General features: G+C 63.5%; 56 protein-coding genes and 1 pseudogene (2 of these 57 only partly in view). 21 read left to right on the top strand and 36 right to left on the bottom strand.

The genetic code is table 11. From position 1 onward, the window contains the following. From LB558_RS27320 to LB558_RS27300, 5 genes are all read right to left on the bottom strand, one after another. Positions 1-22, bottom strand: the beginning of a protein-coding gene (locus tag LB558_RS27320; protein WP_224700384.1) for an ATP-binding cassette domain-containing protein. 755 nt of this gene lie to the left of the window's left edge; 22 of the gene's 777 nt are visible here — the first part of the coding sequence; the start codon lies at positions 20-22; its stop codon lies beyond the left edge, outside the window. Further along, positions 19-1,020 carry an ABC transporter ATP-binding protein gene (locus tag LB558_RS27315; RefSeq protein ID WP_224700383.1) on the bottom strand — a complete coding sequence of 334 codons (1,002 nt, stop codon included), beginning with the start codon at positions 1,018-1,020 and terminating at the stop codon, positions 19-21. Before LB558_RS27315 ends, LB558_RS27320 begins: the two co-directional genes overlap by 4 nt. Beyond that, a complete protein-coding gene (locus LB558_RS27310) occupies positions 1,017-1,847 on the bottom strand; it encodes an ABC transporter permease (protein WP_224700382.1) in 831 nt (276 codons plus the stop codon). The genes LB558_RS27315 and LB558_RS27310 overlap by 4 nt, the downstream gene beginning before the upstream one ends. After that, positions 1,844-2,830 carry an ABC transporter permease gene (locus LB558_RS27305; protein ID WP_224700381.1) on the bottom strand — a complete coding sequence of 329 codons (987 nt, stop codon included), beginning with the start codon at positions 2,828-2,830 and terminating at the stop codon, positions 1,844-1,846. Before LB558_RS27305 ends, LB558_RS27310 begins: the two co-directional genes overlap by 4 nt. 270 nt (positions 2,831-3,100) lie before the next feature. Further along, entirely contained in the window at positions 3,101-4,711 is a 1,611-nt protein-coding gene (locus LB558_RS27300; protein WP_224700380.1) for an ABC transporter substrate-binding protein, read from the bottom strand. 373 nt (positions 4,712-5,084) lie between these two features. Here LB558_RS27300 and LB558_RS27295 point away from each other — a divergent pair, with 373 nt between their 5' ends. Next, positions 5,085-6,275: a M24 family metallopeptidase gene (locus LB558_RS27295; RefSeq protein WP_224700379.1), complete on the top strand. Its 1,191-nt coding sequence runs from the start codon at positions 5,085-5,087 to the stop codon at positions 6,273-6,275. A 188-nt stretch (positions 6,276-6,463) separates the two neighbouring features. Here LB558_RS27295 and LB558_RS27290 read toward each other — a convergent pair whose 3' ends face one another. The 3 genes and pseudogenes from LB558_RS27290 to LB558_RS27280 form a co-directional block, all read right to left on the bottom strand. Beyond that, a complete protein-coding gene (locus tag LB558_RS27290) occupies positions 6,464-6,880 on the bottom strand; it encodes a cupin domain-containing protein (protein ID WP_224700378.1) in 417 nt (138 codons plus the stop codon). A gap of 105 nt (positions 6,881-6,985) precedes the next feature. After that, positions 6,986-7,813 (bottom strand): annotated as a pseudogene (locus LB558_RS27285) (phosphoenolpyruvate hydrolase family protein); the annotation flags it as partial. A 13-nt stretch (positions 7,814-7,826) separates the two neighbouring features. After that, positions 7,827-9,023 (bottom strand): Tm-1-like ATP-binding domain-containing protein, encoded by a 1,197-nt coding sequence (locus tag LB558_RS27280; RefSeq protein WP_224700376.1) that lies wholly within the window; start codon positions 9,021-9,023, stop codon positions 7,827-7,829. A gap of 110 nt (positions 9,024-9,133) precedes the next feature. Here LB558_RS27280 and LB558_RS27275 point away from each other — a divergent pair, with 110 nt between their 5' ends. The 7 genes from LB558_RS27275 (at position 9,134) to LB558_RS27245 (ending at position 15,858) form a co-directional block, all read left to right on the top strand. Next, positions 9,134-9,829, top strand: a complete 696-nt coding sequence (locus tag LB558_RS27275) for a TetR/AcrR family transcriptional regulator (RefSeq protein WP_224700375.1) — start codon at positions 9,134-9,136, stop codon at positions 9,827-9,829. 359 nt (positions 9,830-10,188) lie between these two features. Further along, on the top strand, positions 10,189-11,505 hold the full coding sequence (locus tag LB558_RS27270) for an ABC transporter substrate-binding protein (RefSeq protein WP_127293507.1): 1,317 nt from the start codon (positions 10,189-10,191) through the stop codon (positions 11,503-11,505). Between the two features lie 65 nt (positions 11,506-11,570). Beyond that, the gene (locus tag LB558_RS27265) at positions 11,571-12,476 is read left to right on the top strand and encodes a carbohydrate ABC transporter permease (RefSeq protein WP_013529495.1); all 906 of its coding nucleotides are present in this window, start codon (positions 11,571-11,573) and stop codon (positions 12,474-12,476) included. Position 12,477: 1 nt separating this feature from the next. Beyond that, positions 12,478-13,437: a carbohydrate ABC transporter permease gene (locus LB558_RS27260; protein WP_013529496.1), complete on the top strand. Its 960-nt coding sequence runs from the start codon at positions 12,478-12,480 to the stop codon at positions 13,435-13,437. After that, complete coding sequence (locus LB558_RS27255; RefSeq protein WP_027037796.1) at positions 13,434-13,655, top strand: hypothetical protein; 222 nt, start codon at positions 13,434-13,436, stop codon at positions 13,653-13,655. The genes LB558_RS27260 and LB558_RS27255 overlap by 4 nt, the downstream gene beginning before the upstream one ends. Next, on the top strand, positions 13,652-14,755 hold the full coding sequence (locus LB558_RS27250) for an ABC transporter ATP-binding protein (RefSeq protein WP_224700374.1): 1,104 nt from the start codon (positions 13,652-13,654) through the stop codon (positions 14,753-14,755). Before LB558_RS27255 ends, LB558_RS27250 begins: the two co-directional genes overlap by 4 nt. Beyond that, the gene (locus LB558_RS27245) at positions 14,755-15,858 is read left to right on the top strand and encodes an ABC transporter ATP-binding protein (protein ID WP_224700373.1); all 1,104 of its coding nucleotides are present in this window, start codon (positions 14,755-14,757) and stop codon (positions 15,856-15,858) included. Before LB558_RS27250 ends, LB558_RS27245 begins: the two co-directional genes overlap by 1 nt. Here LB558_RS27245 and LB558_RS27240 read toward each other — a convergent pair. Both LB558_RS27240 and LB558_RS27235 read right to left on the bottom strand, forming a co-directional pair. Continuing rightward, positions 15,853-16,302: a DUF4437 domain-containing protein gene (locus LB558_RS27240; protein ID WP_224700372.1), complete on the bottom strand. Its 450-nt coding sequence runs from the start codon at positions 16,300-16,302 to the stop codon at positions 15,853-15,855. The genes LB558_RS27245 and LB558_RS27240 overlap by 6 nt on opposite strands. A 584-nt stretch (positions 16,303-16,886) precedes the next feature. Next, the gene (locus LB558_RS27235) at positions 16,887-17,870 is read right to left on the bottom strand and encodes an AraC family transcriptional regulator (protein ID WP_224700371.1); all 984 of its coding nucleotides are present in this window, start codon (positions 17,868-17,870) and stop codon (positions 16,887-16,889) included. A gap of 91 nt (positions 17,871-17,961) precedes the next feature. On the opposite strand from LB558_RS27235, the gene LB558_RS27230 reads away from it, so the two are divergent. Further along, positions 17,962-19,176, top strand: coding sequence for an MFS transporter (locus LB558_RS27230; RefSeq protein ID WP_224700370.1), 1,215 nt, complete (start codon positions 17,962-17,964; stop codon positions 19,174-19,176). Between the two features lie 49 nt (positions 19,177-19,225). Here the strand turns inward: LB558_RS27230 and LB558_RS27225 are convergent, their stop codons facing one another. Continuing rightward, a complete protein-coding gene (locus LB558_RS27225) occupies positions 19,226-19,804 on the bottom strand; it encodes a TetR/AcrR family transcriptional regulator (protein ID WP_224700369.1) in 579 nt (192 codons plus the stop codon). A 98-nt stretch (positions 19,805-19,902) separates the two neighbouring features. Here LB558_RS27225 and LB558_RS27220 point away from each other — a divergent pair, with 98 nt between their 5' ends. Further along, positions 19,903-20,811, top strand: coding sequence for an SDR family oxidoreductase (locus LB558_RS27220; protein ID WP_224700368.1), 909 nt, complete (start codon positions 19,903-19,905; stop codon positions 20,809-20,811). A gap of 59 nt (positions 20,812-20,870) precedes the next feature. Here the strand turns inward: LB558_RS27220 and LB558_RS27215 are convergent, their stop codons facing one another. Then, entirely contained in the window at positions 20,871-21,218 is a 348-nt protein-coding gene (locus LB558_RS27215) for a GFA family protein (RefSeq protein ID WP_224700367.1), read from the bottom strand. 105 nt (positions 21,219-21,323) lie between these two features. Between LB558_RS27215 and LB558_RS27210 the strand changes: the two genes are divergently transcribed. After that, entirely contained in the window at positions 21,324-22,619 is a 1,296-nt protein-coding gene (locus LB558_RS27210; RefSeq protein WP_224700366.1) for an amidase, read from the top strand. An 18-nt stretch (positions 22,620-22,637) separates the two neighbouring features. Here the strand turns inward: LB558_RS27210 and LB558_RS27205 are convergent, their stop codons facing one another. Genes LB558_RS27205 through LB558_RS27185 form a run of 5 tightly spaced genes read right to left on the bottom strand, consistent with a single transcriptional unit; the run spans position 22,638 to position 26,888 of the window. Continuing rightward, entirely contained in the window at positions 22,638-23,024 is a 387-nt protein-coding gene (locus LB558_RS27205) for a hypothetical protein (protein WP_224700365.1), read from the bottom strand. A 41-nt stretch (positions 23,025-23,065) separates the two neighbouring features. After that, complete coding sequence (locus LB558_RS27200) at positions 23,066-24,046, bottom strand: hydroxyacid dehydrogenase (RefSeq protein WP_224700364.1); 981 nt, start codon at positions 24,044-24,046, stop codon at positions 23,066-23,068. A 5-nt stretch (positions 24,047-24,051) separates the two neighbouring features. Then, positions 24,052-24,768: a FadR/GntR family transcriptional regulator gene (locus LB558_RS27195; protein ID WP_224700363.1), complete on the bottom strand. Its 717-nt coding sequence runs from the start codon at positions 24,766-24,768 to the stop codon at positions 24,052-24,054. A 2-nt stretch (positions 24,769-24,770) separates the two neighbouring features. Beyond that, positions 24,771-25,940 carry a mandelate racemase/muconate lactonizing enzyme family protein gene (locus tag LB558_RS27190; protein ID WP_224700362.1) on the bottom strand — a complete coding sequence of 390 codons (1,170 nt, stop codon included), beginning with the start codon at positions 25,938-25,940 and terminating at the stop codon, positions 24,771-24,773. Positions 25,941-26,000: 60 nt separating this feature from the next. Next, entirely contained in the window at positions 26,001-26,888 is an 888-nt protein-coding gene (locus LB558_RS27185) for a sugar phosphate isomerase/epimerase family protein (protein WP_023812461.1), read from the bottom strand. 400 nt (positions 26,889-27,288) lie between these two features. On the opposite strand from LB558_RS27185, the gene LB558_RS27180 reads away from it, so the two are divergent. From LB558_RS27180 to LB558_RS27170, 3 genes are all read left to right on the top strand, one after another. After that, positions 27,289-28,344, top strand: coding sequence for a sugar phosphate isomerase/epimerase family protein (locus LB558_RS27180; RefSeq protein WP_224700361.1), 1,056 nt, complete (start codon positions 27,289-27,291; stop codon positions 28,342-28,344). 148 nt (positions 28,345-28,492) lie between these two features. Next, positions 28,493-29,680 (top strand): Gfo/Idh/MocA family protein, encoded by a 1,188-nt coding sequence (locus LB558_RS27175; protein WP_224700360.1) that lies wholly within the window; start codon positions 28,493-28,495, stop codon positions 29,678-29,680. 176 nt (positions 29,681-29,856) lie between these two features. Beyond that, on the top strand, positions 29,857-30,708 hold the full coding sequence (locus LB558_RS27170) for a sugar phosphate isomerase/epimerase family protein (protein ID WP_224700359.1): 852 nt from the start codon (positions 29,857-29,859) through the stop codon (positions 30,706-30,708). Between the two features lie 144 nt (positions 30,709-30,852). Here LB558_RS27170 and phnE (LB558_RS27165) read toward each other — a convergent pair whose 3' ends face one another. From phnE (LB558_RS27165) to phnG, 13 genes are all read right to left on the bottom strand, one after another. Beyond that, complete coding sequence (gene phnE, locus LB558_RS27165; protein ID WP_224700358.1) at positions 30,853-32,220, bottom strand: phosphonate ABC transporter, permease protein PhnE; 1,368 nt, start codon at positions 32,218-32,220, stop codon at positions 30,853-30,855. 2 nt (positions 32,221-32,222) lie between these two features. Continuing rightward, a complete protein-coding gene (phnE, locus tag LB558_RS27160; protein ID WP_224700357.1) occupies positions 32,223-33,179 on the bottom strand; it encodes a phosphonate ABC transporter, permease protein PhnE in 957 nt (318 codons plus the stop codon). Positions 33,180-33,236: 57 nt separating this feature from the next. Beyond that, entirely contained in the window at positions 33,237-34,145 is a 909-nt protein-coding gene (gene phnD, locus LB558_RS27155; RefSeq protein ID WP_224700356.1) for a phosphonate ABC transporter substrate-binding protein, read from the bottom strand. 92 nt (positions 34,146-34,237) lie between these two features. Continuing rightward, positions 34,238-35,095 (bottom strand): phosphonate ABC transporter ATP-binding protein, encoded by an 858-nt coding sequence (gene phnC, locus LB558_RS27150; protein WP_224700355.1) that lies wholly within the window; start codon positions 35,093-35,095, stop codon positions 34,238-34,240. A gap of 245 nt (positions 35,096-35,340) precedes the next feature. Beyond that, positions 35,341-35,463, bottom strand: coding sequence for a hypothetical protein (locus LB558_RS32970; protein WP_263495427.1), 123 nt, complete (start codon positions 35,461-35,463; stop codon positions 35,341-35,343). Positions 35,464-35,476: 13 nt separating this feature from the next. Beyond that, the gene (locus LB558_RS27145) at positions 35,477-36,094 is read right to left on the bottom strand and encodes a DapH/DapD/GlmU-related protein (protein WP_224700354.1); all 618 of its coding nucleotides are present in this window, start codon (positions 36,092-36,094) and stop codon (positions 35,477-35,479) included. Further along, positions 36,091-36,798: a phosphonate C-P lyase system protein PhnL gene (gene phnL / locus LB558_RS27140; RefSeq protein ID WP_224700353.1), complete on the bottom strand. Its 708-nt coding sequence runs from the start codon at positions 36,796-36,798 to the stop codon at positions 36,091-36,093. The genes LB558_RS27145 and phnL overlap by 4 nt, the downstream gene beginning before the upstream one ends. Positions 36,799-37,006: 208 nt before the next feature. Beyond that, positions 37,007-37,783: a phosphonate C-P lyase system protein PhnK gene (gene phnK, locus LB558_RS27135; protein ID WP_023760811.1), complete on the bottom strand. Its 777-nt coding sequence runs from the start codon at positions 37,781-37,783 to the stop codon at positions 37,007-37,009. Continuing rightward, positions 37,780-38,679, bottom strand: coding sequence for an alpha-D-ribose 1-methylphosphonate 5-phosphate C-P-lyase PhnJ (locus LB558_RS27130; protein WP_224700352.1), 900 nt, complete (start codon positions 38,677-38,679; stop codon positions 37,780-37,782). The genes phnK and LB558_RS27130 overlap by 4 nt, the downstream gene beginning before the upstream one ends. Continuing rightward, positions 38,676-39,095: a FosX/FosE/FosI family fosfomycin resistance hydrolase gene (gene fosX, locus LB558_RS27125; protein WP_224700351.1), complete on the bottom strand. Its 420-nt coding sequence runs from the start codon at positions 39,093-39,095 to the stop codon at positions 38,676-38,678. Before fosX ends, LB558_RS27130 begins: the two co-directional genes overlap by 4 nt. Next, the gene (locus LB558_RS27120; RefSeq protein ID WP_224700350.1) at positions 39,092-40,204 is read right to left on the bottom strand and encodes a carbon-phosphorus lyase complex subunit PhnI; all 1,113 of its coding nucleotides are present in this window, start codon (positions 40,202-40,204) and stop codon (positions 39,092-39,094) included. Before LB558_RS27120 ends, fosX begins: the two co-directional genes overlap by 4 nt. Before the next feature lies 1 nt (position 40,205). Next, the gene (gene phnH, locus LB558_RS27115) at positions 40,206-40,817 is read right to left on the bottom strand and encodes a phosphonate C-P lyase system protein PhnH (protein WP_224700349.1); all 612 of its coding nucleotides are present in this window, start codon (positions 40,815-40,817) and stop codon (positions 40,206-40,208) included. Beyond that, on the bottom strand, positions 40,817-41,278 hold the full coding sequence (gene phnG, locus LB558_RS27110) for a phosphonate C-P lyase system protein PhnG (RefSeq protein WP_224700348.1): 462 nt from the start codon (positions 41,276-41,278) through the stop codon (positions 40,817-40,819). Before phnG ends, phnH begins: the two co-directional genes overlap by 1 nt. Positions 41,279-41,413: 135 nt before the next feature. Between phnG and phnF the strand changes: the two genes are divergently transcribed. Continuing rightward, complete coding sequence (gene phnF, locus LB558_RS27105; protein WP_224700399.1) at positions 41,414-42,163, top strand: phosphonate metabolism transcriptional regulator PhnF; 750 nt, start codon at positions 41,414-41,416, stop codon at positions 42,161-42,163. Positions 42,164-42,208: 45 nt separating this feature from the next. Here the strand turns inward: phnF and LB558_RS27100 are convergent, their stop codons facing one another. From LB558_RS27100 to LB558_RS27075, 6 genes are all read right to left on the bottom strand, one after another. Next, positions 42,209-43,228, bottom strand: a complete 1,020-nt coding sequence (locus LB558_RS27100) for a zinc-binding alcohol dehydrogenase family protein (RefSeq protein ID WP_224700347.1) — start codon at positions 43,226-43,228, stop codon at positions 42,209-42,211. A gap of 66 nt (positions 43,229-43,294) precedes the next feature. After that, on the bottom strand, positions 43,295-44,260 hold the full coding sequence (locus LB558_RS27095; RefSeq protein WP_027037769.1) for an ABC transporter permease: 966 nt from the start codon (positions 44,258-44,260) through the stop codon (positions 43,295-43,297). Next, positions 44,257-45,810: a sugar ABC transporter ATP-binding protein gene (locus LB558_RS27090; protein ID WP_224700346.1), complete on the bottom strand. Its 1,554-nt coding sequence runs from the start codon at positions 45,808-45,810 to the stop codon at positions 44,257-44,259. Before LB558_RS27090 ends, LB558_RS27095 begins: the two co-directional genes overlap by 4 nt. Positions 45,811-46,006: 196 nt before the next feature. Continuing rightward, the gene (locus LB558_RS27085; RefSeq protein WP_013529529.1) at positions 46,007-46,999 is read right to left on the bottom strand and encodes an ABC transporter substrate-binding protein; all 993 of its coding nucleotides are present in this window, start codon (positions 46,997-46,999) and stop codon (positions 46,007-46,009) included. Positions 47,000-47,312: 313 nt separating this feature from the next. Beyond that, the gene (locus tag LB558_RS27080; RefSeq protein ID WP_224700345.1) at positions 47,313-48,311 is read right to left on the bottom strand and encodes an aldo/keto reductase; all 999 of its coding nucleotides are present in this window, start codon (positions 48,309-48,311) and stop codon (positions 47,313-47,315) included. A 60-nt stretch (positions 48,312-48,371) separates the two neighbouring features. After that, complete coding sequence (locus LB558_RS27075; protein WP_224700344.1) at positions 48,372-49,877, bottom strand: UxaA family hydrolase; 1,506 nt, start codon at positions 49,875-49,877, stop codon at positions 48,372-48,374. A 227-nt stretch (positions 49,878-50,104) separates the two neighbouring features. On the opposite strand from LB558_RS27075, the gene LB558_RS27070 reads away from it, so the two are divergent. The 6 genes from LB558_RS27070 to gndA all read left to right on the top strand — a co-directional run. Next, entirely contained in the window at positions 50,105-51,007 is a 903-nt protein-coding gene (locus LB558_RS27070) for a GntR family transcriptional regulator (RefSeq protein WP_224700343.1), read from the top strand. 196 nt (positions 51,008-51,203) lie between these two features. Continuing rightward, positions 51,204-51,560: a DUF2946 family protein gene (locus LB558_RS27065; RefSeq protein WP_224700342.1), complete on the top strand. Its 357-nt coding sequence runs from the start codon at positions 51,204-51,206 to the stop codon at positions 51,558-51,560. A gap of 97 nt (positions 51,561-51,657) precedes the next feature. Next, positions 51,658-52,197 carry a copper chaperone PCu(A)C gene (locus LB558_RS27060; RefSeq protein WP_224700341.1) on the top strand — a complete coding sequence of 180 codons (540 nt, stop codon included), beginning with the start codon at positions 51,658-51,660 and terminating at the stop codon, positions 52,195-52,197. A 41-nt stretch (positions 52,198-52,238) separates the two neighbouring features. Next, entirely contained in the window at positions 52,239-52,757 is a 519-nt protein-coding gene (locus LB558_RS27055) for a YcnI family protein (RefSeq protein WP_224700340.1), read from the top strand. Positions 52,758-52,810: 53 nt separating this feature from the next. After that, the gene (locus LB558_RS27050; protein ID WP_224700339.1) at positions 52,811-54,448 is read left to right on the top strand and encodes a copper resistance CopC/CopD family protein; all 1,638 of its coding nucleotides are present in this window, start codon (positions 52,811-52,813) and stop codon (positions 54,446-54,448) included. A 178-nt stretch (positions 54,449-54,626) separates the two neighbouring features. Continuing rightward, positions 54,627-54,988, top strand: partial view of an NADP-dependent phosphogluconate dehydrogenase gene (gene gndA, locus LB558_RS27045; protein ID WP_224700338.1) — the beginning only. The gene runs 1,066 nt beyond the window's last position; 362 of the gene's 1,428 nt are visible here — the first part of the coding sequence; its start codon is at positions 54,627-54,629; the stop codon falls past the right edge of the window.

Raw genomic sequence — 54,988 nt, 5'->3', positions numbered from 1 at the left:
TGGACACCGCCAGCAGGCTCATGCGTGGAGCCCGGCTCGGTCCAGCAATGGCCTGGTGTCGAGGCCGATATGGGCATCGAGCAATGCGCGTGTATAGGGCTGGGTCGGGGCGCCGACAATCTGCGCCGTCATGCCAAGCTCGACCAACTGGCCATGACGGAAAACGGCGATGCGCTCGGCAAGCTCGGCCGCCAGCGCGATGTCATGGCTGATGAACAGCAGCGTCATGCCGTCCTCGGTCACCAGGCGTCGGATCAAGGTGACGATCTCGGCCTGCACGATGGTATCGAGCGCGCTGGTCGCTTCGTCGGCGATCAGCACTTTCGGACCGGCCGCAATGGCTGCGGCGATCGCCACACGCTGCTTCTGGCCGCCGGAAAGCTGATGCGGGAAAGCGCGCAAGGCCGAGTCCGGGTCCGGCAGGCGGACGCGCTCGAGCAGGCTTTTGGCCCTGGCATAGGATTGGGACCAGGTGAGACCGAGATGCGTGCGCGCGACTTCGGCGATTTGCTTGCCGATGGTCATGACGGGATCGAGGCTGGCGAAGGGATCCTGGAAGATGAAGCCGATGTCGCGGCCGAGGCGGGGCACTCCATCACGAAGATGAAAAGGTTGGCGCTCTATGAGGCCCCCCTCTGTCCTGCCGGACATCTCCCCCTCAAGGGGGGAGATTGCACCCTTGTCTCCACTTTCGCCAATCGCCAGGGATGCAGAAAGAGAGCCTGCGAGGGAACTGCCAATCTCCCCCCTTGAGGGGGAGATGTCCGGCAGGACAGAGGGGGGCGTCCTGGCACCTCCCGATCGCAAAAACCAATCGATCCGCCCATCGATCCTGGTCCTCGCCGGCAACAACCCCGCAATCGCCAACGCCAGAGTGCTCTTGCCAGAACCGCTTTCGCCGATGATGGCGAGGCGTTCGCCAGCGACGATGTCGAGGTTGATACCTTTCAACGCCGCCATCTCGCTGCCATCGCGGCGGTAGGTGACCGTCAGGTCGCGGATCGCAGCCAGGGCGGTCACGACAGGCCTCTCCTGACCGCTGTCGTCTCGACGATACCTTCACCGGCGAGATAGACGCCGAGCACGGTCAGCACCAGTGCTATGCCCGGGACGATCGACAGGAAGGGCGCGGTGCGCAGGACGGCGCGGCCTTCTGATATCATGCCGCCCCAGGTGACCCGGTTGGGATCGCCCAGGCCGAGGAAGGACAACGCCGCCTCCGTGAGGATCGCGGCGGCGACGATCACCGATGACATCGCCAGCACCGGAGGCAAGGCATTGGGCAGCACCTCGCGAAAGGCGATCGCCAGCGGGTGCATGCCGATGACCCTGGCTCCGGCGACATAATCGCGTTCGCGAATGGACAGGACTTCCGCGCGGGCGACCCGAGCAGGTCCGGTCCAGGTGCCGAGCGCGATGGCAATCACGACGATTCCAAGCGACGGCCCGACGACGCTGACGAAGGCCAGTGCCAGCAGGAAGCTCGGCACGGTCTGGAAGGCGTCGGTGATGCGCATCAGCACCTCGTCGACGAGGCCGCCGGCAAAGCCGGCCAGCGTGCCGACCACGGCGCCGACGACAAGTGCGGCGGCGGCGGCCGCGAGCCCGACGGCCAGCGATGTGCGGGCGCCGTGGAAAAGCTCGGCCAGCACGTCGCGGCCAAGCCGGTCGGTGCCGAGCGGCAGCGACCAGTCCTGGAACGGCGGCAGCAGCGCTGGTCCGGCAATCGCTTGCGGATCGCCGGGAAACAACAGCGACGCCGACAGCGCCATGGCGATCAGCACCGCCAGGAGGATGGCACCGGCGACCGCCTCGGGCGTGCGCAGAAAGCGGCGAAGGGCACTCATGCGCCGGCCTCGCCGGCGCCGACGCGCGGATCGAGGAAGGCATAGGCGATGTCTACGGCAAGGTTGATGACGATGACCAGGACGGCGCTGGTGAGGATAATGCCGAGCAGAAGCGGCGTGTCGCGGGAGGCGACTGCCTCCTGCGCCAGCCGGCCGAGGCCGGGCACGGAAAACACGCTCTCGATGACGACGCTGCCGCCGAGCATCTGCGCCGACTGCAGGCCGAGCATGGTGACCAGCGGCAGCAGTGCATTGCGGGCGACGTGGGCGAGCACGATGCGGCGGCGTGACAATCCTTTGGCCCGCGCGGCCAGGACGAAATCCTGCCGCCAGACCTCGGCCATGCCGGCGCGCATCATGCGCAGATAGAGCGCCAGGTAGATGAAGCCGAGGGCGGAAACGGGCATGGCGAGATGGATGGCAATGTCGGCGGCGCGATCAAGGCCGGTCTTGTCGGAGGCCAGGGTTTCGACACCGCCGATCGGCAACCAGCGCAGGTCGACGGCAAAGACGACGATCAGCACCAAGCCGAGCCAGAAACCCGGCACGGCATAGAGCGCCAGCGAGCCGATCGACAGGAAGCGATCGCGGAAACTGCCTGGCCGCGCGCCGGCATAGATGCCGAGTGCCGAGCCAAGCCCGAAGGAGAGCGCGGTGGCGCTGACCATCAACAGCAGCGTGTTGGGCAGGCGTTCGAGGATCACATCGCGGATCGGTCGGGAGAATGTCACCGACTGGCCGAGATCGAGATGCAACAGCGCCCAGAGATAGTTGGCCAGCCGCGTCAGCTCGGACTGGTCGAGGCCCCAGCGATGACGCAACAGCTCGATCATGCCGGCGTCGCCGCCGGTCGAGACGATATAGGCATCGACCGCGTCGCCGGGGGCCGCTTCGAGCAGCAGGAAGGTGCCGACGACGACGATCAACAGCACGAAGATGCTGCCGACAAGGCGACGGCGGATGAGGGTGAGGGCGCGGGTCATGGGGATGGCATGACACTGTGCCGATCAAGAGAAGTGGGGTGTCTAGGCACCCCCCTCTGTCCTGCCGGACATCTCCCCCGCAAGGGGGGAGATTGGATGTGGCCTCTGCTTTCGCTAATCTCGGATACCGAATTCGCGCGACGGCGAAACTGCCGATCTCCCCCCTTGCGGGGGAGATGTCCGGCAGGACAGAGGGGGGTGTGAAGAAACTCGGCCTTAGGCCATGTCTCAGCACCGATTTCGCGGCGAACTTTCATCCGCGCAACTGTGTCACGATTCCAAATACGTGTCCGCCCAGTTCGATACCACCCAGCGCGGGTTGTTGGCGATGTTGCCGACGGTGTCGCGGGCGACGCTGATAAAACTCCATTCGGCGACGTTGATCAGCGGCAGGTCGGTGGCCACCTCCTTCTGGAACTCCTTGTAGAGGTCGGTGCGGGCGGTGGCGTCGAGCGTCTCCGATGCCTTGGCGATCAGCGCATCGAGTGCGTCGTTCTTGTAGCCGCCCTGGTTGGAGAACGGCACGCCGTCCGGAATGCCGCTCTGCACCAGGATGGTGGTCGAGATCGCCGGGTCGCCGCGGAACACCGGCGGGCCGACCGCGAGGTCGAAGGCGTGGTCGGTGTAGACCGCCTTGATGTGCGCGGCCGAGTCGTTGTTGACCAGTTGAGCGTCGATGCCGATGGCGGCGAGCGCCTGGCGCAGATAGTCGCCGAACTGCTTGGTCTCGTTGAAATAGGGAGCGGGCAGCAGTTTCAGCGAGAAGCGGTTGCCGTCGGCGCCTTTCTTGTAGCCGGCCTCGTCGAGCAGCGCGTTGGCCTTGGCGACGTCGAAGGCATAGGTCGGCACATCGGAGGTGTAGAATTGCGGATCGTTCTTCGGCACCGGGCCGGTGGCAGTCGCGGCATAGCCGAGGAACACCGTCTTGACGACGAAATCCTTGTCGATGGCATGCGCGATCGCCTGCCGCACCTTGACGTCGGCCAGTTCCTTGCGGCGATGGTTGATCTCGACGACGAGCTGATAGGTCAGCCCTTCGTAACCCTTGGAGATCACCTTCAGGCCCGGCACTTTCGAGATGCGGTCGAGATCGGCCAGCGGCACGGCGGAGAAGGCCGCCAGCTGGATCTCTTCAGCCTCCAGCGCGCTCGCCGCTGACGTGCGATCCGGCAGCACCTGATAGATGATCTCGTCGAGATAGGGCTCGTCCTTGCCCCAGTAATCCGTGTTCTTGATCAACCGGTAATACTGGCCGGCCTTGTACTCGCCGAATTTGAACGGTCCGGTGCCGATGGGCGCGTTGTTGGCCGGGTTGTCCTCGATCTTGCCAACCTCGTAGATGTGCTTCGGCACCACGCTGCTCAGCGCCGGCAGCGCGTTGCGGATCAACTGGAACGGCGTCGGCTTGGAAAATTTGAATATGGCGGTGAGATCGTCCGGGGTGTCGACGCTGGCCAGATTCTTGAACACGGTGCGGCCGAGATTCTGCAGCGGCTTCCAGATCTGCAGCGCCGAAAAGGCGACGTCGGCCGAGGTGAACGGTTTGCCGTCATGCCATTTGACGCCGTCGCGCAGTTTGAACGTCACCGAGAGCCCGTCGGCGGCACCCTCCCAGCTCAGCGCCAGCCGTGGAGCGAGACCGTCCTTGCCGTCGAAAGAGGCTTCGGCCAGTGTTTCGACGATCTTGCTGGAGATGAAGAACACGCCATTGGAGGCCACGATCGCCGGGTTGAGGTTGCGTGGTTCGGAATCGGCGGCAAGCACCAGCCGGCCGCCCTTCTTCGGCGTCTGCGCCCAGCCCGGTGCCGGCATGGCGGTGGAGGCCAGCAGCATCGCCGAGCCGGCAAGCATCGTGCGTCTGGAAATCGTGAAACCTGACATGGTCAACTCCGTCCTCTCCGCGACCCGGTCGGGTGCGCCAATACCCCTCGGACGCCGGCAAGCCCGCCGGCATCCTTGCGGCGGCGATTATGAGCCTTGCCGAGGGTTTCGCCAGAGACGGAATTGGCGCATCCTCGCTTGGCTTTGAAATTTTCGTCCGCTGGACCAGTTTGGAGGAAGCGGGTCAATGAGATCAATCTGGTCGGACCAGATTGGCTTGATGTGCGACGAATGGCGATATGGTGCCATCGAACGGTACTGTTTGCCCTATTTCTGGCTGGACCAGAACGGGCAAAATGGTGCAGATTTGAGCCATAGTCAGGGGATCGCGAGCAGAACAGCCGGCGATCCCGGGCAATTCAGGGAGAGAGAGATGAACATTGCTCCGGGCAAGAATGCGGTCGGCAATATCCCGTTCGACCAGGCAAGGGTCGACCGGCTGATGGAGGAGGCCGGCATCGACCTGCTGCTCGCCACCTCCAAGCACAACACGCAGTATCTGCTGGGCGGCTACAAATTCATCTTCTTTGCCGCCATGGATGCGATCGGCCACAGCCGTTATTTGCCGATCGTCGTGTACGAAAAGGGCGGGCCGGACCATGCCGCCTATATCGGCAACCGCATGGAGGGTGGCGAGCATCAGAACAACCCGTTCTGGACGCCGACGCTGCACGCCGCCTGCTGGGGCACGCTCGATGCCGCCAACCTCGCCGTCGAGCACCTGCAGAAGATTGGCAAGGCCGGCGCCCGCATCGGCATCGAGCCCGGCTTCCTGCCGTCGGATGCCTATACGCTGATCCGCAAGGCATTGCCGGATGCCAGGCTGGTCGACGCGACCGACATGCTGGAGCGCATGCGCGCCATCAAGACCGACGCGGAGCTGGAGAAGCTGCGCACCGCCTCCGAACTGATCACGGATTCCATGCTGGCGACCATTGCCTGGGCGCGCGAAGGCACGACCAAGAGCGAGATCATCGAACAGCTGCGGCGCGAGGAAACCAATCGCGGCATCCATTTCGAATATTGCCTGCTGACGCTGGGCTCCAGCCACAACCGCGCCGCCTCGCCGCAGGCTTGGAAGAAGGGTGAGGTGCTGTCGATCGATTCCGGCGGCAACTATCACGGCTATATCGGCGACCTCTGCCGCATGGGGGTTCTGGGCGAACCGGATGCCGAGCTTGAGGATTTGCTGGCCGAGGTCGAGACAGTGCAGCAGGCGGCCTTCTCAAAGGTCAGAGCGGGCACGCTGGGCGGCGACATGATTTCGCATGCCGAGGGCGTGCTGAAGGCCTCGAAGGTCGCGGCCTACACGGATTTTTTCGCCCACGGCATGGGGCTGATCACGCATGAAGCGCCGTTCCTGATGACCAACCACCCGGTGACCTATGAAGGCACCTATGCGGCAAAGCCACTGGAGAAGAACATGGTGCTGTCGGTGGAGACAACCATGCTCCACCCGACGCGCGGCTTCATCAAGCTGGAGGACACGCTGGCGGTCACCGACACCGGCTATGTGATGTTCGGCGACCGTGGCAGGGGCTGGAACAGAGGCGCGAGCGCCTAGCTGGTATTAAGGCCGCTGCCCCCTCACCCGGATTGCCATCCGAATTGCGAAGAGCAATTCGGGGCCATCCGACCTCTCCCCGAGGGGAGAGGAGGGAGCCGCTCGTCTCTTCTCCCCTCGGCGAGAAGGTCGCCGCGAAGCGGCCGGATGAGGGAGGCTCGCCAGCAAACGCGGGAACCGAGGCAAGATCATTGCCCCGGCGGAATCAGCCTGAAATCCGGTAACTCGCGCAAAACCAGTTCAGGCCCGGCCGGCGAATAGACCACGAACAGCTGCATCGGCCCGTCGCCGGTGTTGAGCGTCGAATGGAAGCGGCTTTCCGGCACATAGATGGTGCAGCCGGGGCCGACTTTTGCGACCACCGGATTGCCCTTTTCGTCCTCGACCATCTGCTCGCCATGACCGGAGATGACGAAGATGATTTCTTCCGCGCCCGGATGGTTGTGGCGCGTGTGGCCCTTGCCGGAAGGCAGGTCGACGACGCCGCCGGAAAAGCGGGTCGCGCCATTCACTTCGGGCGCCACCGTCAGCGCCAATTTTCCCCAGTCGAAGCCGAAGGCGCTGACGTCCTTCGGGTAGACAAACATTTTGCTCCTGTCGGTCATCTCTCATTATCCCTTCTTTTTCTTCGTGGCCGTTCCGCCGTTCTGTCTTTTTGTGGGAGCATCGGATTCTCCCAAAACCGGTTTCCACTTTTGGGTCCGATGCTCCAGCGTCACCGCCTTGAAATCGGCCGTCTGTCTGGCGATCGCGGCTTCCGCCGGCAGCCGTTCCATCGAGCTTGCGCCATAGAAGCCGTGCAGGCCCTTGGCACGGGAAAGAATGTAGCGGGCGTCGTCGGGCATCGAAATCGGGCCGCCATGGCAAAGCAGGATGACATCCCTGCGCACCGAGCGCGCCGCGTTGGCGATGGCGTCGATCTCGACGACGCAGTCGTCGAGCGACTTGGCTGACGTGGCGCCGATCGAGCCGCCTGTCGTCACGCCCATATGGGCGACGACGATGTCGGCGCCGGCTTTCGTCATGGCGCGGGCCTCATCCGGGTTGAAGACATAGGGCGTGGTCAAGAGATCGAGCTTGTGTGCCTCGGCGATCATGTCGACCTCGAGGCCGAAACCCATGCCGGTCTCTTCGAAACTCTGCCGCATCTGGCCGTCGAACAGGCCGATGGTGGGAAAGTTCTGCACGCCGGAAAAGCCCATCGTCTTCAGCTCGGCCAGAAGCAGCGGCATGATGACGAACGGGTCGGTGCCGTTGACGCCGGCCAGCACAGGCGTGTGTCTGACCACCGGCAGCACCTCGTAGGCCATTTCCTTGACGATCTCGTTGGCATTGCCATAGGCGAGCAGGCCGGCGGCCGAGCCGCGCCCGGCCATGCGGTAGCGGCCGGAATTGTAGATGATGATGAGGTCGATGCCGCCGGCTTCCTCGGCCTTGGCCGACAGGCCGGTGCCGGCGCCGCCGCCGACGATCGGCACGCCCTTGTCGACCATTCCCCTGAATTTCTTCAATATGTCCTTGCGCGGTATGGCGGGCATTTTTTGAGATCTCTCACTGTCTGGCGATGTCGAGGAAGGCTGATATTGCAGCCTTTGCGAATTCCGGGTCATTGATATGCAGCGGCAGGCGCGTCACGCGGCGCTTGCCGTTGGGCTTGATGGTGCGCTCGATGGCTTCGAACAGAACGGCGTCGGCTTCCGGGTCGAAGAAGGCGCCGCCTTCGATGTCGAGCGCCGAGACACCTTTTTCCGGGATGAGAAAATGCACCGGCCCCCCGCAGCGGGCGAGCCTGGCGCCGATCCACTCGCCGATCGCACGGCATTCGTCCGCCGTGGTGCGCATCAGCGTGACATTGGGATTGTGTTCGTAGAACAGCCGATCGCGATAGTGCTCCGGAATGGCCGAAGGCGCCCAGAAGTTCACCATGTCGAGCGCGCCGGCGGAGCCGACATAGGGCAGCCCCGTGCGAGCGACGGCGCCGAAACGATCGTCAGTCGCCGGCAGCACACCGCCGAACAGAAGGTCGCAGACTTCGGTCGTGGTGATGTCGACGACGCCGGACAGCAAGCCGCTGTCGGCCAGCTTTTCCATGCTGCGGCCGCCAGTGCCCGTGGCATGGAAGACCATGCAGTCATAGGTCGAACGGAGCTGGTCGGCGATGGCGGTCACGCAAGGCGTGGTGACGCCGAACATGGTGAGGCCGATCGACGGCCGGCCGTCTGGCGGCGGCGCCGGTCTGGCCGCCATGCCTGATATGGCTTGAGCCGCATTGTGCAGCACGACACGGGAGAGCCGGTTCAGTCCGGCCATGTCGGTCACCGCCGGCATCATGATGATGTCGGAGACATCGACGTAGGGTGCGGTATCGCCGGAGGCGAGCGTCGAGACCATGATCTTGGGCAGGCCGAGCGGCAGGGCGCGCATGCCCGACGTGACGATCGATGTGCCGCCACCGCCACCGATGCCGATCATGGCTGCGATGTCGTTGCGCGATTGGGCAAAGCGGGCGAAGGCGATGCCCATCGCTGCGACCGCGGCGCCACGATCATTGCCGCCGAGCACGGCGTCCCGGCCGCCGGGATGATGGTCGGCGATTTCCCCCGCGCTGATATCGACGGGGATGGTTGCGTCGCGCGTTCCGACATCGACACGACAAACGATGGCGCCCGCAGCAGTGATCGCGTCGGCCAGGAAGGCGAGTTCCTCGCCCTTGGTGTCCGCGGTACCCACCACATAGATACGCTTCATTGCGCTCCCCAATCCTGCCAGGCGCGATGCCGCCCCCATCGCTCATTGCCCGGGCCACTCGACGATGCGGACACCATTGCAAATTTTTGAGACGCGCGTATCGTATTGATATGGATGTCTCACGTCAACAATCCGCTGCGAGTGACGACGCTGAACGGGCAATCGGCCCAGTGCCCGAGCGTGGGCCGCGCGCGCGGACCAAACGGCTGATGCTGGAGACGGCAACAAGGCTGATGCAGGCGGGCGTCACGCCCTCGGTCAGCGAGGTCGCCGAGGCGGCACAGGTTTCCCGTGCCACCGCCTATCGCTATTTCCCGAGCCAGGCCGCATTGGTGCAGGCCGTCGTCGACGAGGGGTTGGGGCCGATCCTCACCTGGCAATCGACCTCCACTGACGCCGAGCGCCGGGTCGCCGAGCTGTTCGATACGGCCATGCCGCGCATCGAGGCCTTCGAAGCCACGTTCAAGGCAGCCCTGAAGCTGTCGCTCGATCAATGGGCGCGGCGTCAGGCCGGCACGCTGGGCGGTGAGCCGGCCTTTACGCGCGGCCATCGCATCGACCTGCTGAAAGATGCGATCGCGCCGCTCAAGGGCCGTTTGCCGCCGCGCGACTTCAAGCGGCTGGCGCAGGCGCTGTCGCTTATCTTCGGCGTCGAGGTGCTGATCGTGCTCAAGGATATCTGGGGGCTGGACAGCCGCCGGACGATGTCAGTCGCACAGTGGGCGGCCGGGGCGCTGGTGCGTGCGGCGGTCGCGGAATCGGTCGATGAAGGAGGCAGCCTCGATCCGAGGGAAGTCATGGAATAGGGCCTAACTGGTTCGACCAGATTAGCATGCACACCACCGATCTTAGCCGGTGAGTGGGGTGTCGGACAATACCCAATCATATCACTGAGTAGGAAAATCTTGCTAAAACAGGCAGATAAAGCGGGAAACCCATAGCAATGGCCAAGTCAAGCTGCCAAGAAAGGGCTTGACGTGCATGCAAAATTGGTAATACCAGATTGGATCAGAAAAGCGGATCGAAAGTGAGGGCTGCGATCCATTTTCCGGCGGGGCGAGGAGGCTCGAAACCGGAAAGGTGCGATCACGGGAGGAACTACCAGGGCCGGTCACGTCGCCGGCTCGCACGATAAGGTAGAATGCGCACAAGGGAGGAAATCATTATGCGCAAGTTAGTGACCAGCGTACTTGCTGGTATCGGCTTAACGCTTGCCTGCGGAACGTCCGTTTACGCGCAGGAAAAGTCACTCACCATCTTCTGGGCTGAATGGGATCCCGCAAACTATCTGCAGGAACTCGGCAACGAGTACGAGAAGCAAACCGGCGTCAAGATCACGGTGGAAACCACCCCGTGGGCCGATTTCCAGACCAAGGCCTTCACCGAGTTCAACGCCAAGGGCAGCGCCTATGACCTGGTCGTCGGCGACTCGCAATGGCTTGGTGCCGCCTCCGAGGGCGGTCACTATGTCGATCTCACCGACTTCGTCAAAGAGAACCAGGTTCTCGACAAGATGGCTCCGGCGACGGTTAAGTTCTACTCCGAATATCCCGGCAACAGCGGCAAATACTGGTCGATCCCGGCCGAGGGCGACGCCGTGGGCTGGGCCTACCGCAAGGACTGGTTCGAGGACCCGAAGGAAATGGAAGCGTTCAAGGCCAAGTATGGCTACGAACTTGCCGTTCCCAAGACCTTCAAGGAAATGACCGACATCGCGGAGTTCTTCAACAGGCCCGACCAGAACCGCTACGGCATCGCCATCTACACCCAGAACCAGTATGACGGCCTGGCGATGGGCTTCGAGAACGCGCTGTTCTCGTATGGCGGTGAGCTCGGCGACTTCGGCACCTACAAGGTCGACGGCATCATCAACTCGGACAAGGCGGTAGCCGCGGCAGAAAACTACCGCAAGCTGTTCGGCTTCACGCCTCCGGGCTGGACCAACGCCTTTTTCGTCGAGAACAACCAGGCCATCACCGAAGGCCTGGCGGCCATGAGCATGAACTACTTCGCCTTCTTCCCCTCGTTGATCAACGAGGCGTCGAACCCGCATGCCAAGAACACCGGCTTCTTCGCCAACCCGGCAGGTCCAGGTGGTGAGCAGTTCGCCGCGCTCGGCGGTCAGGGCATTTCCGTCGTCTCCTATTCCAACAACAAGGAAGAGGCGATGAAATTCCTGAAGTGGTTCATCCAGGACGATACGCAGAAGAAGTGGGCAGCCCTCGGCGGCTACACCTGCAACAAGGCCGTGCTGGAATCGGCCGAGTTCCAGAACGCCACGCCCTACAACAAAGCCTTCTACGACACGATGTTTAAGGTCAAGGACTTCTGGGCGGTGCCGGAATATGCGGAACTGCTGCAGCAGCTCAACCAGCGTGTCTATCCGTACATCGTAAACGGCGATGGTACGGCCAAGGAAATGCTGGATGCGCTGGCGAAGGATTGGGACGCCACGTTCAAGAAATACGGCCGCGGCCAATAACCGACATGTAGTGCGGAGGAGGCACGTGCCTCCTCCGTTTTCTTTTTCAGGAATGGGAGCAGGTCTTGGCGACCACAATGATCACACCGCTGAATACCTCCTCCAGAGCCGCCTCGCGCGGCCTCAGCGATATTTCGATACGTAACCTCTTCATCATCCCGACGATCGTGTTCCTGATCGTCTTCAACATCTTTCCGCTGATCTATTCGCTCGGCTATTCCTTCACCGACTTCCGCGCATCGACCAATGCGCCGGCCAATTTCGTCGGACTGAAGAACTATCGCGAGCTCCTCAGCGACCCTTATATCTGGAACAATTTCGCGGTGACCGCGAAATACGTCATCGTCTCGGTCGTCGGTCAGGTTGTCGTCGGCTTTGGAACGGCGATGCTGCTCAATCGTACCATTCCGCTCAAGGGCCTGATCACGACGTTGCTGCTCTTGCCGATGATGCTCTCGATGGCGGTGGTCGGCCTGTTCTGGAAACTGCTCTACGATCCGTCCTGGGGGGTCATCAACTACGTGCTCGACCTCGGCAAATTCCAATGGCTCGGCGATCCGAAGATGGCGCTCTACGCGGTCGCGTTCACAGACATCTGGATGTGGTCGCCCTTCGTCATGCTGTTGTCGCTCGCCGGGCTTTCGGCGGTGCCGAAGCATCTTTATGAAGCTGCCGCGATCGACCGCGCCGGGCCGTTCTATACCTTCTTCCGCATCACGCTGCCGCTGGTCGCGCCGATCCTGATGATCGCGGTCATCTTCCGCACCATGGAAGCCTTCAAGACTTTCGATCTTGCCTATGTGCTGTCGACCCAGCCGAGCACCGAGGTGATTTCCATCCGTCTCTACAAGATGGCTTTCCAGGAATGGCAGACAGGGCGCTCCTGCGCGCTTGCCTATATCGTGCTGATCATGGTGCTGGCGATCACCAACATTTATGTGAAATACCTCAACAAAGTTAAGGAGCGCTGAGATGGCGGCCGTCCAGACTTCGGGTGAACGGGCGCTCAACAAGGTCGCTATTGTCGCCGTCCTTTTGGTGACGATCATCTTCCTGGCGCCGATCTACTGGATCGTGGCAACCTCGTTCAAGCCACGCAACCTAGCCACGACGATCCCGCCGACCGTGATGTTCGAGCCGACCATCTCGCCTTTCGTCAAACTTTTCACAAAGCGCTCACAGTTGCGCAGCCCGCCGTCGGCCGAAGAGTATGCGGCCGCCCCGTGGTGGGAGCGCGTCGTGTTCGACGGCGGCGAGAAGATCGTGCGCGACGGCAAGGGCCAGGTGCAATGGTCGGGATATCCGAGCCGTTTCCTGAACTCGCTCATCATCGCCATCACCTCGACGGTGTTGGCGGTCGGCATGGGGACATTCACCGCCTATGGCTTCTCGCGCTTCAAGGTGAAAGGGGAGGCGGACCTGCTCTTCTTCATCCTGTCGACGCGCATGTTGCCGGCGGTGGTGGTCGCCATTCCGATGTTCCTGATGTACCGGGCAGTCGGGCTCAACGACACGCATCTGGGCCTGATCATTCTCTACACCGCCTTCAACCTGTCCTTCTCCGTGTGGCTGATGAAGGGTTTCATGGACGAGATCCCGAAGGAGTATGAGGAGGCAGCGCTTGTCGACGGCTACACGCGCATGGAGGCGTTCTTCAAGATCGTGCTGCCGGAGGCCGCCACCGGCATCGCCGCCACCGCCGTGTTCTGTTTCATCACCGCGTGGAACGAATACGCCTTTGCGCTGATCATGACCAACCGCCGCGCCCAGACCGCGCCTCCCTTCATCCCGAGCCAGGTCGGTTCGGGCCTGCCGGACTGGACGGTGATCGCCTCCGGAACCTTCCTGTTCCTGCTGCCGGTCGCAATCTTCACCTTCCTGCTTCGCAACCATCTGTTGCGCGGTATGTCCTTCGGAGCGATCCGCAAATGAGTTTTCGCGCCATCAACCAGAAATACCTTGAGCCCGGATCGCAGATCCTGATGGTGCTCGGCATCATCGCGCTCTGCCAGCCGTGGAGCATGCTGCTGCACAGCTATGGCCTGACCATCATCCTGATCGGACTCGTCGGCTTCAACGTAACCTCCAAGATCGCGCCCGAGGAAAAGGCCGGCACCGGCCAGGTGCGCAATCCGGGAGCACAGCATTGACCCAGATCGAGCTTCGCGGCGTCCAGAAATTCTTCGGCGCCGTCCAGGTCATCAAGGACCTTAACCTCAAGATCGCCGACAACGAGTTCATCGTGCTGCTCGGCCAGTCGGGCTGCGGCAAGACGACAACGCTGCGCGCCATCGCCGGGCTGGAAACCATCGACGAGGGCGACATCTTCATCGACGGCAAGCCGGTACAGCATTTGAAGGCCGCCGACCGCGACATCGCCATGGTGTTCCAGTCGTTCTCGCTCTATCCGCATATGAGCGTCTATGAGAACATCGCCTTCCCCTTGCGTGCCACGCGCAAGAGCAGGACGGAGATCGACAGCGAGGTTCGCTCCGTCGCCAAGACGCTGCAGATCACCGACCTGCTGGACAAGAAGCCGTCGGCGCTCTCGGGTGGCGACATGCAGCGCGTCGCCATCGGCCGGGCGCTGGTGCGGCGGCCGAAGGCCATGCTGATGGACGAGCCGATCGGCGCGCTCGACGCCAAGCTGCGCGAGGAGATGCGCGCGGAAATCAAGCGGCTGCACATCAAGCAGGGCTCGACCACCATCTATGTCACGCACGACCAGATCGAGGCCATGAGCCTGGCCGACCGCATCGTCATCATGCACGCAGGCGTCTTGCAGCAGGTCGGCACGCCGGACGAGGTCTATTCGCAGCCGGCAAATCTGTTCGTGGCGCAATTCGTCGGCAGCCCGGTGATGAATGTCACCGATGCCGCGGTCGCCGAGACCGGATCTGCGGTCTCGGTAACGGTCGGCGGCGCGGCATCCGGTTTCGAATTTCCGCAGGCATTGCTGTCGAAGCTCAATGGCCATGCCGGGCGGCAGCTCGCGCTCGGCATCCGCCCGGAGGGCGTGCTCATTCGGCGTGAGGCGACCGAGGGCTTCGTGCCTGTCGACACGCATATCGTCGAGCCGCTCGGCTCCTTCGACATCGTCGATCTCAAGGTCGGAACCGAGTTGCTGCGGGCCCGCACCAAGAGCGGCTTCGTTGCCGGACCCGGTGAAAGGGTCTTCGCCAGGATCGACCCGACCCAGGCGCATTTCTTCGACAAGGCAAGCGGCAAGTCGCTTGAGGTGAGACTCTGATGGCCCATATCCAGCTCAAGAACATCTCGAAGACCTTTGGCAACCACACTGCGCTCACCGGGCTCGATCTCGATATTGCCGATGGCGAGTTCTTCGTGCTGCTGGGCGAGACGGGCGCCGGCAAGACGACGACGCTGCGGCTCGTCGCCGGCCTGGAAAAGCCGAGCGAAGGCCAAGTCTTCATCGACGGCGTCGACGTCGCCAACTGGGGTGCGGCCGAGCGTGACGTGGCGCTGGTGCTGCAGCAATACTCGCTCTATCCGCGCTACACCGTGCGCGAAAATCTCGAATTCCCGCTGAAGCCGAAAATTCGCCGGCTGCCCGACGCCGAGATCAAGGATCGGGTCGACCGTGCCGCCCGTACGCTGCGGATCGAGCATCTGCTCGACCGAAAGACGGATCGGCTGTCCGGCGGCGAGATGCAGCGCGTCTCGATCGGCCGCGCCATCGTGCGCAAGCCGCGTGTGTTCCTGATGGACGAGCCGCTGTCTGCGCTCGACGCCAAGCTGCGCGAGGCGCTGCGGACTGAACTGAAGAACCTGCAGATGCAGCTCGGCGCCACCTTCCTGTTCGTCACCCACGACCAGATCGAGGCGATGTCGATGGGCGACAAGGTCGGCGTGCTCAACCATGGCCGCATCGTCCAGACCGGCACGCCGCACGAGATCTACAACAATCCGCGCGACACCTATGTGGCGAGCTTCGTCGGCTCGCCGCCGATGAACCTCATCGACGGTAAGCTTGTGAATGGCCGCGCGGTGATGGCTCCATTGAACTTCGAACTGCCTTTTTCGGGGGGTGCCAAGACTTTTGAGGGGCTAAAGGCGGGTGCGGCGACCGACGGTCGCCCGCTCGTCTTCGGCATTCGTCCCGAGGATGTTTATCTCGAGAGCGGCGCGCCGGTCGAGGCGCGTGTCCACGACGTCGAGAACCACGGCGTCGAAAAGATCCTGACACTGCGCGTCGGCGACGCGACACTGCGTGCCACCGTGCCGGCCAGAACCGACGTCGCCATCGAGCAGGCGGTGCGCTTTGCCTGGAACCCCGACAAGGTGGTGCTGTTCGACAAGGGCAGCGGCGTCAGCTTGCGACACGCCTCATAGGCTGTATCCCAGCCTATTCTGGAAGTAGGTTTCGTAGGGCGTGTCGTTGATCAGCAGGATCACGCATTCCGTGTCGGAGACGCAGGCGTCGTCATGCATCTCATTGGCTTTCTGGGTCCAGTAGGATCCAGGAGGCAGTTCGACCCTGGTCGCCTCGCCGCCATCCATCTGCCAGTGCGCCCACAGCCCCTTTATGACCACCGCGCGATAATCCGCGGTGTGCGCATGGACCGGTGCGCGCCAGTTGCCGGGGACCTTCAGCAACGTGCCTGCCGGACCCTTGGCCCGCTCGCCCCATAACGGGCCAAGGCGATGCGGCTGGTCGGGCACTTCCGCGACATAGGGGATCTTGTCGGCCGGCAGGTAGCTGTCCTCGAGGGCAAAGGCACGCCCGGGAACTGCAAGCATGACGGCGAGTGCGATGACCTTCGGATGATTTGGCATGGGTTCTCCTCTTTGGACCGGCTTGCCGCCGGCCCCTCGCTGCCTGGTTCTGGCAAGCTAATGCATGCGGGTGGCCCGGCAATGGCATTGCGTCCGGAAGGCTTGGCAATTCATCCAGACTCCCTGCGATCCACGGCCGTGGATCCGGCATCGCCTCAGCGGTTTTCGGAGGTGCCGTCGACGGTGCGCAGGTGGCTGGGCGCGATGCCTATGATGCGCTTGAACGCCCGGCTGAACGACCGAGGCCGGCAGGCCAGTCTTGGGCGAGGTGAAAACCATGCGGATTTTTCTAGCCTGGAATCACCAGTCCGTCACGGCCTCCATGCGTCAGCTCAGGGCAACGAACTCGGGTCAACGGGTTCCTTCGGAGCCTTCGCCGGCGCGTTGGCTGAGGGAGCATCAAACGAAAAACCCGCCTGTGCGGCGGGTCATTGGCGCAAATCAGCACCATAGGCAAATATGTACCTTATCTGAGGTCACCGAGTCAAGAAAAAATTCCTATCGCGAAGAGCTGCCGGCACAAAAAGTGCCAAGACCGCCGACCTGGCTGCTGCCTTTGTCAAGCTGAGTTCGGAACCCGTGCGTCAGCTGGCCTGGCGGATATCGGCCTGTTCCTCGGCCCGGAGGTGGCTGGGCGCCGAGCCGATGACGCGCTTGAAGGCGCGGCTGAAGGCGGCATCGGATTCATAGCCGAGACGCGCGGCAACGACGGAGATTTTCATCCGGTCGCGGACCAGCCATTGCCGCGCCTGATGCATTCTGACCTGGGTGACATATTTCGCAGGCGTTTCGCCGACGGTGGTGGCGAAGCGCTCGGCAAATCCCGATCGCGAGGCGCCCATCATCCTTGCCAGCGACTCGACCGTCCAGTCATGGTTCGGTTCAAGATGGATGGCGGCCAGCACGCGGCCGATTTCCGGGTCCCTGACGGCGGCGATCCAGCCGGACGCGTCGCCGCAGCCGCGCTCGACCCATGAGCGGATGACGGTGGCGGCCAGTACGTCGGCCAGCCGCGCCAGGATGCCGCCGGAGCCGACGCGCTCCATCGTCACCTCACGCGCCATCGATTCCAGCAGATGCGGAATGCCAGGCTCATAGGCTTCCAACTCATGCGTGCGCATCACATCCGGCATCATGCCGAGCAGGGGGTGCAAGCCATCGAGATTGAAGTACATGCTGCCGCAAAACAACAGGGTTCCCGGCCGGCAGCATTCCGACATGCCTTCGTTCGACGTGCAGTAGACGTCCTTGCAGACCTCCTCGACTTCGTAGCCGTGGATCGGCCAGGCCTGGGCGCCGGGCTCGCTGGCCAGCACGTGCGCCGCACCGCGCGGCAGCAGCACCGCGTCGCCTGCATTGAGTTCCACCCATTCGCCAGATGGCTGCTTCAGCCAGCAGCCTTTGCGGCCGATGAAATGAAACCGCGCCGCTGGGTGGGCCGGAAACTGAATGCCCCAGGGTTCCTTCAGTTCGAAGCGGCCGTATTCGACGCCATCGAGGCGCAAGCCACGCAAAATGTCGGTGAGCGGGTCGCCAGTGATTGGAATTTTGGACGAATGGTCAAGCATGATGGGATTTCTAGCATGGAAACTCCAGGCGGTCACTCCCTATGTTGCGTTGCAGCCAATGCTGCGCTGCAAAACAACTCGGAGACTGACCATGGCCGAACAGGCGACAGGCGTCATCGACGCCACACTTTTGAACCCTGTGGACTCCGACGAACGAACCGAGCCGGCCTGGGGCGCCGTTGTTTCGCTGGCACTTGGTGTTTTTGGCCTCGTCACCGCTGAATTTCTCCCCGCCAGCCTGCTGACGCCGATGGCGCGCGATCTCGGCGTCAGCGAAGGCGTGGCCGGACAGGCGGTGACGGCAACCGCGATTGTCGGAGCCATTGCCGCACCCACCATGGCCATCGTCACCAGGCGTATGGATCGCAGGCTGGTGATGTGGATGCTGACGGTATTCCTGATCCTGTCCAATCTCCTGGCCACCTTTGCCTCATCGCTGCCCGTGCTTCTGCTTGCCCGTGTCGTGCTCGGCGTAGCACTTGGCGGTTTCTGGGCGATGTCGGCGGCGATGGCGCTGCGGCTGGTGCCGATGCGGTTGATGCCGCGCGCCATGTCGATCATCCTGACCGGCGTTTCGCTGGCGACCGTCTGTGCAGCGCCGGTCGGCGCCTATGTTGGTGACATCTGGGGCTGGCGCACGGCATTCATGATTGCGACCGTCGTCGCCGCCCTGGCGCTGCTGGTGCAACTGGCCACCATTCCGAAATTGCCTCCCGTGGGTGTGGCAAGCTTCCGCACCTTGCTCGACGTGCTGAAGCGTCCGTCGATCAGGGTGGCGCTGCTGGTCGTGCTGCTGGTCGCTTCTGGACACTTTGCCGGCTTCACCTATGTCCGTCCCTTCCTCGAGAAGGTCCCCGTGCTCGACATCGAGACGATCTCTCTGGTGCTGCTCGCCTATGGCATTGGCGGTTTTTTCGGCAATGTCGCCGGCGGCATCCTCGCCGAGCGCAGCCTCAAAGCAGCCGTTGCGCTGGCGCCCTTGCTGATCGCACTGGCCGCCGCCTCGATGCTGGTTTTCGGGGCTTCGCCGACGATCGCCGCCGCCGCCGTCGCGGCCTGGGGCTTTGCTTTCGGTGCGGTGCCGGTCGGGCTGCAGAGCTGGCTGGTGCGGGCAGCCCCCGACCAGGCCGAAAGCGCCGGCGGACTGATGGTGGCGACGTTCCAGGTGGCGATCGCGCTCGGCGCCGTCTTCGGTGGCCTGCTGGTCGACCACACCGGCGTCGCCAGTGCCTTCGCCTATTGCGGCGCGGCGACATTGCTGGCGGCCATCGTTGTGTTCCTGCGCGGCCCGAAGCAGGCCGAGTAGCCTGGCCGCAATCAGGCTTTCCTGACACTGCGGGTCGGCCCGAGAACCATCACGGTTTTCGGGCCGGCGCCATTGTGATGGCAGCGACAAAGCGGTTCAGGCTGTCCTCGACAAAGGCGGCCACTTCGATTGCAGGGTCAAAGCTCCACCACAGCAACGAGCCTTGCCAATGGGATGCCATCAGCAGGCCGATGTCGCGTGGCGGGTTGGGCGTTTCAACAAAACAGGCTGCAAGAGCGTCGCACAGGAACGCCTTCCAGGCCGCACCGCGCGCCCTGAGCAGGGGGTCGCGCAGGTCCTCGCGCAGGACAAGCAGGCCTTCGGCATAGGATTCGATGCCGCCGTAATGTTGCGACAGCGCCACCAGCAGCGCGACCGCACCAGCGGGCGTTCTCGGGACGGCAGCTGCCAGGATCCTGGTGTGGTCGTCGAGACCGTCCCATGCGTGCAGCAAGGTGCGCTGTTTAAGCTGCGCCTTGTTCTTGAAGCGCTGCACCAGCGTTGCACCGGAGAGACCACAAGCCTTTGCCAGACGCTCGAAGGTGAGTGCTTCAGGACCATGCTCGTGGATCAACCGGTGCGCGGTCTCCAGCACCTGCTCGTCGGACTGGGTTTTTGGCCGGGTCATCTTGACATCCTGATATAACCGAATGATCATTTATATACGATGTAAGCAGCGCAGGCTAGCCCGTGCTTGGTCGATGAAACCGTTTTTGGGAGAGTTCAATGACGTTGCAAGGGAAAGTTGCCCTGGTCGCAGGCGGGACGCGCGGCGCCGGTCGAGGCATAGCGGTCGAACTTGGCGCTGCCGGCGCCACGGTCTACGTCACTGGGCGCAGCACCCGCGCCTGGCAATCCGAATATGCCCGGCCCGAAACCATCGAGGAAACAGCGGAACTGGTCTCGGCGAACGGAGGCAAGGGCATCGCCGTGCAAGTCGATCATCTCGTGGCCGAAGATGTGCACGGACTGGTTGAGCGCATCCGCACCGAACAGGGCCGGCTCGACATACTGGTCAACGACATCTGGGGTGGCGAAAAGCTGTTCGAGTGGAACAAGCCGGTCTGGGACCACAATCTGGACAATGGCCTGCGCATGCTTCGGCTCGGCATCGATACGCATCTGATCACCGCACACCATGCGTTGCCGCTGCTGATCGAACGTCCGGGCGGGCTGCTGGTCGAAGTCACCGACGGCACGGCCGAATACAATGCCGATCACTACCGGCTGTCACCCTTCTACGATCTTGCCAAGGTCGCGGTGACGCGGATGGCATGGGCGCATGCCAAGGATCTGGCAAAACACGACGCAACGTCCGTGTCGCTGACGCCCGGCTGGCTGCGTTCGGAGATGATGCTGGAAGCCTTTGGCGTGAGCGAGGACAATTGGCGCGACGCCACCGCCGCGGTGCCGCATTTCGTCATTTCCGAGACGCCACGCTTCGTCGGGCGCGCCGTTGCGGCTTTGGCGGCGGATCCGGATCGCTTGCGCTGGAGCGGGCAGTCGCTGTCCAGCGGCGGGCTGGCGCAGGTCTACGGCTTTACCGACCTCGACGGTTCACGGCCCGACGCCTGGCGTTATGTTCCGGAGGTCCAGGACGCCGGCAAGCCCGCCGATGCGACGGGCTATCGATAGGTATTTGGTTCCTCCGCAATTCCGGACGGAAAACCGCCGCGCATTTTCCTGGAACTGCCTCAGGCCGACCGCCCGTCGAAATCGAAAACCGACAGGGTCGAGGGGTCGAGATCGGCCACGCAGTTGATGTTGATGTAGGCGCTGCGTTCACGGCCTTCGCGGACATCCTCCGCAAAGGGATGGATGCCGCAGGCCCGGCAGAACCGGTGCGCGATGGCATGATTGCCGAATGTGTAGATGCCCAAATCATCGCCCCACGCCAGAACCCGCAAGGTCTGATGCGGAATGGCACACAACAAGGTGCCCTTGCGCGAGCAGATCGAGCAATTGCACCTGATGGCGCTGGTCAGTTCGGCCTTGAATTCGAAGGCGACCTTGCCGCAGTGGCAGCTGCCTTTGTAGAGCATCGGATTTTCCTCGCATTAGACAGGGTGCAAAACCGCCTGCGCCAGGTTAAGTCTCGGCAATCCACGCCCCAAGGACGTTCAAGACGTCTGGAGTCCGACACCGAAATGCAGTCCGTCCGCGATCATTTGGAAACCATTCTCGCGCGCCTCGCTGCGCGTGCAGGCGAAGAGCGCGTGTTCACGAAGCTCTATGCCGAAGCAGCACGGGCCGCGGCTGATGCCAGCGATGCCCGCAGCCAAGCCGGTGTGACGCTAGGGCCGCTTGACGGCACCATCGTCTCGATCAAGGATCTGTTCGATGTCGCCGGCGAACCAACCACGGCCGGGTCGCTGATGCGCAAGACCGCGGCATACGCCCAACGCGACGCGGCCATCGTCAGCCGGCTGCGGCAGGCCGGCGCGGTCACTATCGGCAAGACCAACATGACCGAATTCGCCTTCACCGCGATCGGCGACAACCAGCATTTCGGCACGCCTGGCAATGCTGTGGACGCCAGCCGCATTCCGGGCGGTTCTTCCTCGGGCGCCGGCGTTTCCGTCGGCGAGGCGACAAGCGAAATATCGATCGGTTCCGACACTGGCGGTTCGATACGCATTCCGGCTTCACTCAACGGTGTCGTCGGCTTCAAGCCGACAGCGCGACGCGTGCCGCTCGCCGGTGCGTTCCCGCTGTCCGCCACGCTGGACTCGATCGGTCCGCTTGCCCGAACCGTGGCCCAATGTGCCGCCGCCGACGCCGTGATGGCCGGTGAAGTGCCGACCGCGCTGGCGCCGGTTGGCATTGCAGAGCTTCGCGTAGGCGTTCCGCGCGGCGTCCTTTTCGAAGAGACGGAAGACGAGGTGGCGACCGCATTCGGCCTCTGCCTTGGCAAGATAGAGCAGGCAGGCGCGCGGATCGCGGATCTGTCGATCGACGATCTGCTTGCCGATTTGCGCGCTACCACCAAGCGTGGCTCGATCGCTGCCATGGAAGGGGCCGAAGTGCATGCCGACTGGCTGGCGACAGGAGCTTCGGTGCCCGTCGACCCGCACGTCAGCGGACCTTTGTCGCGGGCGGCAATGCTGCCGACGCCTGTCTACATCAGGGCAATGCGCCGGCGCACAGCGCTCGTTGCCGCCATGGACGAGCGGCTGGCATCGGTCGATGTGCTGGCCTTGCCGACCACACCGGTGACGGCGCCGACCATAGTCTCGATGGCTGACGACGCCGAGTTGCGTGACCGCACCGAAGGCCTGTTGCTGCGCAACACGCAGGTTGCCAACCAGTTCGACCTCTGCGCGATTTCGCTGCCGATGCCAGGCACGACGCTGCCTGCCGGATTGATGCTGGTGGCGCGCAACGGGCATGACCGGCGCCTGCTGCGGATTGCTGCTGAAATAGAGCAGCTGCTTGGCGCGTGACCAGGATTGACCTGACTATCAGTGCGACGAACAGTGCTTGCGTTCGCTGTCTTTTGCGGTGCGTACGATGCGGGTCGCGACCAGCCAGGGCAGATTGTACTCCTTGCCGGTGATCGTCTGGGTGCGGTGCTCGATAGAGCCCCTGACGACGATCTTGCCGGCATAAAGCGCGGCGGAAAGATCGGTCATCGCCTTGCCGGCCTGCGGCAATCCGCTGGGGTCGATCGACACGCCCTTGATGATCGCCCCGGTGGCAAGGTCGAGTGCGCTGTTCGACGGGCAGGGCGCCTTGAAGCAGCGCAGCCCGTTGTCGCAATAGACATAGCTGCTCTCGGCCGCGAATGACGGCACGGCGCTGAGCGAACAAACGACGGCTACCAGGGATGCGAGGCGTGGATCGGACATGGCTCTCAACGTCGCGGAGAATTGGGGGGAACCGCGATGTGTCACAGGCTCTCCGGAAACCGCCGCCGATAGTGATCGACCACTTCTGGATTGCGCAGATTGACCGGCAGCTTGCCCGCCAGCACCAGCAAGGCTTCACCCGCCGCGCCGACCCCCATGCGCATCATCGATTCCTCGGTGATCCCCGCCATGTGCGGCGTGATGATGACATTGTCGAAGCCGAAATAGGGATGGTTCGACGGCAGCGGCTGCGTGGCAAAAACGTCGAGCGCGGCGCCGCCGATACGGCGTTTCTGCAACGCCTCGATCAGCGCGTCGTCATCGATGACCGGCCCGCGCGACACGTTGATCAGCAGCGCATGAGGCTTCATGCGGGCGATCCGCTCACGGTTGATCAGGCCGCGCGTTTCCGGCGTCAGCGGGCAGCACAGAACGATGATGTCGCTTTGCTCGACGAGAGCGTCGATCGACAGGAAACCGACCTTGTCCGGCGCCGGCTGCATGCTGCGCGTCGTTGCCACCACCTTCAGGTCGAAGCCGTGCGCGGCGATATGGCCGACCGCCTGGCCGACGGCGCCAAGGCCGACGATGCCGATCGTCTTGCCGGCAAGCTCGATGTTGGAATTGGCATGCTCGCGGCCGGCGAGCCAGCCTTTGGTGCGCAGGTCTCGGTCGACGACGCGGAAGTTACGCAGCAAAGCGAGCGCCACGAACATGACGTGCTCGGCAACCGAGCGGGCATTGACCGCCGGAACATTGGCCACCAGCACGCCGGCGGCCGTCGCTGCTTCCATCGGGATCATGTCGAGCCCGGCGCCATGACGGATTGCCGCCCTCAGTTGCGTCGCACTGTCGAAAAGCTGTGGTGGCAGCGGCGCGCGCACGATGACGATGTCGGCATTCCTCGCCTCGGCGGCCAGCGTGGCCGGATCGATGGCGGAGGCGACGACGAGTTCTCCCGCGCCGGCCAGCATGGCCGAGGCGCGCGGGTGCAGGGCGTGGGTCGTGAGGATACGGGCCATGTCGATCAAGCTTTTTCGAGCGCCGGGTTTTGAGGTTCCTCGCCATGGCCCTCGATCAGGCCTTTCCAGTAGCTCTCAGCCCCTTGCAGATGGGCACTCATCAGCGCCTGGGCGAGATTGCCATCGCGGCGCAGCAGCGCCTCATAGATCTGGATATGCTCGGCATGCGAGCGCACGTTGCGCTCGGGGTCGTTGAAATAGATCGGCAGGCGCTGCTCGCCCATCATGTAGTAGACGCTGCAGACATTGTGGAAGACGCTGTTCTTGGTGGCGCGCACGATTTCGAGGTGGAATTCGCGGTCTTCCCTGGCAAGCCCTTCGCCGGCGGCGATGCGCTCTTCCGAAGCCTTGAGGATTTCACGCAGCCGCTCGAAATTCTCCTCTGTGGCACGCGAACAGGCAAGTTCGGCCGCCTTGATCTCGTGGATCTTGCGCAGTTCGACCGTCTCGTAGATCTGGATCGGGTCGAGCGGCAGGCCCGCGCGGGCGAACAGCGCCATGGCCTCCACGCTGGCCTGCTTGGTGTCGATGTAGATGCCGGACTTGGCCCGGCGCTCAACGATGCGCATGGCCTCCAGGATGGCCAGCGCCTCGCGGATCTGGCCGCGGCTGACGGCGAAATGCTCCGCCAGTTCGCGTTCCGAAGGCGTTCGGCCACTCTCCTTGTCCGAATGGGAGAACAGGTAGGCGGCGAGTTCCGCGAGGAGGTTCTTTTCTTTCATCGTCAACCGCGTTGCGCGTGCGCCTCCAGGAACCGCTCCGAAATGGTGAATCCCAGCCCCGGTTTTTCCGGGATCGCTATCATACCGTCCCTGGCTTCGACAGTCTCTTCGACCAGATCATGGATCATCGGGTTGGCGCCGAGCGAATATTCGACGGTAAAACTCGACGGCGAGGCGGCGCAGACATGCAAGCCTGCGAAAAAACAGGGCGCGCCGGCCCACAAATGCGGTGCAAAGCGCAGATTGAAGGCGCTGGCGATGGTGCCGATCTTCATCGCTTCGCTGATGCCGCCGCAGAAAGCGGGATCGGGCTGGAAGATGTCGGCGGCTTTGAGCGCGGCGAGGTCGCGGAAGGCGTAGCGTGTCGCCTCGCTTTCGCCGGTGGCGATCGGGACGACGCCGGATGCCCGCACTTCGGCCATGCCCGGCTTGTCGTCGGCGATAACAGGCTCCTCGAACCACGCCAGATCAAGGTCGTTGACGAGGTGGATGAAGCGTTTTGCTTCCGCCACCGTATAGGTGCCGTGCGCGTCGACCATCAGTTCGACATCGGGGCCGAGCGCCTGCCGTGCGGCCCGCACGCGGGCGGCGGAAATGTGCGCCGCGCCGTCCATGGCGCCAACCCGCATCTTCAGTGCCTTGAAACCGCCCTTGGCGATATAGGATTTCAACTGCTCGCCGATGGCGTCGGCGGCCGCCCAGCCGCCGGACGCGTAAGCCGGCATGCGATCGAGCTTGCGGCCGCCGAGTAGCCGCCAGACAGGAACGCCAAGCGATTTGCCAAGAATGTCCCACAGCGCGATGTCGACGGCGCTGATCGCCGCGATGCTCATGCCGCGCCGCGCCAGCTGCGGCATGGCGTGGCCGCTGCGCGCTGCGCTGTCGTAGCGCACGCCATTGTAGAGCATCTCCCATATGACGCCGATGTCGGCCGGATCGCGGCCGACCAGCTGCGGCCCGACCTCATGGTTCAGCATGTGGACGAGTGCGCCGTAGCTGCCGGCACTGCCGGCGGCGTTCTTGCCTTCGCCCCAGCCGACCAGCCCGTCATCGGTCTCGATGCGCAGGATGGCGGCGTCGAAGGTCGTCACCTGACCGAAGTCGCTGCGGTGCTGCCGAGCGGCTTCGATCGGAACGCGGATCCACCAGGCTTGGACGGACTTGATACGCATATTCTTCCCCAGCCCTGCCGCCGGTCAGGGCGGAAGGGCGAATTTCCCTGAGGCAGTCGACTACTTGATCAGCGGCAGCAACGTCTCGGCGTTGATGCGCATCTGGTCGGTGTAGAATTTCTCGGTGAGCACACTGGAGCCGTGGTCCTGGATGAACTTCAGCTGTTCTGGTGAGATGTCGACCGGATTGCGCTCGACCATGTCGGGATAGGGTGCGGCCGGTGTCCGGTCGACGGGCGCGACGAACTCATTGGTAAGCGCGCCGTCGTAGCCGATCTCACGCAAGGTGGCGACGATCTTCGGCCAGTCGATCTGGCCGAGGCCGGCAGCAAACCGGTTGTTGTCGGCGACATGGAAGTCGAACAGGCGCTTTCCGGCCTGCCGGATCGCGTCATAGACGTTAAATTCTTCCATGTGGATGTGATAAGCGTCGAGGCACACGCCGCATTCGGGGCTGACCGCGTCGGCCAAAGCCAGCGCCTGGGCACCGCGATTGAACAGATAGGTCTCGAAGCGGTTAAGCGGCTCGACGGCGATCTTGACGCCGACCTTCTTGGCGTGCGTGAAGCATTCGCGGGTGGCGTCGACGACCCACTTCCATTCCTCTTCCTCGGTCCCGTCAGGCACCACCTTGCCGACGGTCGCCGGAACCAGGGTGATGATCTCGCCATCGAGTTCGCTGACCATGGTCAGCACGTCCTTGACATACTGAACGGAACGCTCGCGCTGGCCCTGGTTCCTGGCGGCAAGGTTGCGCTCGCCCAGCATCAGGGTCACCGCGCCCCAGCAGCGAATACCATGCTCCTTCAGCAGCGCCCGGGTCTCCTTGGTCTTGTACTGCTCGGGCTCGCCGGAAATCTCGATCGACTCATAGCCGAATTTCTTGATGCGCTTGAGCGTCGTTTCCAAGGGTTCCGCGCGCATCCAGTTGTGCGTCGAAAGATGCATGGTCTGTCCTTCCCAATTCGTCTCTATGGTTCGCCTGCGACATGCATCGCCAAAAGGCGACACAAAGGTTCCTCCCCAAGGCGTTCCCAGCCTTTTCTCGCAAACTGGTTCGACCAATTGGGCCTGAAGCGAGGTCTACAGCAAATTCTTCAGATCGGCAAGAAGCGCTGAGGCGCAACTTTTACTGTGGATTATTTCCTTGATTATATTGAGATATATATGCCTGCGCCAAGTGGTTTTGGGGTCATGATACCGCATTGCACGGCTTGACCAGATTTCCATATTTGGTAATACCAGAATGACGGTGCGAGCAAGCACCCGTTGAGAAAAGACCAAAGTGGCTGGCCCTGTTTCCAATCGGCGCTATGCTCGGTCGCGAGAGAAATGAGGGAGGATGCCGATGCCGACGACAATGAAGGGCCCCGGGCTGTTTCTGGCGCAGTTCGCGGGCGACGCCGCGCCGTTCAACTCACTGGCGGCGATCACCAAATGGGCGGCCGGTCTCGGCTACAAGGGCGTGCAGATCCCGACCTGGGACGCGCGGCTGTTCGACCTCAAGAAGGCGGCCTCTTCCAAGGCTTATTGCGACGAGGTGAAAGGCATCTGCGCTGACGCCGGCGTCGAGATTACCGAACTGTCGACGCATCTGCAGGGGCAACTGGTGGCGGTGCATCCGGCCTATGATGCGCAGTTCGACGGCTTTGCGCCGGCTTCGGTGCACAACAATCCAAAGGCGCGGCAAAAATGGGCGGTCGAACAGATGGAGTTCGGCGCCAAGGCGTCGAAGAACCTTGGCCTCAAGGCCTCGGTCAGCTTCTCCGGAGCGCTGGCCTTTCCTTACCTCTACCCCTGGCCGCAGCGGCCGGCCGGGCTGATCGAGGAAGCGTTCGCTGAGCTCGGCAAGCGCTGGAAGCCGATCCTCGATGTCTATGAGGATAATGGCGTCGATATAGGCTACGAGATTCATCCCGGCGAAGACGTGTTCGACGGCGCCACCTTCGAGATGTTCCTCGATGCGGTCGGCGGCCACAAGCGCTGCAACATCAATTACGATCCGTCGCATTTCCTGCTGCAGCAGCTCGACTATCTCGAATTCATCGACATCTATCACGAGCGCATCAAGGCGTTTCACGTCAAGGACGCCGAGTTCAACCCGACCGGCCGGCAAGGCGTCTATTCCGGCTATCAGAGCTGGACCAACCGCGCCGGGCGCTTCCGTTCGCTGGGCGATGGACAGGTGGATTTCGGCGGCATCTTCTCCAAGCTGACGCAGTACAATTATGATTCCTGGGCGGTGCTGGAGTGGGAGTGCTGCCTGAAGCATCCGGAAGATGGTGCGGCGGAAGGCGCGCCTTTCATCGAGCACCACATCATCCGCGTGACCGAAAAGGCATTCGACGATTTCGCCGGTGGCGCCACCGACAAGAAGTTGCTGCGCGCCATGATGGGAATCTAGCTCGACTTTCCCTCCCCCTCGCGGGGAGGGTGGCCCGAAGGGCCGGGAGGGGTCGGTTCATGCCGAGCTCTGCCACAACGACCCCACCCGATCCGCTGCGCGGATCGACCTCCCCTCAAGGGAGGTGAGCAACAGCGAGGAGCAAGACATGGTCGGCGCATCGAACTCGGAAACGGGAGGCGGCCCGATCCGCTACGGCATGGTCGGCGGCGGGCAAGGCGCCTTCATCGGCGCGGTGCACCGGATCGCGGCGCGCATGGACAATGATTTCGTGCTGGTTGCCGGCGCTTTGTCAGCCGACCCGGACCGTGCCAAGGCGTCGGCCGCCGAACTCGGGCTCGACCCCGCACGCAGCTATGCATCCTATGCCGAGATGGCTAAGGCCGAGGCGAAGCGCCCCGACGGCATCGAGGCGGTGGCCATCGTCACGCCCAACAATGTCCATGTGCCTGCGGCTAAAGCTTTCCTCGAGGCCGGCATCCACGTCATCTGCGACAAGCCGCTGGCGACGACGCTCGCCGAGGCGAAAAAGCTTGCGGCGATTGTCGAGAAGACCGGCAAGGTGTTCGTGCTGACGCACAACTACACCGCCTATCCGATGGTCCGGCAAGCACGTGAAATGGTCGCCAAGGGTGTGCTCGGCGACATCCGCATCGTGCAGTCCGAATATCCGCAGGACTGGTTGACCGAGGATTTGGCGGCGACAGGCCAGAAGCAGGCGGCCTGGCGCTCCGACCCCAAGCAGGCAGGTGCCGGCGGCGCGCTGGGCGATATCGGCACGCATGCCTACAACCTCGCCCGCTTCGTCTCGGGGCTGGAACTGGACTCCCTGTCGGCCGATCTCGACGCCTTCGTGCCGGGCCGGCTTCTCGATGACAACGTCAACGTCATGCTGCGCTTCAAGCCGGCCGGCAAGACGCACCCGGCCAAGGGCATGATCTGGGCAAGCCAGGTGGCCCCCGGCCATGAGAACGGCCTGAAGCTGCGCATCTATGGCTCGAAAGGCGGGCTGGAATGGGTGCAGGCCGACCCGAACTATCTCTGGTACACGCCGTTCGGCCAGCCGAAGCAATTGATCACCCGCAACGGCGCCGGTGCGCTGCCGGTGGCGGGCCGTGTCAGCCGCGTGCCGTCAGGCCATCCCGAGGGCTATCTGGAAGGTTTCGCCAACATCTACCAGGAGGCCGCGCGCGCCATCCGGGCGGCACGCCGCAAGGGCGGCAAGCCGGCCAAGGATGTCGTCTTCCCGACCATTCACGACGGCGTCGAAGGCATGGCCTTCATCGAGGCTTGTGTGAAGTCGTCGAAGAAGAATGGAGCCTGGACGAAGCTCTGACCAAGGGTGCTGATATTCAGGTGATGCCGGCCTGCAAATGGCAGCTTCCTGCGCTTCCGGTGCTCACGTACCAAAAGTACGCTCCGCTCCGGTTCTCGGAACCAGCCATTTTCGACTCGGCCTGACCTGAATCTCAACACCTTGGGGCAACAACAGGGAACTGGGAGGGGGCGTCGATGAAAATCGGCATGTGCATGTTCTTGTGGACGACGGCGGTGTCGAGGAAACACGAGCCGTTGCTGCGCGACATCAAGGCGACCGGCTTCGATGGCGTCGAGATACCGATCTTCGCCGGCACGCCGGACGACTATAAAAAACTCGGCGAACTGCTCGACCGGATCGGGCTGGAGCGGACCGCGGTTTCAGCCATGGGCGATCCGGCGATGAACCTGATCTCGGCCGACGCGGCGACGCGCAAGGCTGGTGTTGGCTACATGAAATGGGCGATCGACTGCGCCAATGCGCTTGGCGCCAGCACGCTGAGCGGCCCGCTGCATTCGACGCTCGGCGCGTTTTCCGGCGCTGGGCCGACAGCCGCCGAGAAAAAGCGCTCGGTCGCCTCGCAACGCGCCATCGGCGACCATGCCGGCAACAAGGGCGTCACAATCGGGCTTGAGGCGCTGAACCGCTTCGAATGCTACCTGCTCAACACGATGGCGGATTTGTCGGAGCATATCGACGCCATCGACCGGCCGCATATCAAGGCGATGTATGACACCTTCCATGCCAATATCGAGGAGGCCGATCCGATCGGCGCCTATACGAAACACCGCCGGAATGTCGTGCATATCCATATTTCGGAGAATGACCGCGGCGTGCCGGGGCGCGGCAACATCCCCTGGGCCGAAACGTTTTCCGCCATTCGCAAGAGCGGCTATGACGACTGGCTGACGATCGAAGCGTTCGGGCGTTCGCTCAAGGATTTGGCGGCGGCGACCAAGGTGTGGCGCGATTTTTCCGAAACGCCGGAGGCGGTGTATCGGGAAGGCTACAAGCATATCCAGAACGGGTGGAAGAAGGCGGCTTAGGCGCCTGCGCATGGCCCATTTTCTCTTTGCGTTCGCGGCGGTTGCCAGCTGGCTCCCCCACTCCGTCTCGGCTTCGCCGAGACGGAGTGGGGGTCGGCCCTTTGGCGCCGGGCGAGACGATGCTTGCGCTTCTGCGTCACAAGGCTACCCCTGCTCGGCCTGGATCCTGTTGTAGTCGTGGATGGTCCGGCTCAGCCGGCGGCGCAGGAAATTGGAGATGTTGTCGAAGATGAAGACAACGGCCAGGATCAGCAGCACCATGTAGAAGACGTTGGCCCAGTTGGAGTTGGTGCGCATCGCTTCCCACAATTTCAGGCCGATGCCGCCGGCGCCGACCGCGCCGATGATGGTGGCGCCGCGAGTGTTGGATTCCCACTGGTAGAGCGTCTGGCTGATGAACACCGGTACCACTTCCGGCAGCACGCCGTAGCGCTGCACCAAGAGGCCGTTGGCTCCGGTCGAGGTAATACCCTCGCGCGGTTTGTCGTCGATGTTCTCCAGCGCCTCGGAATAGGTTTTGCCGAGCGTGCCGATCTCGGTGAAGAAGATCGCTGCACTGCCCGCTAGCGGTCCCGGCCCGAAGGCACGGGTGAAGAACAGCGCCCAGATCAGCATGTCGATGGAGCGCATGAAGTCGAAGAAACGCTTGAGCACCTGGTTGACCAGCCGGCTGGGCGTGATGTTGCGGGCGGCGAAGAAGGCGAGCGGGAAGGCGACGATGCCGCCAAGCATGGTGCCGAGAAAGGCCATGACGATGGTCTGCAAGAGTTTCGTCCAGACATCGCCATGCTGCCACTGGGCGTTGTTCCAGATGTTGTCGCCGGCCAGCGCCAGATTGGAGGTGCCCGGTTTCAGTTCCGGTCCCGAGACGATCAGCGAGGCGACTTCGCTTGCCGACTTGCCGAAGAAAGGCGAGCGCGTGTCGAAGACGAAGTTTGCCCAGCCGAGAAAACGCTTGCGTACCCTGACGCGGTCAACGGCGACGCGGGCCTCGCCGGCAAAGCCCATGTCGGCGACGACCTCATCCTCATGCGCGGTGATCCAGCCGGGAACCGGCCCCGAGATCAGCGGCTTGCCGGTGCCAAGTGCGACCGCAACAGTCTCACCATTGGCAATTATCGTCGCCTGCGTCTTGGTGAAGGTGATCGACTTGGCGGTGCCGTCGATAAGGACCGTCACCGAGCCATCGGCACTGGTCTTGACCCAGTCCGGATCTGGGTTCGGGCCGAGCACCGAGAAGCGTGGATATTTGGCTGATATCTGCGGTTCGTCGAGGCGGAAGATCGGCTGCACGTCGTAGCTGATCCACTGGGTCAGAAACAGCGGCAGCCGCTCCCAGTGCGATTCCCGCATGACCTGTGGCAGGTTGAAGAACCACAGGGCATAGAGCAGGTAGAGAAAGATGCCGCCAAGCAGCATCAGCGGCCCGAAGCGCTTGTGGAACGGCCGCTGGAAAACCTGCGGGAAGCGCTCTTCGATCGACTGGATTTGATCGGCGGTCAAGGCAGCCATGGTCAAGCCCCCATTACGAAAGCCTGCTCGCCGACCAGCTTGCGGCGCAGCCAGGCGGAGAACTGGTCGACGATGAAGATCGTCGTGAACAGGAGCAGCACGAGGGCTATCGTCTTGGCGCCGAAGCCACGCGAGATCGACAGCTTCAACTCCTCGCCGATGCCGCCGCCGCCGACCGCGCCCATGATGGTGGAAATGCGGACATTTATCTCAACACGCAGCAGTGTGTAGGACATGAAGTTGGGCAGCACCTGCGGCAGGCCGGCGAAGCGCACCCGCTCGAACCAGTTGGCGCCGACGGCCCTCAGGCCCTCTTCGGCGCGCATGTCGATGTTCTCGTTGATCTCGTAAAAGAGCTTGCCCAGTGCGCCGATCGAATGCAGGCCGATGGCGATGATGGCGGCGATCGGCCCGATAGAGACGATGGCCGCAAACAGGCCGGCGATGACGATCTCGGGAAAGGCGCGCAGCAGTTCCATGAAGCGCTTCACGATCAGCCGCAACACCGGATGCGGCGTCAGGTTGCGCGCGGCGATGAAGGAGAACGGCACGGCGAAGACGAAGCCGATGAAGGTCGAAACCAGCGCCACGTTGAGCGTGGTCAGCATCAATTCGAAATATTCGGGGACGTAGAAGCTGCCCCAGACATAGGAGCGGCCAAGCGGAAAGTTGAATTCCTGGGTGCCGGTGTCATGCGGGGAAGCGATGTCGAACATCGCCCGCCAGACATCGTTCCAGTCCTTGGGGACGAGCCAGCTCAGGAAGTCCAGCAAATGCGGCAACCGGTCGAAGAAATGCCCGGCATTGGCCTCGTCGGCGAACCACATGGTGCTGCCGAGTGCGATGATGAGCAGGCCGACACCGATGGCGGTGTAGAGCCGGCGCAAGGACGTCTGGCGACGCCATGCGTCGGCCATCTTGTGAGTGGCGCCGGAGGGGGCTGTCTCGGAAAGGGTCATGATCGGACATGCAAGAAGGGGGGGGTCTTCTCGCCGCCCCCCTTCTTGATTTCGCCGTTAGCCGCCAATGGCTGCCTTACGGGCTTCGACGATGACGTTGTAGAAGTCTGCCTTGACCGGGACGTAGCCGGTAAAGTCGCCGCCTTCGACGCCTTCGAAGCAAGCCTTGTCCTTCTTCGGCAACTGCGTGAAGAAGTCGGCCAGCTTGGCGGTCATGTCGTCGCCGAGCGCGGTGCGCACGACCAGCGGGCCGTTCGGGATCAGGCCCGAGCGCCAGACTTCGACGAAGTCGTTGGGGTCGACGGCGCCCTTGGCGACTTCCTTGTGGAAGGTGCCGGAGGTGTAGCCGTCCTTGAAGTCGCCAATGCCGGAGGAATCGTCCACCGCCACGTCGACCTTGCCGTCACGCACGGCCAGAACGTTGTTCTCGTGGCCGCCATTGAACTGGGTCGAGGCGAAGAAGGTCTCGTTCGAAGCGCCGGTGTCCTTCGGGATCTGGGTCAATGGGATCAGATAGCCGGAGGTCGAATCCGGATCGGCGTAGCCGAGTTTCTTGCCCTTGGCCGACTTGATATCGGTGATGCCGGAGGATTTCAGCGCCAGGCCGATCGAATAATAGCCGGTGGCGCCGTCGGTCTGCTGGGTGGTGAGGATCGGGGTGACCGCCTTCGGGTCCTTGAGAGCGATGCTGGCGTAGCCGGAAGCGCCGAGTTCGGCGAAGTCGAGCGTGCCGCCAAGCAGGCCCTGGATGACGCCGTCATAGTCGGCGGCGGGGAACAGCGAAACCTTTTCAAAGCCGAATTCGGCCTTCAGATGGTCGGCGAGGCACTGGTAGTTGCGCAGCCGGTCGGTTTCGTTTTCGCCGCCGAGAATGCCGACGCGAAATTCCTTCATGTCGGCGGCATGGGCCATGCTGGTCGCCATGGCGAGCACCGAAACGGCGCCGAAAACCATCTTCCTGAACATCTGTAATCTCTCCTGTAGGTTCCGGCCCCGCGCCGGCAGCGTTCTTGAGTTTGACTGGTGCCCTTGACGCGGGCTGGCGATCCCAACCGCTCTCAGTACCCCGGGAAAGCGGGTTCGAGCGGTCCGGCGGATGCGGCGATCTTTGGCCTGAAGGCAACGCTGGTCGAGGTGATGGCCTCGGAGATTTCCTGGCCATTGCTGTCGGCGCCATAGACGAGACGCACGGCCTCGCGGTTGAGCTCTTCGGGCGGGCCGTCGAAGACGACCTTGCCGGCGGCCATGCCGATGATGCGGTTGCAATAGGTGCGGGCGGTATCCAGCGTGTGCAGATTGGTGACGACCGTGATGCCTTCGCGCAGATTGATGTCCTGCAGCGAATCCATCACCACCTTGGCGTTGAGCGGGTCGAGCGAGGCGATCGGCTCGTCGGCGAGGATCACTCTGGGCTGCTGCATCATGGCACGGGCAATGGCGACGCGCTGTTGCTGGCCGCCCGACAAGGTGCCCGCGGGCTGCAGCGCGGTGCGGGCGATGTCGAGCCGCTCAAGGGCCGCGACCGCTTCAGCGCATTCGGCGCGGGAAAACATGCCGAACAGGTTGGTGATGGTCGAGCGGTGGTTCAGTTTGCCGAGCAGCACATTGGTCAGCACGTCGAGGCGCGGCACCAGGTTGAACTGCTGGAAGATCATGGCGCAGTCACGCTGCCAGCGCCGCAGCGGCGAGCCGCGCAACTGGGAAACCTCGGCGCCGTCAAAAAAAATCGATCCCTGGCTGGGATCGATGAGACGGTTGATCATGCGCAGAAGGGTTGATTTGCCGGCGCCCGAACGGCCGATAATGCCAACCATCTGACCCTGCGGGATGGCGATGTTGATGTCGCTGACGGCAGTGTTCTTGCCAAATCGTCGGGTGACACCGCGGATTTCGAGCGTGGCGGAATTTGCTGGCATGGGGGCAGGTTCCAGTCCGGACCATTGATCGTCAGGCATTCGCCTAGCGCAGCCACATGAACCTGCCGTGTCGCGTTGATGTCAGTTTTGTTACGCTCCACAGGCCGGAGTCTGCGGCCGGCCCAGGACCAGCAGTCGAAGGTGACGTGGAACGCAGGCCTGGCGAACTGGTGCCGGTGGCAAGACGGCGCCACTTCATGCGCACATACTCGTCCGTCGCGCGCTGCCAATGGCGAGGCCGTCCTTCAGGCGTTCCAGACAAGCGCTGTCATGGCGTCGATGCTGGTGTCGAGAGGCACATCATCCGGATAGTAGGGGCCGGGGTGGCTTGTGATAATGCCCCGCTGCCCAGCGTCAGTGACGGCCATTCCTTGACGTTTGCTATCCGCCATATTTCTCCAGGAACGCCTCGGCCTCAAGCTCGCGGAAATCGTCCAGCGAAGCGCGCAGCCTTGCATGGTCCCAATCCCACCAGGCGAGCGCCTGGTAGCGTTCGGCCGTACGGCGGTCGAAGCGCTCGCGGATCGGCTTTGCCGGCACGCCGGCGACGATGGTGTAGGGCGCGACATCCTTCGAGACGACAGCACCGGCGCCGACCGCGGCGCCATCGCCGACGGTGACGCCGGGCAGTATGGTCGAGCCATGGCCGAGCCAGGTGTCGTGGCCGATGGTGACCCGCTTGGCGCGGCGCTGGGCGAAGAACTCGCTCTCGTGTTCGGCGTCGTCCCAATAGTCCGAGGCGCGATAGGTGAAATGGTGCAGCGTCGGCCGCCAGGTCGGGTGATTGGTGGCGTTGATGCGCACGCTGGCCGCGATGTTGGCAAACTTGCCGATCGTCGCGCACCAGACCGAGCAGTCCTGCATCATGTAGGAATAGTCGCCAAGCTCGCTTTCCGACACCCGGCTGCGGTCGGCGATCTCGGTCCAGCGGCCGAGCATGGAGTTCTGCACCTCTGCCGTCGGGTGGACCAGCGGCGTCTCGGACAATTTCCTCGTCATGCGGCGATTTTTCCGGGAGCGAAAGCGGTGACGTCGATGATGCGGTCGGCAACCGCCTCGCGCACGTCGTGGTCATGGAAGATGCCGAGCAGGGCGACACCAGCCGCCTTCTTGGCAGCGATGAGTTCGATCACGACATCGCGGTTCCTGGCATCGAGCGAGGCGGTCGGCTCGTCGAGCAGCAGGATCGGATGCTCGGTGATGAAGCCGCGTGCGATGTTGACGCGCTGCTGCTCGCCGCCGGAGAAGGTCGCAGGCGGCAAAGCCCAGAGTTTCTCCGGCAGGTTGAGCTGCGCCAGCAAGGCGCGTGCCTTGCCGCGGGCAAGCTCGCGATCCTCGCCGCGCTCGACCAGCGGCTCGGCGACGACATCGAGCGCTGAGACGCGCGGCACCGTGCGCAGGAACTGGCTGACATAGCCGATCGTTTGCCGGCGCACAGCAAGCACGGTGCGCGGGCTGGCGGTGGCGAGGTCGATCAGCCCGTCATCATGCGTGACGATGATCTGGCCTTCGTCAACGGCGTAGTTGCCGTACAGCATCTTCAGGATCGAGCTCTTGCCGGCGCCGGACGGGCCGCCGAGCACGGTGCACTCGCCGGCCCTGATCGAGAACGAGACACCGGCGATAACAGGCAGTTTGATGCCGTCGCGTAGATGCATGGTGAAGCTCTTGGCGACGTCGGAGACAACGAGGGGCGTCGGCATCAGAAGGTTCTCCAATCGTCGGTCGTTTGTGGGCCAGTACCCTCCTCTGCCTTGCCAGGCATCTCCCCCTCAAGGGGGGAGATTGGCAGCGTCACTGTCGCTGCCTTTATGCGGCGGTGGGGAGTGGCGAAGCCGAGGACGTTAGCCAATCTCCCCCCTTGAGGGGGAGATGGCCGGCAGGCCAGAGGGGGGTGCCTTGGCGCCATCGTCACACCTGCAGAATCGAGGAAACAAGCAATTGCGTGTAAGGCGCGCGCGGGTCGTCGAGCACGCGATCGGTGAGACCGCTTTCGACGACGCGGCCGTCCTTCATCACCATCATGCGCTGCGACAAAAGCCGCGCCACGGCAAGGTCGTGGGTGACGACGATGGCTGCGAGGCCGAGATCGGTGACCAGCCCGCGCAGAAGATCGAGCAGGCGCGCTTGCACCGAGACGTCGAGGCCGCCGGTCGGTTCGTCCATGAACACCAGACGCGGGCCGGTGACGAGGTTGCGGGCAATCTGCAGGCGCTGGCGCATGCCTCCGGAAAAGGCGCGCGGCTCGTCGTCGATGCGGTCCTCGTCGATCTCGACGCGCGACAGCCAGTCGACGGCGGTGGCGCGGATCTTGCCGTAGTGACGGTCGCCGACCGCCATCAGCCTCTCGCCGACATTGGCGCCGGCCGACACCGTCATGCGGAGGCCGTCGGCGGGGTTCTGATGGACAAATCCCCAGTCGGTGCGCATCAGGAAGCGGCGCTCGGCCTCGCTCATACGGTAGAGTTCGCGGAACTGGCCGTCGCGCATGCGGTAGCTGGCGGTGCCGGAACTGGGCAGCAGCCGGGTCGACAGGCAGTTGAGCAATGTCGTCTTGCCGGAGCCGGACTCGCCGACGACTGCCAGGACTTCGCCCGGCCACAGGTCGAAGGAGACATTGTCGCAGCCGACGCGCGAGCCGTAGAATTTGGACAGCGCCGAGACGCGCAGCAGCGGTTCGTCGGTCATCGGGCCGGCTCCATGTTTCCTGGGGCAAGAGGGGTTTCCGGGGCGAGATGGCCGCGATGGCCGTCCGCCCGCCGCTTCTCGCAATGGTCCGTGTCGGAACAGACGAACATGTGGCCGCCATGGTCGTCGAGGATGACCTCGTCGAGATAGACATTCTCAGCCGCACACAGCGCGCAGGGCTGGTCGAAGGTTTGCACCTCGAACGGATGGTCCTCGAAGTCGAGGCTGACCACTTCGGTGAAGGGCGGCACCGCATAGATGCGCTTTTCGCGGCCGGCGCCAAACAATTGCAAAGCCGGCGAGCGGTGCATCTTGGGATTGTCGAATTTCGGCGTCGGCGATGGGTCCATCACATAGCGGCCCTCGACCTTGACCGGATAGGCATAGGTGGTGGCGATGCGGCCGTGCTTGGCGATGTCCTCGTAGAGCTTCACATGCATGAGGCCGTATTCTTCCAGCGCATGCATTTTTCGGGTTTCGGTCTCGCGCGGTTCGAGGAAGCGCAGCGGCTCGGGGATCGGCACCTGGTAGACCAGCACCTGGCCTGCGGTCAGCGGATGCTCGGGAATGCGGTGGCGGGTCTGGATGATGGTGGCGCTGGCAGTGTCGGTCGTCACCGCGACGTTGGCGACCTTCTTGAAGAAGGCACGGATCGACACCGCGTTGGTGGTGTCGTCGGCGCCCTGGTCGATGACCTTCAGCACATCGTCGGGACCGACGATCGAAGCGGTGACCTGGACGCCGCCGGTGCCCCAGCCATAGGGCATCGGCATTTCGCGCGAGGCGAACGGCACCTGGTAGCCGGGGATGGCGATGCCCTTGAGGATCGCCCGGCGGATCATCCTTTTGGTCTGCTCGTCGAGATAGGCGAAGTTGTAGGTGGCGATGTCGGTCATGGTGAGACTTCCAGTCCCTTGGCATAGCGCGCCAGCCGTTCATTGAGCGTGCCGGTGTGCAGTTCGAACATGTGGTTGTCTTCGTCGTAGAAATAGATCGAGCGGCCTTCACCCTCGACGCGCGGACGCGGTGGGCGCATGTCGAGGCCGAGCCTGCCGACGCGCTCGGCATAACGGTCGAAATCGGCGTCATCGATCTTGAAGGCGATGTGGTTGTAGCTGCGCTCCGGCAAGGGCTTGCCCTCCATGATCGCGACCCAGATGTCGCCGATCAGGAAGAATTTTTCGCGTGACAGCGAGAATTGCCTGGCGTCGCTGGCATAGACCTCGCGCGCGTCGAATACGCCCTCGAGGATCTTGGTCGTCCGCTCGAGATCGCGGACGATGAAGGTCATGTGGGACAGGCCTTCGATCATTCCGCAGCCTCCCGCTTCTCGTCGACCTTCACGGGGTTTTGGCGCGCGTCGTATTCGGCGCGCATGTGGCGCACGAGATCGAGTTCGGCCTGGAAGTCGACATAGTGCGGCAGCTTCAGATGTTCGACAAAGCCGGTCGCCTGGACATTGTCGGAATGCGAGATGACGAACTCCTCGTCCTGGGCCGCGGCGACGACATCCTCGCCGAGCTCCTTCGCGCGCAGCGCCCGGTCGCAGAGCGCCATGGCCATCGCCTTGCGCTCGCTCTGGCCGAAGACGAGGCCGTAGCCGCGGGTGAATTGCGGCGGCGCCTTGGCCGAGCCTTTGAACTGGTTGACCATCTGGCACTCGGTGACCCGTACGGTGCCGAGCGGCACCGCGAAGGGCAGCTCGGGCACGTCGAGCTCCAGCTCGACCTCGCCGATGCGGATCTCGCCGACGAAGGGATGGTTGCGGGCATAGCCGCGCTGCGTGGAATAGCCGAGCGCCAGCAGAAAACCTTCATCGCCGCGCGACAGCGCCTGCAGGCGGATGTCGCGCGCCATCGGGAATTCCAGCGGCTCGCGGGTGATGTCGCCGGGAACATGGTCCTGCGGCATGTCGCCGTCCGGTTCGATCAAGCCTTCGCGGGCGAGGATCGCCGAGACGCGCGGCATGGCTTGCGCTTCGCTCTCGCGCAGCAAGGGCTCGGCGACTTCGGCGCCGGCGGCAAGCTCGGGATCAAGAAGCCGGTGGGTGTAGTCGAAGGTAGGTCCGAGCAGCTGGCCGCCGGGCAGATCCTTATAGGTCGCCGATACGCGCCGCTCGACCAGCATGTTGGCGGTGTCGATGGGCTTGGAGTAGCCGAAGCGCGGCAGCGTGGTGCGATAAGCGCGCACCAGGAAGATCGCCTCGATCATGTCGCCGCGCGCCTGGACGATGGCGAGCGCGGCCAGTTCACGGTCGTAGAGCGAGCCTTCGCTCATCACCCGGTCGACGCCGAGCGCCAGCTGCTCGACGATCTGGTCGAGGCGAAGCGCCGGCACCGAACGGTCGCCGCGCCGGCGGTCGGCAAGCAGGCTGTGGGCGTTGGCGATGGCCGCTTCGCCACCTTTTACCGCGACATACATCCTAGGCCTCCATCGTCTTGATGCGCGTCGTGCGCGGCAGGCAGGCTATGCCATCAGCGGTGGCGAGGATGATGTCGACGCCACGCGGAAAGCGCTTGATATTCTGCTTCCACTGCTCGACGAAATGGCGCGGCATCTGCGCCGGCGCGATCGTGGCGCTGGTTTCGATGCCGGGACCTTCGAGCAACAGCGGCGTGCCGGAGACCAGATCGCCGACGTGCAGGATCAGCGTGGTCGAACGGTCGGGATAATCCTGCGTGCCCTGCGAAAAGCCATCGAGCGCCATCATCTCGGCAGGTGCTGCGATCAAGGCGAAATGCGCATCGGCCGGTGTATTGGCCAATGGCGCGCCGGTATGGAACCCAAGCCAGGATCTGACCGCGGTGGAAGCTTGCAGGGCCGGGTCGAGCCAGAGCGGCGTGTCATTGTCGCAAAGTGCCAGCGCTATGGCGCCAGCGGTGGCCGAGAGCGGCACCGGCGGGCGGGCGAAGGCCGGCAGCGGCTGCACGCTGCCCGGCCGTGCCATTGCGTCCATGACGGCGCGGAACACGGTCTGGGCATTGAAGACCGGATCGGCGAAACCGCCCTCGATCGATTGCGCTGCAATGTCCATCAGTCTTCTCCGCGAACCATGGTGAAGAAATCGACCTTCGTTGCCGCCGTCTCGGCGCGGCGTTTTTCATGCGCCGTGGTCAGAGCCGACCGCAGAGGCGCTAACAGTCCGGTCTCGACCTCATTGCGGCGGGCAGGGTCCTGCCATAGCGCGTCGGCGATGGCTGCCAGCCTTGCCTTCTGCTTGTCGCGGCCAAGCGCATAGCAATGGCCGACCTGTCCGGTGGGTAGCCGGACGGTGGCGCGGGTGACGGTCGCCTCACCGACATTGAAGGGCGCGCCGCCGCCGCCGATGCGGCCGCGCAGGGTGACCAGGCCGGTTTCGGGGCCGCGCAGCAGCTCGGCGTCCGAAGGCAGTCCGGCCTCATTCCAGAGCCGGACGATGTCATCGCCGCGGGATTGCGCCAGTGTTGCCATGGCGGCCTTGCGTTCGGCCTGGTCGCGGGCTTCCTGTCCTCGCATAGGCTATCGTCCTCGTGGCTAAATTTGTCTATTGATATAGACAACTATACAAATTATACCTATTATCTAACGCGTGTCCATGACGGGTGGATGACAGCGATAGAAGACTGGGCGCTGGAAGGTTTGGGGGCAATGATGGTCGGGCGGCTGGTAGCGGACAGCATCGAGCGGCGCAGTGGCGTGTCGCTGTGGCGGCAGATCGCCGACAAGATCCTGCATGCGATCGCCATCGGCGATTTCACGGAGAATGCAGCGCTGCCGCCGGAGGTGGCGCTGGCAGAGCGCTATGGCGTCAATCGCCACACGGTGCGCAGCGCCATATCAGCCCTTGTGCAGGAAGGCGTGCTGCGGGCCGAGCAGGGGCGAGGCACCTTCGTACTGTCGCGCAAGCGGCTGTCCTATCCGATCGGGTCGCGCACACGCTTTTCGACAGGCCTGCAAGGGCAGACGACGGAACGGCACATCGTCCTGCTCGCCTCGTCGGTCGAGCCGGCCAGCCAGCGCGTCGCCGAGGGGCTGGGTCTTGCCAAGGGAGCCGATGTGATCCGGCTGGAAACGCGCGGCGAAGCGGATGGACGGCCGGTGTCGCGCGCTGCCGGCTGGTTCGAGGCTCGGCGCTTTGCCGGCATCGATGCCGCGATGGCTGAAACCGGTTCGATCACCGCGTCGCTGGCGCGGTTCGGCATCGACGATTATCTCCGGCAATCGACCGTGCTGTCGGCGCGCCATGCCGATGCGGCGGACCTTGCCGACCTCGATCTGCAGCCGGGCGCCATCGTGCTGGTCACGGTCGCCGTCAACGTGACGCCGGACGGCCAGCCGATCCAGTTTTCCGAGTCGCGCTTCCCGGCCGAACGGGTGGAACTGAAGTTGTCGGCATTGTAGGGAGTGTCGGCCTTTATGCGAGACCGTGATTTACCGCCGGCCATGTTATGATTCGACCTCGATGACAGCCTTGATCAGGCCTAATTTCTCATGCGCCCAGCGAGCCAGATCGCGCGGCGTGCCGGCGAGTGTGGTGCGGTGTGTGACGAGCTTGGCCAGGGGAACGGCGCCGTTGCGGATCGAGGCGGCGACGTGATCGAAGTCGGCGCGCAGCGCGTTGCGGCTGCCGATCAGCGTCATCTCGCGCTTGTGGAATTCCGGATCGGAAAAGCTGATGTCGTCCTTGACGACGGAGACCAGCACCAGCGTTCCGCCATGCGCGACATGGGCGAAGGCCGACTGCACCGACTGGGTGTTGCCGGTGGCGTCGAAGACCACATCGAAGCCTTCGCCTGATGTCGCCTGCTTGACCAGATCGGGCACCGCGCCGCGCGGCCCGTCGAGGGTCCGGAAACCAAGCTCATTTGCAGCGAAGGCGAGCCTTTCACTGCTCATGTCGAGCAGCGTCACGTCGAGTTCGGCGATGCGGGCGAAGATGGCGGTACCGAGCCCGATCGGGCCAGCGCCGATGACCAGCGTGCGGGCGCCGGGGTCGGCGCGGGCGCGCCGCACGGCATGCGCGCCGATGGCCAGGAACTCGACGGCAGCGGCGTCGGCCAGCGAAAGGCCGTTGGCCGGATAGAGATTTTGCGCCGGCACCAGGATGCGTTCGCACATGGCGCCGTCGCGATGCACGCCAAGCACCTCGATCCTGACGCAGCAATTGGGCTTGCCGTGCCGGCAGGCGATGCACTTGCCGCAGGAAAGATAGGGGTTGACGACGACGGGGTCACCAACGGCCAGTTCGACGCCTTCGCCGGTCTCCATCACGGTACCAGACACCTCATGGCCCATGATGCGGGGATAGGCGAGGAACGGGTGCTTGCCCTCGAAAATGTGGTAGTCGGTCCCGCAGATGCCGACATGGCTGACCGCCACAAGCGCCCAGCCGGCAGGCGGTGCCTCTGGCGCGGGCCGGTCTTCAAGGACAAGGTCGCCGGGCGAACGGCAGAGGACGGCTTTCATGCGCTAATCCAGTCATGAAATCGCCGGCCCGTTGGTGTGGCGGACCGGCGGTTGATTGCGGGGTCGCTACTTGCCGCGGCGGCGCAGGCCGTCGAAGTAGACGATGATGATGATCAGCGCGCCGGTGATGATGCGCTGCCAGAACGAGTTGACGTTGAGCAGGTTGGCGCCGTTGTTGATGGTGGCCAGGATGAAGGCGCCGAGCAGCGGCCCATGCACCGAGCCGACGGCGCCGAACAGCGAGGTGCCGCCGATGACCGACGACGCGATCGCCTGCAGTTCCCAGCCCTCGGCCTGCGTCGGGTTGCCGATGCCGATGCGGGCGGCCAGCAACACGCCGACGAAGGCGGCGCACAGGCCCGACAGCGTGTAGGCCATGTAGATGGTGCGCTGGACATTGACGCCGGACAGGCGCGAGGCCTCGGCGTTGGAGCCGACCGAAAACAGGTATCGGCCCCAGCGGCTGTGATGCAGGAAGATATAGGCCGGAATGCCGACCAGGATCACCATCCAGAACAGGTTGGGGATGCCGATGAAGGAATTGCGCGAGAAGGCGGTGAAGGTGTCGCTGTTGATGTTGATCGAATTGCCGTTGGTCATCAAAAGGCCGATGCCGCGCAGCGAGGTCAGCGTTGCCAGCGTGATGATGAAGGGCGGCAGGCCCATCTTGACGATGCCGAAGCCGTGGAACATGCCGATGGCGACGCCGACCAGCAGCGTCACCAGAATGGCGAGCCAGATGGGGAAGCCAGCATTGATCATCATGGCCACGACCACGGTGGCGAAGCCGACCACCGCGCCGACCGACAGATCGATACCGCCGGTGATGATGACGAAGGTCTGGCCGACCGCCATGATGGCGATCATCGAACCCTGGCGCAAAAGATTGGCTATGTTGTTGGCCGAGGCGAAGCTGGTCGTCGCCACGGAGAGGAGGATCCAGAGCAGAACCAGCAGCGCCAAAAGCGTCAGCCCAAACAGGACATTATAGTTGCGCTTCGGTTTTTCGACGGCGATCGCCTCGGTGCTCATATCTGTCCTCCCAGCTTTTCTTGTTTCTCGGCGAGCGCCTGAGTGAGAATATCCTCGTGGCTGGCGGCGTGAAAACCGTGCGTCGCCACCAGTTTGCCGCGCCGGAACACATGCAGCGTGTCGGCGAGTTCATAGACTTCCGGCAGATAGGACGAGATCAGGATGATGCCGGCTCCCTTTGACAGCAGCGCGCCGAACAGGCGGTAGATCTCGGCCTTGGTCCCGACATCGACGCCGACCGTCGGTTCGTCGAAGATGAACAGTTTGGCGCCGTGCGCCAGCCATTTGCCGATGACGATCTTCTGCTGGTTGCCGCCCGACAGGCTGGACGCCAGCGCGCCGCGTGTCGGCGTCTTGATGCGCAGATCGGCGATCTGGCGATCGGCTTGCGTCTTCTCCTGCGTGCTCGAAATTAGCAGATTGTTCGAAATGCGCTTGTAGATCGGCAGGTTCAGGTTGAAGCCGACCGGCAGGTTGAGGCAGAGGCCCTGGTCGCGGCGGCTCTCCGGCGCCAGCGCCATGCCGAGCTTGATCGCATCATGTTCGGAATTGACCTGCACCTCCTTGCCTTCCCAGAGGATCTGGCCGGCGGATTTGCGGTGGCGGCCGTAAAGCGTGGTGACGAACTCGCTGCGTCCGGCACCGATCAGGCCATAGAGTCCGACGATCTCGCCGGCGCGGACCGTCATCGAGACATTTTCGAAGCCCTTGCCGGACAGGTTCCTCGCCTCGATGATGGCGGCGCCCGGAGTGAAATGCTCCTTGTGATAGACCTGCTCGATCGAGCGGTTGATCATCATCTTGACCAGTTCGGCGTCGTTGGTCTCAGCGATGTTGCGGGTGCCGACCAGCGTGCCGTCGCGCAGCACGGAAACACGGTCGGCGAGCTCGAACACTTCCTCCATGCGGTGGCTGATGTAGATGATCGTCACGCCTTCGCCCTTCAGCCGGCGGATCAGGGTGAAGAGCTGGTCGGCCTCCTTGCGGGTGAGGTAGGCGGTCGGCTCGTCGAAGATCAGGAATTTGGTGCCGCGCACGGTGGCGCGGGCGGCAGCTATCAGCTGCTGCTGGCCAATGGTCAGGTCGCCGAGCGTGACATGCGCCGGCAGGTCGAAGCCGAGGTCGTCGATGATCGTCTGCGCCTGCCTGACCATGGCCCGCTGCTGCAGGATGCCGAAGCGGGAATTCTCCTCGCCGAGGAACATGTTGGCGGCGACCGTCAGGTGACGGCACAGCACGACTTCCTGGTGCACGGCATTGATGCCGAGCGCCATCGCCTCGTGCGGCGTCGCCAGGGCGGCCGGCTGGCCCTCCCAGACAATCTCTCCGGAGGTGCGCGGCATCACGCCGGTCAGAAGCTTGATGAGCGTGGATTTGCCGGCGCCGTTCTCACCGACGATGGCGTGTATCTCACCGGATTTGAAGGCCAGGTCGACCGGCTTCAGCGCGTGGGTGCCGGGATAGCGCTTCTCCAGCCCGCGCAATTCGAGGATGGTCCGCCCCGGTTCCAGAACGGGTGCGGGATGCAGTTCCTGCGCCGTCGAAATCATGACAATCCTCCCAGATTGGCCTCCCAGATTGGCCTCGCAGATTGGCTTCCCAGGCTGGCCTCACGATTGGCACGCGGCGAGGCAGGGATATGCCTCGAAAACAGCCTGGCTCAGGCGTGCGGATTGCAAAGCCGTTTGTGCGGCAGCTTGTGTCTCCGGGGCGAGGCGCCCCGGAGACGATTGCGGATGCGACGGCTCAGAGCTTCGGATTGAGCAGCGCGTCGATCTTGGGGTCTTTCATGTTGTCCTTGGTCACCAGATTGGCGCCGGTGTCGACATTGGCTTCGACCTTCTCGCCCTTGGAGGCGGCGAGCGCGGTCTTGATGCCGTCATAGCCCATCCGGTACGGATCCTGGACGACGAGGGCGGAAATGACGCCGTCGTTGAGGAACTTGATCAGCTTCTCGTCGCTGTCGAAACCGACCAGCGCCAGCTTGCCGCCAAGGTTGTTTTCCGCAACAGCCTGGCCGACGCCCTGCGCCATGATCAGGTTGGAGGCGAAGATGCCCTTGAGGTTCGGGTTGGCCGTGATCAGGTCGGTGGCGATGTTGAGGCCGGTGGTGGCCTGGCCGTCGGCGTACTTGTCGGCGACCAGCTTGAGGCCCGGATATTTGGCGGCCAGCTGTTCGGTGAAGCCCTGCTTGCGCTGTTCGAGCGAGCCGGCGCCCGGTGCGTTGGTGATCAGGGCGACGTCGCCCTCGATCTTGCCGCCGTTGGCGGCGCCGATGGCGGCTGCGAGGCCGTCGGCGGCGACGCGGCCGCCCTGGACGTTGTCGGTGGTCAGGAACGAGGTGAAGGCCTTGGAGTCGGCGCCGGAGTCGATGCCGATGACCTTGACCTTGGCAGCGGCTTCATCGATCGGCTTGCCAAGCGCCTTAAACTCGGTCGGCGCAATGACAATGGCGGCCGGGTTGCTGGCAACGGCGTTCTCGAGGATCGAGACCTGGCCGTTGACGTCGGTTTCAGCCTGGGCACCGAGTTCCGGCACGTTGACGCCGAGATCCTTGCCGGCCTTGCGGGCACCGGCCAGAACGATCTGCCAGTAGAAGGACGTGGTGTCCTTGACGATGATCGGAATGGTGACGTCCGCTGCCGAAACCGGCGCCGAATGCATGACGCCGGCGAGCATCGAAGCTGCTGCCAGCGCCATGACGGCGCGGCGGTTGAGAATGCTGGTCACGAATTTCATGAGGTTTCCTCCCTAAGTCGCCCGGTGAAACGATACGGAAGCTCCGTCCGGATAGGCGCGGTCCAAAACAGAACTTTATCAATAAAAAACAGTTGCCATGTTTTGATAATGCATCGAACAGATCGATGCAAGCGGTGTTTGATCAGTCCTTGCGAGGTCTGGCAGAGGCAGATCAATCACGCTGCTCCCCATTGGCGCCGTCACGCTTCCGTTCCGAGAATGCATGGAATATTAATTCCACATATTCGTCAATATGGAATGTTCATTCTTCTATAGATCGCAAGAATGTGAAGCCCGGGTCACTGGATATGCTTCACGCCAGCTCCTGCGCCAGCGTGTAGGGACGATATCTGGCGTATTCCTTCTCCGGCACGTCGATGTCGAGCAGTTCGAGGTTGCGCGTCAGATTTGCCAGCTTGGCGGTGCCGGTCAGCACTGTGGCGACGGCAGGTTCATGCAAGGGGAATTGGAACGCCGCGGCGGCGAGCGGATAGCCACCCTCGGCGGCGATCCTTTCCATTGCGCCGACGCGGTCGAGCACGTCATGGCTGGCAGGGCGGTAGTCGAAATGTGCGCCTTGCACCGGCCCGGTCGCCAGGATGCCGGAGTTGAACACGCCGCCAATGACCAAGGAGGTCTGCTGCGCCCGGCATAGGGGCAGCAACTCCGCTTCGGCGCTGCGGTCGAGCAAGGAATAGCGGCTGGCAAGCAGGATGCAGTCGAGCGGCGCCTCGCGCATCACGTCGAGACAGATCTGCACCTCGTTGACGCCAAGCCCATAGGCGGAAATGACGCCGGACCGTTTCAGCTCCTCGAGTGCCTTGAGGCCGCTGCCCATCAGGTCGCGAAAGTGCAGCCTGGTCTTCTCGACACCATGGGTGTAGGCGCCGATGTCATGGACAAACAGGATGTCTATCCTGTTTAGGCCAAGCCGCGCATAGCTGAACTCGACCGACCGCATAATGCCGTCATAGGAATAGTCGTAGTCGAGCGCGAAGGGCAGCGGATCGACATAGGAGTGATCGGGAACCTGATCGTCCGGCACCGGGCGGAACAGCCGGCCGACCTTGGTCGACAGCACATAGGAATCGCGCGGCTTGTAGCGCAGGAAGTCGCCGAAGCGGCGCTCCGACAGTCCGAAACCGTAGAAGGGTGCGGTGTCGAAATAGCGCAGGCCGGCATCCCAGGCGCCCTGCAGCGTCTCCATCGCCGCTTCGCGCGAACAGGCGCGGTAAAGGCCGCCAAGTGCAGCGCCGCCGAAGCTGGCCTCGGTCACTTCCAGCGCTGTCTGGCCGATGCGGCGTCTTTCCATGCACAACCTCCCCGTTGCCCGCCACTGACCGGCGCGCAGTCTACTTTATATCAGTAAAATCTAAAGTGTTGCGCCCAGATGCCAGGGCACGAACTCGTTGTCGCCGTAGCCGAAGTCCTCGCTCTTGGTCTTGCGGCCGGAAGCCGTTTCGACGATCAGTTCGAAGATCTCGCGGCCCATGCCGGCGATGGTCTTTTCACCCGAGGCGATGACGCCGCAATTGACGTCCATGTCCTCTTCCATCTGGTGGTACATGGTCGAGTTGGTGGCGACCTTGATCGACGGCGTCGGGCGGCAGCCGAAGCATGAGCCGCGGCCGGTGGTGAAGACGATGACGTTGGCGCCGCCCGCCACCTGGCCGGTCGCCGAAACCGGGTCGTAGCCGGGCGTGTCCATGAACACCAGGCCGCTGCCGGTGACTTTTTCTGCGTAACCGAAGACGCCGTTGAGCGGCGTCTGGCCGCCCTTGGCGACCGCGCCGAGCGACTTCTCCAGGATGGTGGTGAGGCCGCCGCGCTTGTTGCCGGGCGAGGGATTGTTGTCGATCGAGGCGCCATGCTTGGCGACGTGATCCTCCCACCACTTCACAAAGCCGTCGAGCTTCTGCGCGATCTCAGGCGTTGCCGCGCGGTAGGCAAGCAGATGTTCGGCGCCGTAGATCTCCGTGGTCTCGGAGAGGATGCCGATGCCGCCGACGCCGGCCAGGATGTCGACGGCCGCGCCCAGCGCCGGATTGGCCGTAATGCCCGACATGCCGTCGGAGCCGCCGCATTGCAGGCCGACGACGATCTCGCTGACCGGGATCGGCTCACGCTTCAGCTGGCCGACTTCCTCGGCGATCTCGGCCAGCACGCCCATGGCTTTTTCCACCGATTTGCGCGAACCGCCGGCGTCTTGGATGTTGAAATGGCGTTTGCCGGCAGCGACGCCCTTCTGGCCGTAGAGGGTGAGCTGGTTGACCTCGCAGCCGAGGCCGACCATCAGCACCCCGCCGAAATTCGGGTGGCGGGCGTAGCCGGCGAGCGTGCGGTGCAGCACCATCATGCCGTCGCCGGTGGCGCTCATGCCGCAGCCCTGGCCGTGCACGATCGGCACGAAGCCGTCGATGCCGGGATATTTCGGCAACAGCGTGCGGTTGGCGGTGTCGGCGATGGAATGGCAGACGGTGGCCGAGCAATTGACGCTGGCGACGATGCCGATGAAGTTGCGCGTGCCGGCGCGGCCATCGGCGCGGCGATAGCCCATGAAGGTGCGGGCGCGGTCGGCCTCCGTGGCGTGCTCAGCCTCACTCGGCGGCACGACCGGCAAGCGGCCGGATTCGAACACCAGATTGTGCGAATGCACGTGCTCGCCCGCCGCAATATCCTGTGTCGCGCGACCGATCGCCTGGGCGTATTTCACCACGGCCTCGCCGGCGGCGATCGGCTTGATCGCCACCTTGTGGCCGGGCTCGATCAGGGCACTGGCGACGGCACCGCCCGGCAGCACGGTGCCGATCTCGATGCGGCCGTTGGCGACGGCGACATTGTCGGCGGGGGACAGAAGAATGCAGTTGGAGGCGTTCACGGGCGGGTTCCTGGGTGATCCTGAGTTGCGCGGGGCGGATTGACACGCGTCTGTTTAGAGATATTGTCTTTTATCGTGAAAAAACAGTTTTGCGTCAATTGTTTTTTCGTGGGAGTTCCGCATGTCTCTGGGGTGTTCGGGAAGCAATTTCGCTTCTCAGAGCCATGCGAACGTCATATTGCGCTTCAAACCGTCCGCCGCAAGCGACGGCGTGCAACGGGTCAGGGATGTCGAAGAGCAACAACGTCTACAAGGATGCCTACAACCGCTGCCTGCGGCTGCTCGACGAAACGCGCAGCCTGCCTTCGGAGCCGGAACTGGGTACCTTGCTTGGCGTCAGCCGGACCACGGTGCGCACCATTCTCGCGCGCATGGAAGAGACCGGGCTGATCGCCTGGAACAAGCGCGCCAAGACGGTGCTGCGCGAGCCGCGTCCCGATGATTTCTTCCCCGAGGAAGAGACCGACACGCTGGCCGAGATCATCGAACGGTCGTTCATGCGCAGGCTGCTCGCCGGCGGCGCCGAAGCCGGCATGCAGATCAACGAGCTCGAACTGGCGCGTGAGATCGGCGTCGGCACCACCAGCGTGCGCGAGTTTCTGATCCGCTTCTCCCGTTTCGGCCTGATCGAGAAGCGTCGCAACAGCCACTGGGTGCTGAAGGGCTTTACGCGCGCCTTCGCGCTGGAGCTGACCGAAATCCGCGAGATGTTCGAACTGCGCTCGGCGGCCGCCTTTGCCGCTTTGCCGCAGGACAGCGCGGTCTGGACCGATCTCGACCGCCTGGAAGACGAGCATCGCCAGTTGGCAAACGACATAGCCGCCCGCTTCACCGAATTCTCCGAGCTCGACGAGCGCTTCCACCGGCTCATCCACCGGGCGTCGCGCAACCGCTTCATCGTCGATTTCTACGATGTCATCGCCATGATCTTCCACTACCACTACCAGTGGAACAAGGCGCAGGAACGCGAGCGCAACGAAGTCGCAATCGGTGAGCATCTGGTCTACATAGAGGCGCTGAAATCACGCGATCTCGGCAAGGTCGACGCCGCTTGCCGCAAGCACCTGAAGTCGGCGCGCCAGACATTGCTGACCTCGATCCCGGAGAGCCGGTCGCTGCAAAGACTCTGAACCGCATCGCGGCTCAGAGTCTCGTTTCATGCATGTCTTGCCCCAAAACCGCTATACACTTTTGGGCGGCATGCATTGAGCCTGCCGCGTCGGCGCCGCGGCGATTTGGCGATTTTCCACCCGCCGGCCCCGTGCTAGATATGGTTCGTTGCTGCGAAGAGGCAGGGCATTGGGCGTATCGAAGAGACGATGGAGCATGCCGGTCGCGCTTGTCGCGGCCTATCTGCTGTTGCTCCAGTCGACGCTTGGAGCATTCGCCTTCGGCGCCGGTCCCAATGCATCGCAGCTCGATGCCTTCGGCAACGTCATCTGCACCCATGAGGGCGCAACCCAGCTTCCGGGCGGCAACCAGCCGCCGTCCCATCTTCCGGCATGCTGCGTGCTCGGCTGCAGCATGGTTTCGGCGGCCTTTGCGCCGCCGCCCGGCGCTGGCCTGGCGCTGGGCAGCCTTTCCTTTGAAACGGTCGCCTTTGTCTTTCCGGCCGCCATCCATCTCGACTTTGCGCGTGAGCGCTCGCCGTCGAACCCGCGCGCGCCGCCGCTGACGGCCTGAGCCTGTTTGCCCGGCGGAACCTTTCGTGGGCGTACCCATCCAAAGATCAAACTGCTCGCGACCGGCAACGGCGCGACCATCACTTCATGGAGCAACCATGTCCTATTTTTTCCGTATAGCGGCGGGCGATACGCTCGGCCGCATTCTGTCACGCCTTGAAGAGCATCTTGGCATTGCCGTGCTGGCTCTTGCGCTGTCGTTCGTCGGCGCCCAGTCCGTCTTTGCGCATGAGTTCAAGGTTGGCGATCTCGAGATCGGCCACCCCTGGTCGCGTGCCACGCCGGCCGGTGCCAAGGTGGCCGGCGGCTATTTCACCATCACCAACAACGGCAGCGCGCCGGACCGGCTGGTGTCGATTTCCTCCGATATTTCTGAAAAGGCCGAGCTGCATGAGATGGGCGTCAAGGACGGCGTCATGACCATGCGGCCGGTTGCCGGCGGCCTGGAGATTCCGGCTGGCGGCAAGGTCGCCCTTGCACCCGGCGGCTATCATCTGATGTTCATCGGCCTGAAGCGGCAACCCAAGCAGGGCGAGAAGTTTTCCGCCACGCTGACTTTCGAAAAGGCCGGCCCCGTCAGCGTCGATTTCGCTGTCGAAGGCATGGGCGGCGGCGCCATGGACGATCACGCCAATTGATCCGGCCAGTTCGACAAATTTTGAAAGTCCGAGGGACCATCATGAACAAATATCTTTTGTCGGCCGGCGCACTTCTCGTGCTCGGAACCAGTGCCGCCTTCGCGCATATCACGTTCGAAACCCAGGAGGCGGCGGCCGGCTCGACCTACAAGGCCGTTTTGCGGGTGCCGCATGGCTGCGACGGCAAGGCGACGACCGCCGTGCGCGTACAGATTCCGGAAGGCGTGATCGCAGTGAAGCCGATGCCGAAGCCTGGCTGGACGCTGCAGACCAAGAAGGGCAAGTACGACAAATCCTACCAGCTCTATGGTCAGGCGGTTGCCGACGGGGTCAAGGAGGTCGACTGGAGCGGCGGCAGCCTGCCCGATGAATTCTACGACGAGTTCGTCTTCCGCGCGACGCTGACGGCCGATCTCCCTGTCGGCCAAAAACTCTATTTCCCGGTGGTGCAGGAATGCGACGGTGCGGCCGATCGCTGGATCGAGATTCCAGCGGCAGGGCAGGATGAAGACGCGCTGGAAAGCCCGGCACCCGGCATCAAGCTGCTGCCGAAGAAATGATCTCCCAGGCGGCGCGCTCTTTCGAGCGCGCCGCTCTTTTTCGTGGCGGTGACATGAGCACGACGTCCTTCCTGCAAACGGCTTGCATGACCGGCCAACGCGCCGGCCGGCTAGTCGCCGGCCTGTTGGCCATGATCGTGCTTCTTGCCATCATGGCCGGGCCAGATCAGGCCTTCGCCCATGCCGCGCTGATCAAGACCGATCCGGCCGACGGCGCGGTGCTGGCACAGGGGCCGGCGCAGTTCTCGCTGACCTTCAGCGAGCCGGTCTCGCCCCTGGTGCTGACGCTGGTGAAGCCCGACGGCAAGCCGATTCCGCTAACGTCATTCCGGCTCAGCGACCAGACCGTCGAGATCGACAATCCGCAGCCGCTCAAGTCCGGCACGCATGTGCTGAGCTGGCGCGTCATCTCCGCAGACGGTCATCCCGTCGGCGGATCCCTGTTGTTTTCCATCGGCGCGCCCAGCGAACCGCCGGCCGTATCCGAAGCCGTCGACTGGCCGTTGCGGTCGGCTATCTGGGCGGGCAAAATCTTTCTCTACGTCGGCCTTTTCCTCGGCGTTGGCGGCGCCTTCGCGCTTTCCTGGTTGGCCGGAAGTGGCCGCGCCGGGCAGCGCTTCGTTGCAGCTGCAATCCTGTGCGGGCTGGTCGCGTCGTGCCTGTCGCTCGGCGTGCAGGGGCTTGATGCGCTCGGGGCGCCGCTCTCGCATCTGGCGCAGCCGATCATCTGGCGGACCGGGCTCGGCACCAGTTTCGGCTGGACAGTGCTGGTCGCGCTGATCGCGCTGGGGCTTGGCCTGCTGTCGCTGGCCGGGCCCCTTGCCACCGCCAAACCATTGGCGCTGGCCGGGGTGGCCGGGGTGGGGATTGCCCTTGCCGCCAGCGGCCATGCCAGTGCCGCCGAACCGCAATGGCTGACGCGGCCGATGGTGTTCCTGCACAGCGTCGGCATCGCGTTGTGGGCCGGCGCATTGGTCCCACTCGGGCTGGCGCTGAAGGGGCAATCGGCGGAGGCCACGCTATTCCTGCGGCGGTTTTCTTGGGCGATCCTGCCCGTGGTGGCCGTGCTTGCCGCTGCCGGCATCGTGCTTGCCGTCATCCAGGTGCAAACACCCGCGGCATTGGTCGAGACCGCCTATGGAAGGCTGCTGCTGATCAAGCTGGGGCTGCTGGTCTTTCTGTTCACGCTCGCAGCCGTCAACCGCTGGAAACTCACCGCGCCGGCCGAGGCGGGATCGACGGAAGTTCAACGCAGGCTGGTCCGCTCGATCGGCGTCGAGATGTTGATCGTGTTGGCGATTTTCGGCGTTGCCGCTGGCTGGCGTTTCACACCGCCGCCACGAGCCCTGGCGATTTCGGCAGCGCAACCGGTGTCGGTCCATATCCACGCGCTGCAAGCGATGGCCGACCTCAGCATCACTCCCGGCCATGCCGGCCCGGTCGTTGCCTCGATGGTCATCATGAGCGGCGATTTCGGCCCGCTCGACGCCAAGGAGGTGACGCTGGTGCTGTCAAAACCCGATTCCGGCATCGAGCCGCTGAAGCGCGCTGCGAGCAAGCCCGGCGACGGCAGCTGGCGCGTCGACAACCTCCTTATCCCGGTGCCGGGCCGGTGGACGGTGCGCATCGACATCCTGGTCTCGGACTTCGAGATGGTGAAGATCGAAGCGCCGATCGATATCAGGCCGTAACCGCCGGGTGCTTCAAGGCCGAACTCATCATGGTCTGCCGCAACACAATTCGGCGAGGCGGTTGACGTGGCCCGAAAGGCCCGTCAATCATCCCGTGAAGAATGGCATCCCGTGAAGAATGGGCATCCCCGAAAATCGCGGGTTCGAACCAACAAGATCCGAAAGCAGGGAAGAAACGATGGAAAATGCCGAAATCGGCCTGATCGGCCTTGGCACGATGGGCTCCAACCTGGCCCTCAACATCGCCGAGCACGGGCACCGCATCGCTGTCTTCAACCGCACCAGGGCGCGCACCGACGCTTTCGTCGAGAATGCCGGCGCGCTCAGGGACATGGTCGTGCCCTGCTACAGCCTGGAAGAGCTTGCCGCCGCGATCAGGCCGCCGCGCCCGATCATCATCATGGTGCTGGCCGGCAAGCCGGTCGACGAACAGATCGCGGCTCTGCGTGGCGTGCTGTCGGCCAACGACATCGTCATCGACGCCGGCAACGCCAATTTCCGCGACACGATGCGGCGCTTCTCCGAGCTTTCCGGCTCGGG

This window comes from Mesorhizobium sp. CO1-1-8 (assembly GCF_020164875.1).
Lineage (GTDB): Bacteria > Pseudomonadota > Alphaproteobacteria > Rhizobiales > Rhizobiaceae > Mesorhizobium.
Note: the sequence above shows the minus strand (reverse complement) of the source record. Positions and strands in the feature narration are given on the sequence as shown.

Excerpts from the sequence above, each read along its gene's own strand:
- LB558_RS27270 (WP_127293507.1), top strand. The coding sequence starts at position 10,189 with ATGCGCAAGTTAGTGACCAGCGTACTTGCTGGTATCGGCTTAACGCTT.
- LB558_RS27260 (WP_013529496.1), top strand. The coding sequence starts at position 12,478 with ATGGCGGCCGTCCAGACTTCGGGTGAACGGGCGCTCAACAAGGTCGCT.
- LB558_RS27050 (WP_224700339.1), top strand. The coding sequence starts at position 52,811 with ATGAGCACGACGTCCTTCCTGCAAACGGCTTGCATGACCGGCCAACGC.
- LB558_RS27170 (WP_224700359.1), top strand. The coding sequence starts at position 29,857 with ATGAAAATCGGCATGTGCATGTTCTTGTGGACGACGGCGGTGTCGAGG.
- LB558_RS27130 (WP_224700352.1), bottom strand. The coding sequence starts at position 38,679 with ATGACCGACATCGCCACCTACAACTTCGCCTATCTCGACGAGCAGACC.
- LB558_RS27220 (WP_224700368.1), top strand. The coding sequence starts at position 19,903 with ATGACGTTGCAAGGGAAAGTTGCCCTGGTCGCAGGCGGGACGCGCGGC.
- fosX (WP_224700351.1), bottom strand. The coding sequence starts at position 39,095 with ATGATCGAAGGCCTGTCCCACATGACCTTCATCGTCCGCGATCTCGAG.
- LB558_RS27275 (WP_224700375.1), top strand. The coding sequence starts at position 9,134 with ATGGATGTCTCACGTCAACAATCCGCTGCGAGTGACGACGCTGAACGG.
- LB558_RS27295 (WP_224700379.1), top strand. The coding sequence starts at position 5,085 with ATGAACATTGCTCCGGGCAAGAATGCGGTCGGCAATATCCCGTTCGAC.
- phnL (WP_224700353.1), bottom strand. The coding sequence starts at position 36,798 with ATGCCGACGCCCCTCGTTGTCTCCGACGTCGCCAAGAGCTTCACCATG.
- LB558_RS27175 (WP_224700360.1), top strand. The coding sequence starts at position 28,493 with ATGGTCGGCGCATCGAACTCGGAAACGGGAGGCGGCCCGATCCGCTAC.
- LB558_RS27210 (WP_224700366.1), top strand. The coding sequence starts at position 21,324 with ATGCAGTCCGTCCGCGATCATTTGGAAACCATTCTCGCGCGCCTCGCT.
- LB558_RS27215 (WP_224700367.1), bottom strand. The coding sequence starts at position 21,218 with ATGCTCTACAAAGGCAGCTGCCACTGCGGCAAGGTCGCCTTCGAATTC.
- LB558_RS27245 (WP_224700373.1), top strand. The coding sequence starts at position 14,755 with ATGGCCCATATCCAGCTCAAGAACATCTCGAAGACCTTTGGCAACCAC.
- LB558_RS27190 (WP_224700362.1), bottom strand. The coding sequence starts at position 25,940 with ATGCGTATCAAGTCCGTCCAAGCCTGGTGGATCCGCGTTCCGATCGAA.
- LB558_RS27230 (WP_224700370.1), top strand. The coding sequence starts at position 17,962 with ATGGCCGAACAGGCGACAGGCGTCATCGACGCCACACTTTTGAACCCT.
- LB558_RS27080 (WP_224700345.1), bottom strand. The coding sequence starts at position 48,311 with ATGGAAAGACGCCGCATCGGCCAGACAGCGCTGGAAGTGACCGAGGCC.
- LB558_RS27235 (WP_224700371.1), bottom strand. The coding sequence starts at position 17,870 with ATGCTTGACCATTCGTCCAAAATTCCAATCACTGGCGACCCGCTCACC.
- phnH (WP_224700349.1), bottom strand. The coding sequence starts at position 40,817 with ATGGACATTGCAGCGCAATCGATCGAGGGCGGTTTCGCCGATCCGGTC.
- phnK (WP_023760811.1), bottom strand. The coding sequence starts at position 37,783 with ATGACCGACGAACCGCTGCTGCGCGTCTCGGCGCTGTCCAAATTCTAC.
- LB558_RS27055 (WP_224700340.1), top strand. The coding sequence starts at position 52,239 with ATGAACAAATATCTTTTGTCGGCCGGCGCACTTCTCGTGCTCGGAACC.
- phnG (WP_224700348.1), bottom strand. The coding sequence starts at position 41,278 with ATGCGAGGACAGGAAGCCCGCGACCAGGCCGAACGCAAGGCCGCCATG.
- LB558_RS27070 (WP_224700343.1), top strand. The coding sequence starts at position 50,105 with ATGTCGAAGAGCAACAACGTCTACAAGGATGCCTACAACCGCTGCCTG.
- LB558_RS27095 (WP_027037769.1), bottom strand. The coding sequence starts at position 44,260 with ATGAGCACCGAGGCGATCGCCGTCGAAAAACCGAAGCGCAACTATAAT.
- phnE (WP_224700357.1), bottom strand. The coding sequence starts at position 33,179 with ATGACCCTTTCCGAGACAGCCCCCTCCGGCGCCACTCACAAGATGGCC.
- phnC (WP_224700355.1), bottom strand. The coding sequence starts at position 35,095 with ATGCCAGCAAATTCCGCCACGCTCGAAATCCGCGGTGTCACCCGACGA.
- LB558_RS27240 (WP_224700372.1), bottom strand. The coding sequence starts at position 16,302 with ATGCCAAATCATCCGAAGGTCATCGCACTCGCCGTCATGCTTGCAGTT.
- LB558_RS27290 (WP_224700378.1), bottom strand. The coding sequence starts at position 6,880 with ATGACCGACAGGAGCAAAATGTTTGTCTACCCGAAGGACGTCAGCGCC.
- LB558_RS27100 (WP_224700347.1), bottom strand. The coding sequence starts at position 43,228 with ATGAAAGCCGTCCTCTGCCGTTCGCCCGGCGACCTTGTCCTTGAAGAC.
- LB558_RS32970 (WP_263495427.1), bottom strand. The coding sequence starts at position 35,463 with ATGGCCGTCACTGACGCTGGGCAGCGGGGCATTATCACAAGCCACCCC.
- LB558_RS27065 (WP_224700342.1), top strand. The coding sequence starts at position 51,204 with ATGCCGGTCGCGCTTGTCGCGGCCTATCTGCTGTTGCTCCAGTCGACG.
- LB558_RS27255 (WP_027037796.1), top strand. The coding sequence starts at position 13,434 with ATGAGTTTTCGCGCCATCAACCAGAAATACCTTGAGCCCGGATCGCAG.
- LB558_RS27060 (WP_224700341.1), top strand. The coding sequence starts at position 51,658 with ATGTCCTATTTTTTCCGTATAGCGGCGGGCGATACGCTCGGCCGCATT.
- LB558_RS27205 (WP_224700365.1), bottom strand. The coding sequence starts at position 23,024 with ATGTCCGATCCACGCCTCGCATCCCTGGTAGCCGTCGTTTGTTCGCTC.
- LB558_RS27085 (WP_013529529.1), bottom strand. The coding sequence starts at position 46,999 with ATGAAATTCGTGACCAGCATTCTCAACCGCCGCGCCGTCATGGCGCTG.
- LB558_RS27120 (WP_224700350.1), bottom strand. The coding sequence starts at position 40,204 with ATGTATGTCGCGGTAAAAGGTGGCGAAGCGGCCATCGCCAACGCCCAC.
- LB558_RS27200 (WP_224700364.1), bottom strand. The coding sequence starts at position 24,046 with ATGGCCCGTATCCTCACGACCCACGCCCTGCACCCGCGCGCCTCGGCC.
- LB558_RS27310 (WP_224700382.1), bottom strand. The coding sequence starts at position 1,847 with ATGAGTGCCCTTCGCCGCTTTCTGCGCACGCCCGAGGCGGTCGCCGGT.
- phnF (WP_224700399.1), top strand. The coding sequence starts at position 41,414 with ATGGTCGGGCGGCTGGTAGCGGACAGCATCGAGCGGCGCAGTGGCGTG.
- LB558_RS27300 (WP_224700380.1), bottom strand. The coding sequence starts at position 4,711 with ATGTCAGGTTTCACGATTTCCAGACGCACGATGCTTGCCGGCTCGGCG.
- LB558_RS27280 (WP_224700376.1), bottom strand. The coding sequence starts at position 9,023 with ATGAAGCGTATCTATGTGGTGGGTACCGCGGACACCAAGGGCGAGGAA.
- phnD (WP_224700356.1), bottom strand. The coding sequence starts at position 34,145 with ATGTTCAGGAAGATGGTTTTCGGCGCCGTTTCGGTGCTCGCCATGGCG.
- LB558_RS27180 (WP_224700361.1), top strand. The coding sequence starts at position 27,289 with ATGCCGACGACAATGAAGGGCCCCGGGCTGTTTCTGGCGCAGTTCGCG.
- LB558_RS27225 (WP_224700369.1), bottom strand. The coding sequence starts at position 19,804 with ATGACCCGGCCAAAAACCCAGTCCGACGAGCAGGTGCTGGAGACCGCG.
- LB558_RS27305 (WP_224700381.1), bottom strand. The coding sequence starts at position 2,830 with ATGACCCGCGCCCTCACCCTCATCCGCCGTCGCCTTGTCGGCAGCATC.
- LB558_RS27185 (WP_023812461.1), bottom strand. The coding sequence starts at position 26,888 with ATGCATCTTTCGACGCACAACTGGATGCGCGCGGAACCCTTGGAAACG.
- phnE (WP_224700358.1), bottom strand. The coding sequence starts at position 32,220 with ATGGCTGCCTTGACCGCCGATCAAATCCAGTCGATCGAAGAGCGCTTC.
- LB558_RS27090 (WP_224700346.1), bottom strand. The coding sequence starts at position 45,810 with ATGATTTCGACGGCGCAGGAACTGCATCCCGCACCCGTTCTGGAACCG.
- LB558_RS27145 (WP_224700354.1), bottom strand. The coding sequence starts at position 36,094 with ATGACGAGGAAATTGTCCGAGACGCCGCTGGTCCACCCGACGGCAGAG.
- LB558_RS27195 (WP_224700363.1), bottom strand. The coding sequence starts at position 24,768 with ATGAAAGAAAAGAACCTCCTCGCGGAACTCGCCGCCTACCTGTTCTCC.